37 protein-coding genes and 1 pseudogene are annotated in these 42355 nt (G+C 65.0%); 10 read left to right on the forward strand and 28 right to left on the reverse strand.

Annotated elements, in window-relative coordinates; genetic code table 11:
- From N539_RS18875 to N539_RS0114495, 16 genes are all read right to left on the reverse strand, one after another.
- Positions 1–3317: beta strand repeat-containing protein (locus N539_RS18875; protein ID WP_197018444.1), on the reverse strand; the 3317-nt coding region annotated here is incomplete at its 3' end.
- 618 nt (positions 3318–3935) lie between these two features.
- Complete coding sequence (locus tag N539_RS0114420; protein ID WP_028970831.1) at positions 3936–4463, reverse strand: A24 family peptidase; 528 nt, start codon at positions 4461–4463, stop codon at positions 3936–3938.
- Positions 4460–5269, reverse strand: a complete 810-nt coding sequence (locus tag N539_RS0114425) for a tetratricopeptide repeat protein (RefSeq protein WP_028970832.1) — start codon at positions 5267–5269, stop codon at positions 4460–4462. The genes N539_RS0114420 and N539_RS0114425 overlap by 4 nt, the downstream gene beginning before the upstream one ends.
- The gene (locus tag N539_RS18015; protein ID WP_051531884.1) at positions 5266–6501 is read right to left on the reverse strand and encodes a LytR C-terminal domain-containing protein; all 1236 of its coding nucleotides are present in this window, start codon (positions 6499–6501) and stop codon (positions 5266–5268) included. Before N539_RS18015 ends, N539_RS0114425 begins: the two co-directional genes overlap by 4 nt.
- A 2-nt stretch (positions 6502–6503) precedes the next feature.
- Positions 6504–7490 carry a type II secretion system F family protein gene (locus tag N539_RS0114435; RefSeq protein ID WP_028970833.1) on the reverse strand — a complete coding sequence of 329 codons (987 nt, stop codon included), beginning with the start codon at positions 7488–7490 and terminating at the stop codon, positions 6504–6506.
- A 4-nt stretch (positions 7491–7494) separates the two neighbouring features.
- Positions 7495–8496 (reverse strand): type II secretion system F family protein, encoded by a 1002-nt coding sequence (locus N539_RS0114440; protein WP_028970834.1) that lies wholly within the window; start codon positions 8494–8496, stop codon positions 7495–7497.
- Positions 8493–9878: a CpaF family protein gene (locus N539_RS0114445; protein WP_028970835.1), complete on the reverse strand. Its 1386-nt coding sequence runs from the start codon at positions 9876–9878 to the stop codon at positions 8493–8495. Before N539_RS0114445 ends, N539_RS0114440 begins: the two co-directional genes overlap by 4 nt.
- A 1-nt stretch (position 9879) precedes the next feature.
- The gene (locus N539_RS17410; protein ID WP_156030042.1) at positions 9880–11085 is read right to left on the reverse strand and encodes an AAA family ATPase; all 1206 of its coding nucleotides are present in this window, start codon (positions 11083–11085) and stop codon (positions 9880–9882) included.
- A gap of 10 nt (positions 11086–11095) precedes the next feature.
- Positions 11096–11719, reverse strand: a complete 624-nt coding sequence (locus N539_RS0114455; protein ID WP_037553023.1) for a TadE/TadG family type IV pilus assembly protein — start codon at positions 11717–11719, stop codon at positions 11096–11098.
- Positions 11716–12258, reverse strand: a complete 543-nt coding sequence (locus tag N539_RS0114460; protein ID WP_028970837.1) for a TadE/TadG family type IV pilus assembly protein — start codon at positions 12256–12258, stop codon at positions 11716–11718. Before N539_RS0114460 ends, N539_RS0114455 begins: the two co-directional genes overlap by 4 nt.
- The gene (locus N539_RS0114465; protein ID WP_028970838.1) at positions 12255–13814 is read right to left on the reverse strand and encodes a pilus assembly protein TadG-related protein; all 1560 of its coding nucleotides are present in this window, start codon (positions 13812–13814) and stop codon (positions 12255–12257) included. Before N539_RS0114465 ends, N539_RS0114460 begins: the two co-directional genes overlap by 4 nt.
- A 12-nt stretch (positions 13815–13826) precedes the next feature.
- A complete protein-coding gene (locus N539_RS17415) occupies positions 13827–14129 on the reverse strand; it encodes a hypothetical protein (RefSeq protein ID WP_231463139.1) in 303 nt (100 codons plus the stop codon).
- Complete coding sequence (locus N539_RS17420) at positions 14119–15606, reverse strand: type II and III secretion system protein family protein (protein WP_051531886.1); 1488 nt, start codon at positions 15604–15606, stop codon at positions 14119–14121. Before N539_RS17420 ends, N539_RS17415 begins: the two co-directional genes overlap by 11 nt.
- Complete coding sequence (gene cpaB, locus N539_RS17425; protein ID WP_051531887.1) at positions 15596–16573, reverse strand: Flp pilus assembly protein CpaB; 978 nt, start codon at positions 16571–16573, stop codon at positions 15596–15598. The genes N539_RS17420 and cpaB overlap by 11 nt, the downstream gene beginning before the upstream one ends.
- A 305-nt stretch (positions 16574–16878) precedes the next feature.
- Positions 16879–17082, reverse strand: a complete 204-nt coding sequence (locus tag N539_RS0114490; RefSeq protein WP_231463143.1) for a Flp family type IVb pilin — start codon at positions 17080–17082, stop codon at positions 16879–16881.
- 101 nt (positions 17083–17183) lie between these two features.
- Entirely contained in the window at positions 17184–17387 is a 204-nt protein-coding gene (locus tag N539_RS0114495; protein ID WP_028970840.1) for a Flp family type IVb pilin, read from the reverse strand.
- A gap of 662 nt (positions 17388–18049) precedes the next feature.
- Between N539_RS0114495 and N539_RS17430 the strand changes: the two genes are divergently transcribed.
- Positions 18050–19405, forward strand: coding sequence for a hypothetical protein (locus N539_RS17430; protein WP_156030045.1), 1356 nt, complete (start codon positions 18050–18052; stop codon positions 19403–19405).
- Position 19406: 1 nt separating this feature from the next.
- Here N539_RS17430 and N539_RS0114505 read toward each other — a convergent pair whose 3' ends face one another.
- A complete protein-coding gene (locus N539_RS0114505) occupies positions 19407–20198 on the reverse strand; it encodes a DUF2569 family protein (protein WP_051531889.1) in 792 nt (263 codons plus the stop codon).
- Between the two features lie 146 nt (positions 20199–20344).
- Here N539_RS0114505 and N539_RS0114510 point away from each other — a divergent pair, with 146 nt between their 5' ends.
- Both N539_RS0114510 and N539_RS18020 read left to right on the forward strand, forming a co-directional pair.
- Positions 20345–21238, forward strand: coding sequence for a phosphatase PAP2 family protein (locus N539_RS0114510; protein ID WP_197018445.1), 894 nt, complete (start codon positions 20345–20347; stop codon positions 21236–21238).
- A 127-nt stretch (positions 21239–21365) separates the two neighbouring features.
- The gene (locus tag N539_RS18020; protein ID WP_051531890.1) at positions 21366–22487 is read left to right on the forward strand and encodes a glycosyltransferase family 87 protein; all 1122 of its coding nucleotides are present in this window, start codon (positions 21366–21368) and stop codon (positions 22485–22487) included.
- On the opposite strand, the gene N539_RS17440 is transcribed toward N539_RS18020, so the two are convergent.
- Positions 22396–23298, reverse strand: a complete 903-nt coding sequence (locus N539_RS17440; protein WP_197018446.1) for a M23 family metallopeptidase — start codon at positions 23296–23298, stop codon at positions 22396–22398. The genes N539_RS18020 and N539_RS17440 overlap by 92 nt on opposite strands.
- 372 nt (positions 23299–23670) lie before the next feature.
- Here N539_RS17440 and N539_RS17445 point away from each other — a divergent pair, with 372 nt between their 5' ends.
- From N539_RS17445 to N539_RS17450, 3 genes are read left to right on the forward strand one after another with little or no spacing between them, the layout of a single operon-like run.
- Positions 23671–24900, forward strand: coding sequence for an efflux RND transporter periplasmic adaptor subunit (locus N539_RS17445; protein ID WP_231463146.1), 1230 nt, complete (start codon positions 23671–23673; stop codon positions 24898–24900).
- A gap of 3 nt (positions 24901–24903) precedes the next feature.
- Positions 24904–28092 (forward strand): multidrug efflux RND transporter permease subunit, encoded by a 3189-nt coding sequence (locus tag N539_RS0114530; protein WP_028970843.1) that lies wholly within the window; start codon positions 24904–24906, stop codon positions 28090–28092.
- Positions 28089–29543 carry an efflux transporter outer membrane subunit gene (locus N539_RS17450; protein ID WP_051531892.1) on the forward strand — a complete coding sequence of 485 codons (1455 nt, stop codon included), beginning with the start codon at positions 28089–28091 and terminating at the stop codon, positions 29541–29543. Before N539_RS0114530 ends, N539_RS17450 begins: the two co-directional genes overlap by 4 nt.
- Here the strand turns inward: N539_RS17450 and N539_RS0114540 are convergent.
- The 4 genes from N539_RS0114540 to N539_RS0114555 are packed head-to-tail and all read right to left on the reverse strand — an operon-like array spanning position 29477 to position 35569.
- Positions 29477–30469: a DUF2891 domain-containing protein gene (locus N539_RS0114540; protein WP_028970844.1), complete on the reverse strand. Its 993-nt coding sequence runs from the start codon at positions 30467–30469 to the stop codon at positions 29477–29479. The two genes, N539_RS17450 and N539_RS0114540, sit on opposite strands and share 67 nt — an antisense overlap.
- Entirely contained in the window at positions 30466–31419 is a 954-nt protein-coding gene (locus tag N539_RS0114545) for a DUF979 domain-containing protein (RefSeq protein WP_028970845.1), read from the reverse strand. Before N539_RS0114545 ends, N539_RS0114540 begins: the two co-directional genes overlap by 4 nt.
- Positions 31416–32087 carry a DUF969 domain-containing protein gene (locus N539_RS0114550; protein ID WP_028970846.1) on the reverse strand — a complete coding sequence of 224 codons (672 nt, stop codon included), beginning with the start codon at positions 32085–32087 and terminating at the stop codon, positions 31416–31418. The genes N539_RS0114545 and N539_RS0114550 overlap by 4 nt, the downstream gene beginning before the upstream one ends.
- Positions 32084–35569 carry a hydantoinase B/oxoprolinase family protein gene (locus tag N539_RS0114555; RefSeq protein WP_028970847.1) on the reverse strand — a complete coding sequence of 1162 codons (3486 nt, stop codon included), beginning with the start codon at positions 35567–35569 and terminating at the stop codon, positions 32084–32086. The genes N539_RS0114550 and N539_RS0114555 overlap by 4 nt, the downstream gene beginning before the upstream one ends.
- Before the next feature lie 53 nt (positions 35570–35622).
- On the opposite strand from N539_RS0114555, the gene N539_RS0114560 reads away from it, so the two are divergent.
- Positions 35623–36621 carry an NAD-dependent epimerase/dehydratase family protein gene (locus tag N539_RS0114560; RefSeq protein WP_028970848.1) on the forward strand — a complete coding sequence of 333 codons (999 nt, stop codon included), beginning with the start codon at positions 35623–35625 and terminating at the stop codon, positions 36619–36621.
- Between the two features lie 3 nt (positions 36622–36624).
- Entirely contained in the window at positions 36625–37584 is a 960-nt protein-coding gene (locus tag N539_RS0114565) for an NAD(P)H-dependent flavin oxidoreductase (protein ID WP_028970849.1), read from the forward strand.
- Here N539_RS0114565 and N539_RS0114570 read toward each other — a convergent pair whose 3' ends face one another.
- The 3 genes from N539_RS0114570 to N539_RS0114580 all read right to left on the reverse strand — a co-directional run bounded on the left by N539_RS0114570 (position 37585) and on the right by N539_RS0114580 (position 39532).
- Positions 37585–38730: an iron-containing alcohol dehydrogenase gene (locus tag N539_RS0114570; RefSeq protein ID WP_028970850.1), complete on the reverse strand. Its 1146-nt coding sequence runs from the start codon at positions 38728–38730 to the stop codon at positions 37585–37587.
- Positions 38731–38746: 16 nt separating this feature from the next.
- Positions 38747–39235 (reverse strand): DUF1465 family protein, encoded by a 489-nt coding sequence (locus N539_RS0114575; RefSeq protein ID WP_037553074.1) that lies wholly within the window; start codon positions 39233–39235, stop codon positions 38747–38749.
- Positions 39236–39334: 99 nt separating this feature from the next.
- The gene (locus N539_RS0114580; RefSeq protein ID WP_028970852.1) at positions 39335–39532 is read right to left on the reverse strand and encodes a DUF465 domain-containing protein; all 198 of its coding nucleotides are present in this window, start codon (positions 39530–39532) and stop codon (positions 39335–39337) included.
- Positions 39533–39685: 153 nt separating this feature from the next.
- On the opposite strand from N539_RS0114580, the gene N539_RS18285 reads away from it, so the two are divergent.
- A complete protein-coding gene (locus N539_RS18285) occupies positions 39686–39850 on the forward strand; it encodes a YdcH family protein (protein WP_081774410.1) in 165 nt (54 codons plus the stop codon).
- A gap of 130 nt (positions 39851–39980) precedes the next feature.
- Here the strand turns inward: N539_RS18285 and dksA are convergent, their stop codons facing one another.
- Positions 39981–40346 (reverse strand): RNA polymerase-binding protein DksA, encoded by a 366-nt coding sequence (dksA, locus tag N539_RS0114590; protein ID WP_443027631.1) that lies wholly within the window; start codon positions 40344–40346, stop codon positions 39981–39983.
- Between the two features lie 379 nt (positions 40347–40725).
- Between dksA and surE the strand changes: the two genes are divergently transcribed.
- Positions 40726–41517: a 5'/3'-nucleotidase SurE gene (surE, locus tag N539_RS0114595; RefSeq protein ID WP_028970855.1), complete on the forward strand. Its 792-nt coding sequence runs from the start codon at positions 40726–40728 to the stop codon at positions 41515–41517.
- 58 nt (positions 41518–41575) lie between these two features.
- Here surE and N539_RS0114600 read toward each other — a convergent pair whose 3' ends face one another.
- Positions 41576–41977 (reverse strand): hypothetical protein, encoded by a 402-nt coding sequence (locus N539_RS0114600; RefSeq protein ID WP_028970856.1) that lies wholly within the window; start codon positions 41975–41977, stop codon positions 41576–41578.
- Positions 41978–42016: 39 nt separating this feature from the next.
- A pseudogene (locus N539_RS0114605) lies at positions 42017–42355 on the reverse strand (hypothetical protein); the annotation flags it as partial.

A 42355-nucleotide genomic window follows, 5' to 3' on the forward strand; every position in this document is an offset into this window, starting at 1 on the left:
TCGACCGGCGTCGACAGTGTGTAGCTGTACGTTCCGTTGGCGTTGAGCGTCAGCGTGCCGTGCGTGCCGACGATGACGGCAGGCGTGTAGCCCGTCGCCCCGGCGACGGCCAAGGTGCCGCCGACGGTCTCGGCCGTCGAGCTCGGATTGCTGCCGATCACCAGCGCCGCTTCGTCGACAGTCTTGGTCTGATTGTCAGGGCTCAAGTCGACGTTGTCGACGTTGATGTCGAGCGTGGTCGTCGATAGATCGCCATCGCCGTCCTTGATCGTGTAGACGAAGTGATCGACCGCGTCCGCGTCGATCGAGTCCGGGTTGACGGTGTAGGTATAGCTGCCGTCCGCGTGCAGCGTCAGGTCGCCATAGGTGCCATGGATCACCGTGTTGACGCCGCTCTGCACCGCCGTCGACGTGTCGGTGCCGGCCTTGACGCCAACGACGCCGCCACCGGAGTCGAAACCGTCGGCGCCAGGAACGTCGTTCACCAGCACGCCGCTGCCGGCGCCCACCGTCAGGGTCGCGCCTTCGGTCACCGAGTTGGTGTCGCCATGTGCGGTCGGAACGTCGTCGATGATGTTGATGGTCAGCGTGCCGTCATCGTGGTCGCCGTCCACGTCCGTAACGCGGATCGCGAAGCTGTCGGTGTCGTTGACGCCGTCAGTCGTGCTGTCCGTCAGCGTATAGGTGTACCCGATCGTGCCTGCATTCGCATCGTAGCTGGTGATCGTGATGAAGCCGTGGTCGCCGTTGAAGGTCTGACCGACGGTTCCCGTAACCGCGACGCCACCGATGGTCACCGTCGCCGGTGCATCACCCGAGGTGAAATTGATGGTTCCACTCGTGACTTCGGACTGGTCGCTTTCGTTGTTCGCATCGTCGTCGGCGATTTCGCCCGAGCCTGCCGGCAGGCCGTCGTGTGGCGGCAGTCCCTTTTCATCGACCACAGTCCCGGCGCCCTCGCTCGGAACATCGATAGTCGGCTGATGATCGGGATTGGTGATCGTCAGGGTCGCCTGCGACGTGTCGCCGTCGCCATCCGTAAGTGTGTACGTGAAGACGTCGACCGAGCCGCCCGGCGCGTTTTCGTGCAGGGTGTAGCTGTAGCTGCCGTCCGGGTTGAGCGTCAGCTGGCCGAACTCGCCATCGATGACGAACCCTCCGCTCGGATTGCTGTCGGAGTGCCCGGGGACGTTGTTGCTCGAGGCGCCGGTTACTTCGGCGCCGTCGGCACCCTTGGTGTCCGCTCCCGGCGCACCAGAGGTCGTATCCGCGCCGGTGATGACATTGCCGGTCGCGATATGAGTTGTGTTGTCCGTCGTATCGGTGTCGGCCCGCGCAGTCGGAACGTCGTCGACAATGTTGACCGACAGCGTGTCGGTGTCGGTGTCGCCGTCGGTGTCAGTCAGCACGACCGTGAAATTCTCGAACAGCGAGTTTTCGCCGTTGGCATTCGGATGAGTCTCGTTGTCGAGCAGCGTATAGGTGTACGTGATCTCGCCGGTCGCCGCGTTATAGCCGGTGAAGGTCAGTGTGTTGCCCAGCGGCGTGTCGATATGCGCACCGACTTGGAATACGCCGTTAACGACTACGTTGACGCCGCCGACCGTCAGGCTGGCGACGCCGTCCGGCGCCGAAATGTTGAAACTGCCGGCGACCGTGGTCGATTCCTTGCTCGTGTCCGAGCCGTCTTGCAGATCGTCTTCGTCGACGATCACGTCGCCGCCATTCGCCTGGGGCGTCAAATTCGTGATCTGGACCGGGCGATCGGGGTTGTTGATGGTCAGCGTCGCGGTGTCCGCATCGCCGTCGCCGTCGGTCAGCGTGTACGTGAAGACGTCGGTCGAACCGCCCGGCGCGCCTTCGTGCAGCACATAGCTGTAGCTGCCGTCCGCGTTCATGGTCAGCGTGCCGAATTGGCCGTCGACGACGAAGCCGCCGGCGGCGTCGCTATCGGAATGACCCGACACATTGTTGCTCGACAGGCCGGTCACGTGCGCGTTGTCCGCGCCCACCGTGTCGGCCCCGCTGTTGGTCGTTCCAACGGCGGTGACGACATTGCCCGCGGCCGTCCCAGTCTGGACGTCGACCGAGTCGGTGTCGTTGTTGGCGGTCGGGGTATCATCGATGATGTCGACGGTCAGCGTGGCCGTCGCGACGTCGCCGTCGCTGTCGGTCACAACCACCGAGAAATCGTCGTGATGGCCGTCGCCGCCCGGATTCGTGTTGTCCGAGATCGCGTAGGTATAGCCGATCTGGCCGTTGGCGAGATTGACGCTGGTGATGGTGAGGACGCCGAACTCACCCTGGATGGTCTGCCCGACGCTGCCGGACGTGATCTCCACCCCGTTGACGGTGACGCTGTCGAGGCCGTCCTCGGCGACGAATACGATCGTCCCCGCGGTGCTCTCGATATCGGCCCCCGCGTTCGAACCCTGAGGCTCAGCCGAACCGTCGATCGTCCGCGCGGGAAGCCCCGCTTCGCTGACCTGGTCGTGCGCGGCCACTGCGCCGGCCGGATTGTCCGGAGTCACGATGACCACCGTCGGCTCACGATCGATGAACTGGCCGACCGGTACGAAATCGGGCGGAGTATAGCCGAGCTCCGTCGGCGGAATGAGGTCACCCAGCGGAACGCCCGGATCGAGTGGCGGAACATCCACCGCGAAATTGCCGCCGCTGCTCGGCGAGTTGCCGGCCGCAGGCTGAGGTTCGGAATCGACGAGCAAAGCAGCCACGTTCGAGGCCGGCACGGCCACGTCGCCGATGCTCAGGTCGGGCACGAACACCGCGCCGTTCGGGATGACCATGTGGGTGCCGTCAGGCATGTCGATGACGAGGTCGCGACCGACGACGTGGATGTCCGACATTGCGACGCCCGCCGGCAGGTTGACGATGCCCGCATTGGCGGTGAGGACCTGGCCGATGTCGATCGTCAGCGTGCTCGAGGCGTTCGCGCCCTGCGCGTCGGCCAGCGTGTATTGAAAGACGTCACGAACGCCGTCGGGCGTGCCCGGATTGCGCACGTAATTGTAATTGCCCTGCGCATCCATCGACAGAACGCCGTACTGGCCGCTGGCCTGAAGATTGCCGCTGCCGCCGCTGCTCGCGCCACCGGCGCCATGAACTTCGACCACCGATGCGCCGCCGGCGCCTGGGGTGTCGGCACCGGACGAGCCGGTTACCGTTCCCACGCCGCTGATCGCGTTTCCGCTCGCCGGACCCATGCTTCCCGCGGGAAGAGAGTCGACATCCGGGCGGGCGATCGGCCCATTGTCAGCAGCATTCGAGCCAGCCTGCGAAGCATCATAATCGGCCATTTTTCACCTCTGTCGTCGTCCGGCCCGCGGTTGCCCCTAGGGTCCGATTGGAATCGCGTGTGAGGATTACGAGGGGGAACGCCCGCCTTTAACGAAAAGCGTTAACGCCGAGCCGCCCCTCAGCTCCCCGGAGGTCTTAAAGAGACCACTAGTTCAGGCGGTTGGCAAGACAAGGACGGGTTTTTTACGAATCGGAGCCCCGGTTCCAAAAAACATCTTGCAAGAACTAAATGGTTAACAAGACAACTTCTTCTAAGTATTAATCTTAGATAAGTCACTGACGCCAGCGAACGTCGGAGCATTATTGTCTTGTTTTTGGAAAATCCGGCCGTTCGTTGGCAGATCAAATGGAGGATTTTCGCGCTTCTCACCGCATGGCTGCTTTAACGTGGACCGTTACCGGGTTGTTAACATTTGTCACGTTCCGGACAGAACGTGCAAAGCGACGCGTGTCGCAGCGTAACGGAAAAGCGGAAAAAATTGCGCCGCCCGTGTCCCACAATGGGAACGGATCGTTTCGCCGGGCGGCTTGGCGACCGCGACTCGAAACTCGCACCGAGTCGCGTGTTCGCTAGACGCCCGTGACTCGACGTTGGGATGCCGCGGCTTCTCGCGGCCTTAGCTGCGTGGAAGATTGACGCCTTTGATGGGCGGCAGCGGGTACCCTTTGACCGTCAGGCTGTGCGAATATTGCGAACCCAGGACCAACAGGGCTCCGACGGCGATCGCGACGCCGTACGGAATTCGGTTCGCCTCGCTTCGCCTTTTGCCCTGCAGCTTGCGTTTGGCGATGTAGACGAGCGCAACCGCTCCGCCGGCAATGAAGATCGACGCGATGAGCGCGAGCGCGGCCGCGAAGTTCACCCAGAGACCGGTCGCGGCGAGCAATTTCACGTCCCCTCCGCCGAGCAGATTCGCGGAGAAGGCAAAGGTCCCAATGAACATAATCACGGCGAAGATGACCGCATTCTGCCACAGGGGCCCGCGGAACCCTTCGAAGGCCATCGCCGCAATCGCCCCGGCGATGACGACGAGGACGGTCACGTTCGAGATGCGAAGGCGCCAGATATCTTCGGCCGCCGCGGCGAGCAATGCGAGGAGAAGCAATCCGGCTAACCACATTGGCGCAAAAATGATGAGGTTCACCGGCCGCTCGCTCCTTCAAGATTGTTTGCCGCGCGCTCGTACCAGCTGCCGCTCGCCTCGAGCGCTTGGGTAAAGGCGGCGATCGCCCGCTTGCGATCACCCAGTAGCTGGGCGGCAACGCCGGCATCATTCAGGCGAGCCGCCCAATCGCGATCCGACTCTCCGGCTTGCCGACGTGGCAGCTCGGCCGCCAATGCACTTTGGGCCAGTTGCAGGTTGTTCGCGATCCGCTCGTTCCTGGGAGCGGCCCGCGCAGCGCGCTCGAACAGCGAGACGGCGCTCGCCCAATCGCCGCGCAGGATCAATGACCAGCCGCGATTATTCGCGACCTCCGACCGGTCGGGCGCCAGGGCACCCGCTTTCCCGTACGCCGCGTCGGCCTGGGGCCAATCACGATCGTAATCAGCGACCGCGCCACGCGCGTTCCAAGCGCGCCAGGTCGCGGCGGGAGACTCGACGGCACGTCCGATCAGCTCCGAAGCAAGCTTGCGGTCGCCGATCTCGATCGCCGAGATCCCCGCGCGTTCAAGGATCCGGGAATCCTTCGGCGTGACCGTCAACACTTGCTGGTAGGCCGCGAGCGCTTCCGCGAATTTTCTGGCATCGAACGCGACGTTTCCGATCGCCCGGTCCGCATCGACTTCGGATGCGCCCGCGGCAATCGCCTTCGAAATCATCAGGCGCGCCTGGTCCAGGCGACCCGCAGCTCCGGCGCGTTGAGCTTCCTCCAGCTGCGACCTTATCGCGGCGTCATCGAGAGGTGCGGCCGTGGCTGCGCTCAAGGCAACCAGGAACGGAAGGATCATCCGCGCTTCGGCAGCACCGCATTTCGCGGCGCATCGCGTCCCAGCACGACAACCAGGACATTGCTGTTGGCGACTGGTTGCGCGGGGAAGCCGAATTGCGCGGCGAGGCTTCGGCCAAGCGTCCGGCGGGCAATCGGGTAAAACACCACGCTGCGCGCGCGCGCGTCGGCGTTTCCGATCTCGATCTTGCGCCAGCCGCGGTCGAGTAGGACCGCGCGGCTCTGGGCCGCCAGCCCTTGCCGTTGGGCAGCATTGAGCACGCGAATGTTCGGGCGTGCCTGGGCCATCATGATCGGCACCCAGCGCACGGTCGTGCTGCCGCGAGTCTGCGCGACGACCTGGGCTTGCCACACCGGCCGGCCGTCTGTGACCAAGGCAACCTCGGCAAGCGAAAGCCGCTCGAGATACGGCGCGCGATTGTCGGTGATCGGCGCCTTTGCCATCTTGGGCGCCGGCGCCTCCACGGTCTCCGGTAGGAGCGGCAACTCGACACGGATCGCCGATGCCGCGCTCACCATCTGCAGTGGTCGAAGCGGCGGCAGCGCAACCGTGACCGACGAGCTCAATGTCGGCGTCGCAATGGGAACATCCGTCCGCCGTGCGAGCGTCGGCAACTCAACAGTGACGGTGGGCTGCGGTGCAACCGGCGCCTTCGCCGGCAGCTCAACGGTGACCGTGGGCCGCGGTGCAAGCTGCGGGGCTGCGGGCCGAGCGGCGGGGAGCTCGACCGTGATGCTCGACGCCAACGCCGGAGTCGCGATCGGCACATACTCGCTGACCTGCTTGGGCTGAGCCACCGGCATCGAGCTGATGACCGCGGCCGCCTCCCGGCGGGCCATGGCGGCATCGAACGCATTGCCTTGCTGATCCATCGAATCCGCGACGCCGGTCAGCAGCACCGGATCCTTGGGCGTCAGTGCAAGCGCGGCTTCGTAATTCGAACGCGCCAGATCGAACCGCCCCATCGCTTCGTAGGCGCGGGCAAGGCCGGCATAGGCGTCGGCGCTGTTGGGCTGCTCGCGCAGCGCCTTGCGGAATCCTTCGAGCGCCAGGCCGACGTTGCCGATCGCGAGCTGCCCGTTGGCGTCCGCAAGCAGCGCCGATCCCGGCCTCAGCTTGGCCGAAGCGTCGGGAATGGCGCGGATCTTCACCTCCGACGTTTGCGTCGTCGAGGCGCATCCGGCCGCGACGAGAAAGCCGGCATAAACGAGTGACGAAGTCCCCCCGCGCATGGTTAGCCTCCCCCTGCCCCTTGAAGCGCCGGCAGCACCGCGCGCGCAACGCGGATGGCGGCCGGCAACATGAGAACCCCGATCATGCACGGAAGCATGCACACGACGAGCGGAATGGAAAGCAGAACCGGCAGCCGGTGCGCTTTTTCCTCCGCCTTCATCCGCCGCCGCTCGCGCATTTCCGACGCGTAGATGCGCAGCGTCTGCGCAATCGACGAACCGAGCTTGGTCGACTGAATGAGCAGGGTCGCGAACGCCTTGATCTCGTCCGCTCCGGCGCGGTCGGCCATCCGCCGCAGCGCATCTTCGTGGCTGCGCCCGGCGCGCAGCTCGAGCACCACCGCGCCGAGCTGCTCGGACAGGCGCGGATGCGAGGTCGTCATCTCCATCCCCACGCGGGCGAACGCGGCTTCGAGGCCGAGGCCGGCCTCAACGCAGACCAGCATCAGGTCGAGCGCGTCGGGAAAGCCGTTGATGATGTCGCGCTGGCGCCGGTCGGCGCGAGCGCGGACGAAGATCGCCGGCACGTAGAGACCAAACACCGCCGCCAACACCAGCGAACCGTAAAGCTTGATGATTCCGGGGCTTGAGCCGCCGAGCCAATAGAGCACGAGCACGAGAATCGGCAGGCCGATCACCAACACCAGCCGGACCAGCGTGTAGACGCGCGGCGCGTGGGGCGCGGTGAAACCGGCCGCGATCAGCTTGCGGCGGACCGCCTGGTCCTTGGTGTCGACGAGGCTCAGCCCGCGCTTCTCGATCGCGTTGACGAGCGTCAGCCAGGCGCTCTGCACCCGGTCGGTGCGCAGCGAGGCCAGCGTCGCGGTGCCGCCGCGCATATCCGGCCCGTCGGCGAGCAGGCGGCGGCGGGTCAGTTGGCGAACGCTCATCGCGCGCGCCGAAATATAGCTTGCCGCGGCAACGCCGACGAACAGCAGGATCAGCAGCAGAACCCGCAGCGGACCATTTTCGGCGATCAGCTCGATCATCGCATCATACCTTCAAGTCGATCATCTTCCGGATCGTGAAGAAGCCGGTCAGATAAAGGATGATCAAAAACACGAAGCCCGGGACGAACCAGGGGTCGTTGGCGACGTCCAGGAAGAATGGCGGGTTCAGCAGAAACAGGCTGACGAACGCGAAGAGTGGCAGCACCGTCAGCATGACGGCGGTCATCCGGCCCTCGCTCGAAAGCGCCCTTACCTTCAGGTACATCGACTGACGCTCGCGGATGACCTGCGACAGGTTCTCCAGGATCTCGGCGAGGTTTCCGCCGGTCTCGCTCTGGACCGACAGCGAGACGACAAACATCCGCATGTCCTCGAGGTCCCAGCGCTCGGCCATGTTCTGCAGCGCGTCCTTGAGGTCGGCGCCGTAGGTCACCTCGTCGACCGCCATTCCGAACTGCGTTCCGATCGGATCCGCCATTTCGACCGTGAGCAGGTCGAGCGCGGCCGCGATCGGGTGGCCGGCCCGCAGACCACGCACGAAGACGTCGAGCGCAACCGGGAATTGCTCCTGCATCTTCTTGCGCATGCGGGTGGCTTTGAAATTGATGAACATGATCGGCAGCGCCGCCCCGAGCAGGCCCGAGAAGACCGCGCTAATGAGGACACGGCCGAAGCTGACCCCCATGCCGCTCGTGATCATCAGGACGAGCATGAGGAAGAAGATCGCCAGCGGAGCGACCAGGATCAGCAGCATCAGGCGGCTCGTCGCCACCGTGAACTGCGCCTGCATCAGCATGCGCTCGAACTTCTGCCCGATCTTGACGATCGCCGGCGGCAAGCCGCTCGGCAAGGCGCCGTCGGACCTGCGAAGCAGGTTGAGGGTTTCGCTCTGCGACTGGCCGCGGCCGATCATCTTCAGGCGAAGGTTGATCGCCTTGCCCTCGGCCCTCGAGCTCGCCAGCCACTGAACCAGGACTTCGGCGGCGAGAACGACCGCGCCGAACACGCAGACGAGGAGCAGCGGTTGGATCCAGCCGGGGTTCATTCGCCGAACTTCGCGTCAGGGCGGAACAGCTCCGCCGAAAGGGTGATGCCGTGCGCCATGACCTGGTCGAGGAAGCGGGGCCGGATGCCGGTCGCCTCGAACTTGCCCTGAACGATATTGTCCGCGCTGACGCCGGTCTGACGATAGCGGAAGATCTCCTGCATCGTGATGACTTCGCCTTCCATGCCGGTCAGCTCGGAGACGCTGACCACCTTGCGCCGGCCGTCCGCCAGTCGCGCAACCTGGACAACGACGTTGATGGCGGAGGAGATTTGCGCGCGCGCCGAACGCGGCGGGACGTCGACGCCGCTCATGCCGATCATCTGCTCGACACGGGACAAGGCATCGCGCGGCGTATTGGCGTGAACCGTGGTCATCGACCCGTCGTGACCGGTGTTCATCGCCTGAAGCATGTCGAACGCTTCGCCGGCGCGGACCTCGCCAAGGATGATTCGGTCGGGACGCATGCGAAGCGAGTTCTTGACCAGCTCGCGCTGGGTGATCTCGCCCTTGCCTTCGATGTTCGGCGGCCGGGTCTCGAGCCGGACCACGTGCTCCTGCTGAAGCTGAAGTTCGGCCGAATCCTCGATCGTCACGATCCGCTCGCGGCCGTCGATGAACGCCGACATGGCATTGAGCAGCGTCGTCTTGCCGGAGCCGGTGCCCCCTGAAATGAGGACGTTGCGGCGTGATCCGACGATCGCCCGCAGGACCTCGCTGACCTGCTCCGGAATGCTGCCGATTTCGATCAGGCGATCCATGCTGATCGGGATCCGGGCGAACTTGCGGATCGAGAGCAGCGAGCCGTCGAGCGCCAGCGGCGGCACGACCGCGTTGACGCGGCTGCCGTCGGCCAGGCGGGCATCGACCATCGGCGAGGATTCATCGATGCGCCGTCCCACGGCCGAGACGATTTTCTGGATAATTCGAAGCAGGTGCCGCTCATCCTTGAAGCGTGCCGCGCTCGGCTCGAGCACGCCGTACCGCTCGACGAACACATTGTCGCACCCGTTCACCAGGATGTCGGTGATGGTCGGATCCTTGAGCAGCGGCTCGAGTGGGCCGAGGCCGAGCAATTCGTGGAGAACGTCTCCGACCAGCGCCTTGCGCTCGGCATGGTTGAGCGCGTGATTCTGCTTGGCGAGCTCCTCGGCAACGATATCGCCGACTTCTTCCTCGATCTGCTCGCGCGACATTTTGTCGAGCGCCTGCAGATTGATGAGATCGAGCAACCGCTGGTGGAGCTCGACCTTGAGGTCGGTGTGCTTGTCGCGCTTGGCGAACGCGCCGGCGTCGCCAATCGTGACCAGCCGATGCTCTTCGCGATTCTTCTCGCGCTGCTGCTCGACCGGTTCAGCCGCGCTTTTACGAATTTGCCACATGCTAACGCTCCAAACCCAGGCCGGCAGCGATGCCGCGATCAAGCTGCTCGAGATCCTTTGCAACCGCGCTCTTGCGCTTCAATTCATTGATCGAAACGCCGCGATCGATGGCGGAGCGAACCAGCGCGAAATCGTTTGCAACCGTATAAGCGATGTCGCGGCCGAGCGCCGCGCTGACATCCGAAGGCCGGATGGTCCGCGCCTGGCTTTTTTCATAGCGATTGACGACCACGCGAATATCGAGGCCGCCCAGGCCCTGCGATTGAAGCAGGTCGAGTTGCCGCTTTGCGCGGTTGAGGCCGGCGACCGAAAGCTCGGTGATCAGCAGGACCAGGTTCGAACGAGCAACCAGCGACAGCGACCAGTTCGTCCAATTGGTCGGCAGGTCGATGAACGTCGTGCCGAATTCCTTGGTCGCCTGCTCGACGATCTGCAGCATGTGATCGCTCGAAACGCCTTCGAGCGGCGCCATTTCGGGTGGCGCGGGAATGACTTTGAGCCCGCTTGAGTGTTCGCTCGTCGTCGCGCGGATCAGCGAGCCATCAAGGCGCGCGCCGCCCGCTTCCAGAAGATCGGTCAAAGAGAGCCGCGGCCGCAGGCCCAGCTGGAAAGCGACGTCGCCGAACTGCACGTCGAGGTCGATCAGGCAGGCCTCGCGGTCGTGCTTCGCTTCGCTCGCCGCATAGAGCACCGCCATCTGCGTCAGCAGCGCGGTTGCGCCGACTCCACCAACGCTCTTCACCACGCTGACCAGCTTGCCCGTGCGCACTTTGCCCGAAGCGTCGGCGACGGCCGTCGGCGCGGGCAAGGATTGGATCGCGGCTTCCAGGTCCTCCATGTCGAGCGGAAGCCCGACGACGTCGTGAGCGCCGGCGCGGATCAGCGACCGCACCAAGGCAAGTGGCGGTTCGTAAGCCGCGGCGATCAGCGGCGTTTCCACCGAGTCCGCGAGCTTCTGAAAGCGCTTGATCGAGGCGGGCGTGTCGGGATCGACCTGGACCACCGCCGCAACTGCGCCGGAAACCTCCTCGGCATCGATCCAGTCGGTGACCGGAGAAATGCAGAGATTGAGCGGATAGCCGGAGACCCGCGTGCCGGCCAGCGCACCCGCGTCGCCGTCCACCCCGCTTACGTAGAGCAGGATCGAGGCCTCGGGCGTATTGGCGCGCCAGGTCTTCGCGGTTTCGTTCGGGCTGATCACGCTCACTATCGCTTCCTCAATTCGACACCGTCCCGACCGCGTCCTCTGCAGTTAGAGTGGTCGCGAACTCGGGCATGTTGACGTTGGCCAAGAGAAAGCTGGAAATAGGAGTAAATTTAAGACCGATGAGTCTAACTGTCACAAGCGGGGACAGGTCCATTCCGCCTGGATCGCCCGCGTAGCCCACCCCTGATCCGCGATATTCCACCCTCACATTCGCATCGCCAATTCCTGGGTACGTGCTCTGCATCTTGTATAGGATCGAGTTCCAGCCGTTGGCATTGATCGGCGTCAGCGTCATACCGGCGGGAACTGGGCTGCAAGCCAACGTGCCGCTGGGCTTGCTGCAGGTGACCGTCGGCAGCGCGGATGCTGGAATGACGTCACCTTGTGTCAGGACAACGCCATTGACCGTCTCGCCAACGAAGCTCTTCGCCGCCAATCCACTTGGGATGATCTGGGTGACGGCGGCGACCCGCGCACCAGCCTGCGTCGCCTTGCTGGCCATGTTGTAATAAAACATCCACCGCCCGCAATCGATCACCCCGAACAGCATCAGGATCAAGAACGGCAGGACAAGCGCGAACTCGACCGCGCCGCCACCGCGATCGTCGCCCAGGAAAGATTTGCAGATAATCATACCCCGGTCACCGCGGCTTGATCGACGGCGTCCAAGTAAAATCCACTTCCGGTGAAACCGAACAGACCAAGGATCGGCTTGTATTTAATACGAGCATAGACCTGAACGGCTGGTGCGACATTCGCGGTCCCTGTGGTGTTACCCAGGTAAATGCCACCCAGAGTCGTGCCACCCGCCGCTGTAGAGCAGGTCATTTGGACCGAAAAATAGGTCGAAGCGTCGGTCCAATTGGACAGCAGATCGGGATCGGAGCTGCTCAGCGTGCCCTTTCTGACCAGCAATTTGGTATTGTCCGACACTGCGGTGGGCACGCTCGCCGCGGTTCCGTTGCATCCCGAATAGCTGGCGAAAGGCTGTCGCGCTGCGTAGCGAGCTCCGTCGCGGACCGCCTTCAGCAGTGTGTGCTCGTTGAGCATGTAATTGCCGAGCTCGACCGAGCCGAACATGATCACCAGCAGAAGCGGCAGCACCAACACCATCTCGGCCGCCGCAGCTCCGCGCGTGTCCCGCAACAGGTAAAGGAGCGTGGTTTTGGTCATCGGATCAGGAACGGCTTATTCCGTTCAATGACCTGGTTCGCCGACGATGCATTGGTTGTGCCAATAATCTCGACGTAGACGTCCTTTTGGTTAGTGAACTTGTGGGAGCCTTGTCCCCGAGGCCAAGCCGGTTCGATCAGAAACATGTCAAGCCAAGTCGGAACCGGAACATCACTCGTCTTGCCGTGCACATCTAAGGCCCGACAATTGAGAACTGCAGCTGCGATCCGCCGCCGATCGGGTTGCGACGTCGAAGCAGCCACGCCGGTCCGACCGGTTGCCGGGTATGAAAATGATCCCTCATTGCCCTTGATCAGTGGGGCATCGATTCCGACGGCTTTTCCTGCGACCGTCATGCTTCGGTGCGTCAGTTCCCACGAATAGACATCCCAGCGCGAGGCAGTGGCTGGCAGTCCGGTCAGAGTTTGCCAATCGGTCGTGCCGTTATAGTTGATCCGGAAGTACGCAGCGCGATCCCAGTTGCCGTCCCCTTTTACTCCGCAGCTCTGGAGGCCGATCTCACGAGCGTGACACAGATCGTGTGGGTAACCAATGAAGTCCGGATCTTCGCTGCCATCTGATTTAAGAGGCGACTCCGTGATCGGTTCGTAGGGTTTGCCCGCTTCGTTCCAATTATCATTAGTGCAACCGTTGCCCGCCCCATTAGGCTTGCAAACCAAATCCTTGCGAGTGTTGGTTGAGGGCGAGCAAGTGCCACCATACTGTGAGGGGCAAGTGTTGTTGCCATTTTGATAAACGTCGAATCTGGTGTTTAGCGCGTTCAGCACGCTCGTATCCATGCCCGTTTTGGTAGTTACCCCCGTAATCGCCTGACATTCGCCGAGCGGTGTGTTGTATCCGAGTTCACCAGCGAGCGCCGGTGCGCCATTACCTATCGCGGCTTCAAGCCAACCAAAATTGCCGGGCACGGTGGCATCGCCTGTCACCAAGCGAAGTCCCTGACCGCGAACGGGATTGTAGGCGAGGTCTTCGTTGGTGTTTCCCAGCGGCTCATCCGGATTGCACAGCATTACCGGCGGCGTCTTGCAGATGGCATTGCCTACACTTGCCGTGGCGTTGGCGGTGGACGACCCGGAAATCGCGCCGACGATCGGCGTCAGCGCATATCTCGCGGTACGCGATCCGATGGTTACCTTGACCACCTTGGCGCTCGCGTCCGCGCCCGCCGCTCCCGGCGTGACCACCGTCCCGTAGGAATCCGGGACCGACGTCTGGTTGTAGCTCGCGTAGAAAGTGAAGGTCATGCCGCCGACTGCGCTGCCGCCGCCGTCATCCGCGAACTTGGTGACGTTGGTGATCATCGATTGCGCTGCAGCCTGAGCGCGCGTGATGGCGCCCGCCTTGCCGTCGAGCTGTGTCGCCGCCGCCAGGGCCGCCTGGTCTGCGGCTTGCTGGAGCTCGGTATCCATCGACGCCAGCTGGGCGTAATCGAAGGCAACGCCGCCCGCCGCGATCAGGGCGACGAGCGACAGCGCGACGGTCGGCGCAACCGAGCCTTCGCTATTTCTCCATAGACTTCGGACCGAGCGTCTCATCGAGCGTCATCCTCAGCGCGGCGTGCTTCCGGACGAGCCCGAAGTGCCCGTCGTCTGCATCGTCTCCAGCTTCTTCACCTGGTCGGTGCGGTAGCGCTTGACCGCCTGCGCACCCTTGTCCCCATTTTCGCCCGGCTGCGCCCCGCCCTCGGCATAGACCGGGGCCGGATTGATGATCTGCAGCGCGGCATCGTATTTGGCCGCCTCGCCGAAGCCGGGATCGTCCTGGCCGATGTTCTTGTGGACGGTGTTGCACCCGCCGAGCGCGACCGCGGTCGCGGCAGTCGCGGCAATCAGCAAAAGCCTAGAGGACATGGCCGTAATCCTTTTCGAAGCCGTGCGGCTGCTTCGCCAGCGCCATCCCGCCTGGCGGCGGCAAAACCGGACCCGGAACCGGCTGGACGAACGGCGTCGCCGCCGGCGGGACGCCGGTGTCGGTGCGGCCGTTGAGGAACAGGTCCGCCTCGTTGGGCGGGCCGACGCGGTCGGTCGGCGCCTTGAGCGTCCCCGCCGGCACCGGCCGGACCAGCCGCGGAGTGACGATGATCACCAGCTCGGTCTGGTCGTTCTGGAACCCGCTCGAGCGGAACAGCGTCCCGATGATCGGCAGCGATCCGAGCAGGGGGACCTGCCGTACGGTGTCCTGAAAGTCCTTGCGGATGAGGCCGGCGAGGGCGAAGCTTTCGCCGTCGCGCATCTCGACCACGGTCCGCGCCCGCCGCGTCTGCAGGCCCGGAATGGTGAGGTTGTTGATGACGATCGAGGCGGTCGGGTCGATCGAGCTCACCTCGGGCTGGACGACGAGGTTGATGACACCGTCCGCCAGCACCGTCGGCGTAAACGCCAAACTCACCCCGAACGGTTTCCATTCGACGGTTAGGGCGTTGTTGTTTCCACCCCCAGTACCACCACCACCCGACTGGACGACCGGCACCGGGAACTCGCCGCCGGCGAGGAAGCTCGCGGTCTCGCCCGACAGAGCGACCAGGGTCGGCTCGGCAAGCGTGGTGATCGCGCCCTTCTTCTCGAGCGCGTCGAGGGTGACGTTGAAGTTCTCGCCCAAGCCGCGGAAGGTCCGCGAGATGATACCGAAGCTGCCGGTGATCGCATCGAGCTTGACCACGCCGGCGCCGGTGTCGGGATCCGGAACCAGGCTGGCGCCGCCGCCGCTCGCGCCCTGGAGCTTGCCGGCATCGCTGCCGACGAACCAGCTGAGGCCGATCTGCTTCAACGCCGAGCGCTTGACCTCGGCAAAGCGGACCTCGAGCATCACCTGCTGCGCGGAACCGATGCCGAGCAGATTGACGACCTTGCCCGGAGCATAGGTCTCGGCGACCTGGACCGCGCGGTCGGCGTAAACCGAATTGGGCACGATGCCCTCGAGGATGACCGAGTCATTGGACATGCGCGCGGTGATCTCGGTCCCCGGAACCACTTCCGAAAGCTGGCGCTTGAGCGTGGTCACGTCGGGGCCGACGACGACGTCGACGACGGCGATCAGATTGCTCGAACGGTCGTAGAGCGTGAGGCTAGTGGTGCCGGTCTTCTTGCCCAGCACATAGACCGAGGTCGACGTGATGGGGACGATGTCCGCGATCGCATCGTTGCCGATCAGCGCCTTGGCATAGGGCCGGTCGACCCGAACCACCTGGCTCTTGTTGACCGGAACGTCGAGCTCGCCGGCCTGGACGCCGGTGGCGATGCTGACCTGCGCAACTGCCGGCTGGGCGACGGCGAGCGCCGCCCCGGCCACCGCGAGCAACGCGGCCCGTTTCATGATCCTAGCGGCCATAATCCCCCACCTTCACCTGGTCGCTCTTGACCCCGCGATAGACTTCCACCTGATGCGACGGCGAAGCGGCGGCCTTGCGCGCGCCACCGCTGCTCGAGCGGTGCGCCGACCCGCCGGGCCCCCGCGACGTTTCGCCGACGATCTGCGCGCCCGCGCGGCCCATGGCCGTGCTGATCCCACTGGCAACCGCCCCCATCCCGAACGCACCGACCGACGCCGGCGCCGGATAGCGCGCGCCGCCGTACATGTTGTAGCGCAGATCATTCATGCTGACGGTCTCGACGACCGGATTGTTCACTTCGCCCGGCTTGCGCAGGACGAGGCTCAAGCTTCCAGCCTCCTGGGCCAGCGCAAGCTTTTGCGAATCAATCGGGCTAACTTCCAGCGTCGCGGTCCGCGCGACGGCCGGAGTGCCGTCCGAATTCTTCGCGTTCTGGTCGATGGCTATGACGCGGACGTTCTGCAGGAGCACGTCGGTCAGCTGGGTGCTGCGGTCGGCGCCCTGGACAGTGCGCGTGATCAACACGTCGACGCTGTCGTTGGGCTGGACGAAGCCGGCGACGCCCGAGACGTCATTGATGCGCACGGTCGCGGCGCGCATGCCCGCGGGCAGCAGAGCGGCGATCGAGGCACCCTGGCCCACGCCCGTGATCTTGTTGGCGAGGATCGGCTCATTCACGCCGATCGGCAGCAAAGCGATACGCGGCTTCTGGCCCGCAGGCACGAGCAAAGCCGCGTTGGTGAATGCGCCAGCCGGGATGCTGGTGTTGGGAAATTCGACGAACCGGATCTTGTCCGGCGTGATGTCGCTGCCGTAAGCGAGTGGCATTGCGGCGACGGCGACCTTGGTGGTGCCGGCCAGCTGCGCGCGTTGCTGCGTACCATTGAGATAAGAGTTCGCGAGAAACACCGCGACCAGCCCCAAAAGCAGCGCTACCCCAAGCGCGATCATCGATTGACGTGACATCAGTCGTTACCCCCCGCGGGCATACTAACGCAAATTTACGGCCCGCATAAGCACTTAGTTAATTAACACAGATTCGCGCAGGTCGCGATCACCGTTCCGGTCTGACCAAGAGCATTGCTGATGGAGTCGGCCAAGGACACGGCTGCGAAGGCAATTCCTGCCCCGATGATTGCCAGAATGAGTGCATATTCCGCCGCGGACGCTCCAGTGCAGTTTCGCAACAGTTTGATTGGAAACCACATCGGCAACCTCCAGCGGAGGAAAAAAAAGGGCAGGCTGGCATAACCAGCCTGCCCCTCATTGCATTAGCAGCCGACCGGAGTGACCGACGGCGTGCTCGTGGTGCAGGTCGCGATCTTATTGCCAACGCTGCCCATGGCGTTCGAAATATTCTTGCCAAGAGTCCAGGCAGCAATCGCAATGCCCGCGCCGACGATGGCGAGGATCAGCGCGTATTCGGCGGCCGAGGCACCCGAATCGTCATTCAGCATGTTAATGAATTTCGTCACAATGTTTTCCTTCCCCGAAAAATCCCGCACCCCTTTTGCCCGGCGCGGGTGTCACAAACGAAAGAAGGGGCAGGCCGACGAATCGGCCTGCCCCATTAGATTTAGCAGCCGACCGGAGTGACCGACGGCGTGCTCGTGGTGCAGGTCGCGATCTTGGTGCCAACGCTATCCATGGCGTTCGAGATGTTCTTGCCAAGAGTCCAGGCAGCAATCGCAATGCCCGCGCCGACGATGGCGAGGATGAGGGCGTATTCGGCGGCCGAGGCACCCGAATCGTCCTTCATCAGGTTGATGAACTTAGTCATTGTCATTCCTTCCCTCATGTACCCGCGCCACTAGTTGCCCGGCGCGGACTCCAAAGCCTTCGCGTCGATGGGAGAAGGAAAGCGATGCTCCCCAGTCGTGGCCGCGTGGAACCGAGTAAATGGTGCGGCCGCGCCGTTGCCCCCGAGCGCTCAGCCCCCGCTGGCTGCGCCCGTGTTAATACCTTGTCAACCAAAGTTTATTATCCATCGTTAACCCATAGTCTGTCAGCCGACATTAGTAAGTAGCTGAGATTAAACGTTATTTGTGAATTAACGTGGCTCTTCGGTGAGCCAGAGCAGGCACATTGTGTGCCAAAATTGGACGGGGTGTCCCCGCAGCGACACGAGTTTTCCACAGCTCAAAGCGTGGATTTCGTTGCGCTTTCGTGACGAACCACGCGACTCGGCGCGGAGCGTTCCGTTGAAGATGACAGAAGTAGGAAGCTTGCTAAGGTGAGGAGATGCAGCGGGGGACGATCGACCGACCGTGGTTCGATAATCGCACATTTCTGTTGCTAATTGCGCTGCTCAGCACCGCCCCGCTCCTATGGCCGCATATACCACCCCTAGTCGACCTCCCCGGACACATCGGAAGGTACCGAATCCAACTCGACCAAGGCGCGCCGTCCGAGTTGCATAAGTACTTTTCATTTCAATGGGCATTGATCGGCAATCTGGGTGTCGACCTACTCGTCATCCCGGCCGCCGCTGCGTTCGGGCTCGAAGCAGGGTCCAAACTCATCGTCATCCTGATCGCACCGCTAACGGTGCTGGGCATTTTTTGGACCGCACGCGAGGTTCACGGCCGCGTCCCCCCGACGACGCTCTTCGCGGTGCCGTTCGTGTACGGATTACCGTTCAACTATGGTTTCGTGAACTTCTCGCTGTCGATGGCGCTGGCCCTCCTGGCCTTCGCGCTTTGGTTGAGGCTGGAACGGACTTCGGCCGCAAGGCCAAGGGCTGCGCTTTTCGTTCCCATCTCCTGCCTCGTCTGGCTCGCGCATGCTTTCGGATGGGGCGTCTTAGCCTTGATGGTCTGGTCTTCAGAACTGGTGAGGCTGCGGGATCAAGGAAGAACTTGGCTGAACGCGGCCGGTGGCGCTTCGATATCGAGTCTGCCACTCGGAGTTCCACTGTTGCTGATGATTGCATGGCGCGCCGGCCATGCGGGCGCGATCACCACGGGCTTCTTCAACCTGCATTGGAAAGTCTTCTACCTAATCGCTTCGTTGGAAGACCGGTGGCTTCTGATCGACGCGGTTTCCGTCGCGGCCGTCATCGTTTTGATCAGCGCGGCGATTTTCGATCGTCAACTCCAGCTATCACGTCGGTTGGCGATTCCGGCGTCCGTGCTTCTAATCATCTTCCTATTGCTTCCGGTAAGGATGTTCGGGTCGGTCTACGCGGATGCTCGACTTGCGCCCTTCATTTTGATCCTGGCGGTCGTCGCAGTTCGCTTCAGGGATCGAACGCCCAGCCGGACCCAGAACCGCCTTGCGCTCGTGGCCTGTTTGTTTGTCGGCTTCCGGCTCATCGCTAATACCGTCAGTTTCGCAATGGCAGACGCCGAATGGGGCAGGCAATTGCGAGCTCTCGATCACATTCCGGAAGGCGCACGGGTCTTATCACTCGTGGGCCTTTCGTGCGATGCAGTATGGCCCCTGCCTCGGCATAGCCAACTTGGCGCATTCGTGATTTTCAGGAAGAACGGCTTTGCTAACGAGCAGTGGCAAATACCGGGCGCTCAATTGATCCGCGTCCACGATCCTGAGGCCGAACCGTTTTTGATCGAACCTTCCGAGGCGACATACGCGGAGAGCTGCGTCTTGAGAGCCCGAGAGCTGCAGAATGGCCCTAAGCTAAGGACGGCTGACCAGGCCCTCGAGCAGTTTCCGCGACACGCTTTTGATTTTGTCTGGTTGGTGGAGCCCAACGGCTTCACAGATCGGCCGAGGCAGGGACTGAAGTTGCTTTGGGCTGATGAAGACAGCCGGCTCTATCGGGTGACGGGCGGCTGAATTACGCAGGAATGCGGTGGCGATAGGTGACGTTCACTCGCGTCGAGAGCAGCAAATAGGGCAGCCACAGCGCCATGCTGATCAGCACCTTTTTGATGTTGCCGGACAGGATTGTCTGAAGCGCGTCGGCGACGCCGCCCGGAACGGAACCCGTGCCCATCACCAGATGCGCCGTTGTTAGCTGCATCGCGAGGTCGCACAGCCAGATCGCCACTAGCAACCGCGGGAAGAGCGGAGCGCGCCGCAGGGCGGCGACGAAGGCGATCATGTAGAGACTGCTGAACAGGACCGCATCGAAAGTCATCGCGAAGTGCAGGGCCGACAGCCAGGGTGGGGTCGCAGTAGGAAGCGGCGGGATCGCAACCAGATATTCGAGAACGCGCATCGGCACGTTGAGCATCATGCCAACGAGCAGCGAGACCATGATTCCGCTGGTGCCGTAGAGACGGTGGCGCTTGGCCTGGCTCAGGGTCAGCTGGTGCCATTTCCCGAACGACGCCAGGCGGATCGACGGTTGCGGCTGGCGATCGCCATCGGCGAACCAGCGGAGCGCGAGCAGGGTCGAGGCGAAGGGCGCGACGATCAGCAGCATATAGGAGAAGAAGGTTGCGAAGCTGGCGATCGGGAGCACCGGTGCGCTGAACGATAGCCGCGCCGTCGCGATCAGGCCGCTGGCGAGCAGCCAGTAGATGAGGATCCGATCGAGCCGCGTGTCGAGCGAAACAAGCAAAGCGGCGGACCGCGCGTGCATCCTGTTAGTAAACCGTTCGAGCATCGGGCGTCCGTTCTCCATGTCTTCGCCCTAGCCCGATCACGCTTGCGATATCGTAAATGATCGGTGTTAGCTCATTGTTCCTAGAACAGACTGCTTCTGAGAGGCGCTGAGTTGGTTCATTGGTGACCTGCCGTTAGGAAGCTTGGGGGGAGGGCTTGCGTGTGTTGGCTGGGCTGCGCCAGGGTTATACGCCTGGACGTGCGTTTGAGCGTAAAGCGCGCAATATATATCTGTTTGTCGTTGTGGAATTGGCAGTGGCCGCAGCGATATACCGGGCTCTCGGTCTGTCATTCTCCAATATCTCGCTGGCTCTTCCGTCAGGCGCTGCGTTCCTGTTCCTGACATCTGCGTGGCTGGGTCGCCGCGCGGGTTTCACTAGGGTCGCCACGTGGCTGGAAGCGACCGCCTTACTATTTATTCAGGCGGCCGCGGGCTGGGCACTATTTTTCCCAGCTACTGTATGGGCCTTACCCTATGCAGATCGCTGGCTCTCAGCTGCGGACCAAGCCGTCGGATTTGACTTTCCATCCCTCTACCGCGCCGTCCGCAATTGGCCTTTTCGAACGATTTATCACTCATTCGATTGGCAGCCTCCCTTGATTATTCTCATACTCGTTCTCGCTCGACGAGATGTCTGGACCTTTGTCCTCGCCATCGCTGTGTCCCTTGTGATGACGGCGGTGGTTTATCCGTTTGCTCCGGCTATCGGACCAGTGGGCTACTACGGACTAGGGCCGGTCGGCTCTTGGACTCATATGATCGACGCAATGCGAGACCATGGTGTCAGAGTGATTTCACCCAAAATGATGGTCGGGATGGTTTCGCTGCCAAGTTATCACACCGCAATTGGGGTCATTTGTGTTTGGGCAACCTGGCCCCTTCGTATCCTTCGATGGCCGTTCGTGGCAATCAACGCGGCGATGATCTTTTCTACGATCCCTTATGGCCAACATTATCTGATTGATCTGATTGCGGGCGGGGCTGTCGCGGTCGTAGCCATCATCATAGCCAAACGCCTTGAGGTCAACGACCCGCAGCCGTCTACCGCTGGTTCTTAAGCGTCGGCTGCAACGCAAGCGCGCACCGGCTAATTAAGGAAGCATGGGCTTGAACGAAACTGCAAGTCGCGAAGGTCGATCAACCCCTTTGCGATTCCGCCCAGGCTGGAGCCTCGCGTCTATCTTCGTGCTCCTGCTGGCCGCCTATTACGTCGTGTCGACCTGGCGGACATTCTATCATCCGATCACCACCGACTTCGCCAGTTTCTGGGCCGCCGGCAGGCTGACACTCCAGGGCGCGCCGTGGGATGCGTACAACATCCCGGTCCACAAGGCGCTCGAGCTGACGACGGGCGCTTTGAAGAGTGGCGTGAACCCCTTCCCCTACCCGCCTCCGTTCCTGTTCTTCGTCGCGCCGTTCGGAGCTGTGCCTTATTGGATCGGCATTTTCCCGTGGGTCGGCATTACCGGCGCGCTTTACGTCTGGGCATGCCGCCGGGCGGCGCCGATGCCTTATGCGCTGATCCATCCGGCCGCGCTCGTGAATGCGCTGATCGGGCAGAACGGGTTCCTGACCTCGGCGATCTTCATTGGCGGCACGTCATTGTTGTCGACACGGCCCTGGTTGGCAGGCGCAATCCTGGGCGTGCTGGTGATCAAGCCGCAACTCGCGCTGTTGCTGCCGGTGGCGCTGATCGCCGCGAGGGAATGGAAGGCGATTGCCGGCGGGGTGGCCACCAGCTCGATCCTGCTGCTGCTCGCGCTGATCGCGTTTGGAATCACGACCTATCAGGCGTTCCTGGCGATCCTGCCGCACTACACCGCGTTCGTGCAGCAGGGGATGCTGCCGTGGAACGAGCTGGCGAGCGTATTCGCGCTGTGCCGGTTCATGGGATTGCCGGAGACGCCATCGCTCATCGTTCACGCAATGGTGGCGGCGGCGGCGGCGCTGGCTACCTGGCACGCATGGTCGCGCGATCATCCCGCGAAGGTGCCGGTCCTGTGCGCGGCGACGCTGCTGATCCCGCCATATATTTATACCCACGACACGCTGCTGATGGTCGTGCCGATGGCCTATTTCATCCAGCGTAACCCGCGTCCGGCGCTCGTCTTCATCCTGTGGTTGTTCTGTGCGCTGCCGTTCGCCAGCTACGCCGATTTGTACCCGGGGCCGAACACCATCCCGATTGCGGCGATACTGTCGATGGGTTTCCTGCTCAGCTCGCCTGAACCAGCAGCGAGCGCAGCGCATCGCGGAACTGGTGGAGCTTCTCGCCCTCGAGCTGGCCGGGGCCGCCGGTCAGCTTGACCGACATCGGGTTGACCGGGCGGCCGTTCTTCAAAACCTCGTAATGGACGTGCGGGCCGGTCGACAGGCCCGATGAGCCGACATAGCCGATGACCTGGCCCTGGCGGACCACCTCGCCGGGGTAAGCGGCAAGGCGGCTCATGTGGCCGTAGCGCGTCTGGATGCCGCCGCCGTGGGCGATCACCACCTCGCGCCCGTAGCCGCCGGCCCAGCCGGCCGCGACCACTTTGCCCGGCCCCGCCGCCGCGATCGGCGCGCCGTAGGCGGCGGCAAGGTCGACGCCCTGGTGCATCCGGGCATAGCCGAGGATCGGGTGGAAACGGTTGCCGAAGGCCGAGGTCACCCGGCCCGACACCGGCAAATGCATGGTGGTCGAGCTCTCGCCGCCGACGCCGTCGGCGTTGAGCCAGACGATCTGCTTGCCGTCGGTCCATTTCAACAGCTCGACATCGGCGCGGGCGACGCGGTCGAGCCCGGCATAGACGAGCTGAGCGGGGCGGCCGTCCTCGCCCTCGAGGATGATGAGGTCGAACTTGTCGTCGACGCTGAGGCCCTGGCGGAGGTCGAACGCGCGGGAGAGAAGCGCGACATATTCGCGGCCCTGGCGCTCGGGCACGCCGGCGGCGAGCATGGCGCGGCTCAAGTCGTCGCCGACGCGGCCGGCGAAGCGCTGCTCATTTGCGCTGGCGGCTGGGGCTGGAGCTGCGGCGGCGTAGCGTTGCGGCCGGACCTGCGCGATCGGGGCGCCGTGCGCGGGTGCCGGGCCTTCGAGCGCGCGGGCGCCGCTGACGACGAGAATGGCAAGGGTCACCGAGCCGAGCGCCAATGGGACCGCGCGGCGCCGAGTCGTTGACGCACGGAACGAGCGCGCGCCGAGACGCGCGTCGCTTCCCCTCACGGGTTCCGTGGTTGCCCCCAACAGACTTTGCACAGCCGTTTGCCCCCCAAAGTGGCGTCGGCTCGGTTCCGTCCTTATTGTCCCGCGTCCGGGCGCCCCGCGTCAAGTGCGATCTTTCATGAGGCGGAGAAGGAACGTCCCGATCCGGCATTCGTCGAGCGAGGCGGCGGTTCGTCGAAGGCGGGTGGGCTGTCCCGGAACTTTCACACTTGGGTTGCAATAAGCCATGAATTGCCCAAAGGCGCCCGCGTCGCCTGCCGGGCCCAAGCCAAGGATTAGCGATTGATCGACGAGCGTGCCCCCAGCCGCCGCCGCGCCCTGAAGTCCCTGCCCGCGCTGGCCGGCGCAGCGCTGCTGCTCGCCGCGTGCGGGTCTTCCGGCGACACTGCCGGCGGACGCGGTGCCGGGCGCGGCGGCCCGACCCAGGTCGGCTATGTCATCGTCCAGCAGGGCAGCGCGCCGATCGAGCAGCAGCTGCCGGGGCGGATCGCGGCGTTCCAGGTGTCCGAAGTGCGGCCGCAGGTGTCGGGCGTGGTCCAGCGGCGGCTGTTCACCGAGGGCTCGTTCGTGCGCCAGGGCCAGACGCTCTACCAGATCGACCCCAGCGTCTATAACGCGCAGGCGGCGCAGGCCCAGGCCAACCTCCAGAGCGCGCGGGCGAGCGCCGAGGCGGCGCGGACGCGGGCGGCGCGCTACAAGCCGCTGGCGCAGATGGAGGCGATCTCCAAGCAGGACTATACCGACGCGCTGGCCCAGGCGCGCCAGGCCGACGCCTCGGTCGCGCAGAACAATGCGCTGCTGCGGAGCGCGCAGATCAACCAGCGCTTCACCCGCGTGCCGGCGCCGATCTCGGGCCGGATCGGGCTGTCCGCCGTCACCGAAGGCGCGCTCGTCACCGCCAACCAGGTCGACGCGATGACCACCATCACGCGGCTCGATCCGGTGTTCGTCGACATCCAGGAATCGGCGGCGGATCTGCTCGCGCTGCGCAATGCGCTGAGCCGCGAGGGCGCAGTGCCGACGACGGCGCAGGTGCGCCTGAAGCTCCCCGACGGCAGCTATTACGGCTTCACTGGCACTGTCGAATTCGGCCAGGTGCTGGTCGATCAGGCGACCGGCACGGTGACGCTGCGGGCGCGGTTCGCCAACCCGCAGTCGGTGCTGCTGCCCGGCATGTTCGTGACCGCCGAGTTCGCGCAGGCGATCGACACCAGCGCGTTCCTGGTGCCGCAGCCGGCGATCACTCGCGACCCCAAGGGCAATGCCACGCTGTTCGTGGTCGGGCCGGGCAACAAGGCGGTCCAGCGCACCGTTGTCGCTGAGCGCACGCAGGGCCAATATTGGGTGGTGACCCAGGGCCTCGCGGCGGGCGAGAAGGTGATCACGCAGGGCACCGCCAACCTCAAGGACGGAGCGCCGATCAAGCCGGTGCCGGCGAGCGCGCCGCAGCGCATCCAGGCGCCGCCGCCGGGAGCAATCAAGAAGACGGGCGCCAACCAGCGCGGCGGCGGCTAGCGGATGTCGAAGATCTTCATCGATCGCCCGATCTTCGCCTGGGTGATCGCGATCATCATCATGCTGATGGGCATCGGCGCGATCGTCTCGCTGCCGGTCGCGCAATATCCGGACGTCGCGCCGACGCAGATCAATATCCGGGCAAGCTACCCGGGCGCGTCCGCCGCGACGCTCGAAAGCAGCGTCACCCAGATCCTGGAGCAGCAGCTCACCGGCATCGACGGGATGCTTTACTTCCAATCGTCGTCGACCGCGCGGGGACAGGTCTCGATCAGCGTCATCCTGACCAAAGGCATCAATCCCGACATCGCCCAGGTGCAGGTGCAGAATGCGATCCAGACCGCGATCTCGCGCCTGCCCCAGCAAGTCCAGCAGCAGGGCGTTCGCGTATCCAAGGGGTCGCCCGACCTGCTGCTGATCGTGGCCATTTACGACAGCACCGACAAGAGCACGAACTTCGACGTCTCCGACTGGCTGACGACCAACATGCAGGATGACCTTTCGCGCATCCCGGGCGTCGGGGACGTCAACGTGTTCGGGTCGTCCTACGCCATGCGCATCTGGCTCGATCCGCAGAAGCTGGCCAGTTTCCAGCTGATGCCGGGCGACATCGTCACGGCGATCCAGAACCAGAACACGGAGCTCGCGGTCGGCGAAGTCGGCGGGCTCCCACAACCCGAGGGGCAGCTGCTCAACGCCACGGTCACGGCGCAATCGCGGCTGCAGACGCCCGACCAGTTCCGCAACATCATCGTCAAGGCGGATCCGAGCGGCGCGCGCGTGCTTCTCGGCGAAGTCGCGCGGGTCGAGCTCGGCGCCGACAATTATTCGGCGCGGATCCGTGCCAATGGCCATCCCGGTGCCGGCATCGGCATATCGCTGGAACCCGGTGCCAACGCGCTCCGCACCGCCAATCTCGTCAAGGCGAAGGTCACCGAGATCGCGCCGCGGATGCCGGCCGGTTATTCCTACGCTTACGCCAACGACACCAGTGATTTCATCAAGCTGTCGATCTGGGAAGTGGTGAAGACGCTGATCGAGGCGATCGTCCTTGTCGTCATCGTCATTTTCGTATTCCTGCAGAGCTGGCGCGCGACACTGATTCCGTTCATCGCCGTGCCGGTCGTGCTGCTCGGCACCTTCGCGGTCCTTTACGCGCTCGGCTTCTCCATCAACACGATGACCTTGTTCGGGCTCGTCCTCGCCACCGGCCTGCTGGTCGACGACGCGATCGTCGTCGTCGAAAACGTCGAGCGCCTGCTCCAAGAGAATCCCGAGATGACGCCATACGAGGCAACGGTCACCTCGATGAATCAGATCCAGATGGCTCTGATCGGAATCGCGCTGGTGCTTTCGGCGGTCTTCCTCCCGATGGTCTTCTTCGGCGGTTCCACCGGCGTCATCTACCGCCAATTCTCGGCAACGATCGTCTCGGCGATGGTACTGTCGATCTTTATCGCTCTGACGCTGAGCCCGGCGATCGCCGCCAACCTGCTTCGGCGCAACCATGCCACCGTCGGCGAAACCTGGGTCGGCCGAAAGGCGCCCCGCCTCGCCCACGCGGTCGAAACCGGCCGCCTGAAGTTCAACCGGGGCTTCGAGCGGCTGATCCATTGGTACGTCGGCACGGTCCACCGCGTGGTCGACCGCAAGTGGATCTTCGTTGGCATCTACGCCGGCGTCGTCCTGTTGCTGGTGCTGTTGTTCCTGCGGCTGCCGACCGGCTTTCTGCCGAGTGAGGACCAGGGCGCCGCGCTGATCCAGTTCCGGCTCCCCGCGGGTGCCACCATGACCCGGACCCTGACCGTCCAGCGACAAGTCGAGGATTACTTCCTGAAAGGGCCCGAGAAGAAGAACGTCAAAACCTATTTCACGGTCGCCGGCGGCGGACAGGGCGCGGCGGGTCAGAATACCGGTCAGGCCTTCATCAACCTTGCGGATTACGCCAAGCGGACCGGCAGCGCGAACAGCGCCGACGCGGTCGTGCAGCGCGCGTCCGGCGCGTTCCGCAATCTTCGCGACGCCCAGGTCTTCGCGCTCGTGCCCGGCGCCATCCGCGGGCTCGGGCAATCGAGCGGGTTCACGATGGAGCTCCAGAACACCGGCGGCATGTCCGAGCAGGCTTTTGCCGCCGCGCGCGACCAGCTGCTTGCGGCGGCGAATGCGAATCCCAAGCTGACCCAGGTCCGCCTCAGCGAGCTCCCCGACGTCGCCAGCTTGAAGGTCGACATCAACCAGCAGCGCGTCGCCGCGCTCGGCCTGAGCTCCAGCGACGTCAACAACACCATCTCGACGGCCTGGGGCGGACGGTACGTCAACGACTTCGTCGACCGCGGCCGGGTGAAGCGCGTCTATGTGCAGGGCGACGCGCAATATCGCTCCGAGCCCAAGGCGATCGATCAATGGTTCGTTCGCAACAACCAGGGCGGCATGGTGCCGTTCAGCTCATTCGCCCAAAACTCCTGGATGACCACGCCGACCAGCCTGTCGCGCTTCCTCGGCTATCCGTCCTTCGAGATTTCGGGACAAGGCGCTTCGGGCGTGAGCTCGGGCGACGCCATGAACACTATCGAGAACCTGGCATCCCAAGTACCGGGGATCAACGTCGCCTGGGCCGGTCAATCCTACCAGGAGCGGCTGTCCTCGGGACAGGCGCCGATCCTTTACGGGGTGGCGCTGATCGTCGTCTTCCTGTGCCTTGCGGCCCTCTACGAGAGCTGGTCGATCCCGGTAGCGGTACTACTCGTGATTCCGCTCGGCCTGGTCGGCGCGATCCTGTTCGTCACGCTGCGCGGAATGCAGAACGACGTCTATCTTCAGGTCGGGCTGATTACGACCATGGGCCTGTCGGCGAAGAACGCGATCCTGATGGTCGAATTCGCCGAGCGCTCCGAAAAGCAGGGCAAAAGGGTCATCGACGCCGCGATCGAAGCGGCGCGAATCCGGCTTCGCCCGATCCTGATGACCAGCTTCGCCTTCATCTTCGGCGTGCTTCCGCTGGCGCTCGCCACGGGTGCCGGCGCCAACAGCCGCGCGGCGATCGGCACGGCGGTCATCGGCGGGATGCTGACCGCGACGATCCTCGCCGTCTTCTACATCCCCCTGTTCTTCGTGCTCGTCCGCCGCAGCGTGCGCGAAGGCATCAAGAAGCTGAAGGCCCGCATCGGCAAACAGCGAGAGGCGCAAGCGTGAAGCGGCTTGTCTCCCTCATCGCCCTGCTCGCCACCGGCTGCGCGACCATGGAGCCGGCCGTCGTCCAGCCGGACCCGGCGATCCCGGCCTCGTGGCCGACCGGCGATCCATATTTGGCGCAGGCGGAGATTGGGTTGCCGACCCTCACCTACCAGCAGGTGTTCCAGGACCCGCGCCTGCAGACTTTGATCGCGGAAGCACTCGTCAACAACCGCGACATGATGGTTGCGGCGTCGAACATCGCGGCGGCGCGCGAACAATATCGCATCCAGCGAGCGGACCTGCTGCCGACGGTCAACGCCAATGCCGGCGTGACCGTTTCGGGCGACAAGACCGACAATCTCAGCGCCCAATACCAGCTGGGCGCGAGCGTCCCGAGCTTCGAGCTGGACCTGTTCGGCCGCGTGCGGTCGCTGACCAAGGTCCAGCTCGAGCGCTATCTCGCGACCGAGGCCGGGGCGCGCTCGACGCGGTTGGCGCTGGTCGCCGACATCGCCAGCGCGTGGGTGACTTACGGCGCGGATTCGAGCTTGCGGCTCATCGCCGAGCAGACGGCCGCGAGCGCCGAGAAAAGCGTGCGGCTGACCCGCCTGCGCCTCGAAGGCGGGATCGCGCCGCGAACCGACCTTCGCCAGGCCGAACAGGTGTTGAGCGGTGCCGAGGCCGACCTCGCACGGCAGCGGACCGCCGTGGCCCAGGACGTCAATGCGCTGCAGCTGCTGGTCGGAGCACCGATCGACCCAACCCTCCTGCCCGGTTCGATCGACCAGGCATTCGGAACCATTGCGCCGGTTCCGGCCGGGCTCGATTCCTACGTGCTGCTGAGACGCCCGGACGTGATCCAGGCCGAATATGACCTGCGCGCGGCGAACGCCCAGATCGGCGCCGCGCGCGCTGCGCTGTTCCCGCGGATCACGCTCACCGGCCTGCTCGGCTTTGCCAGCACCGCTTTGGGCAGTTTGTTGTCGGGCGGACTCGGATTCAGCGCCGGGGCGGATGCGACCTACACCATCTTCCAATCGGGCGCGGGACACGCCAACGTCCGCTTGTCGGAAGCCCAGCGCAACGCCGCGGTCGCCACTTATCAGAAGGCGATCCAGACCGCGTTCCGCGAAGTCGCCGACGCGCTCGCCCGGCGGGGCACGATCAACGACGAGATCGCGGCCCGCCAGCGGCAGCAGGCGGCGACGGCGGACACCTATGTGCTGACCGAGGCCCGCTACCGCGAGGGGATCGACCCGTTCCTGACGGTCCTCGATTCGCAGCGGTCCTATTATTCGGCGCAGCAGGTGCTCGTGCAGACCAAGCTCACCGCCGCGCAGAACATCATCACCATCTATCAGGCGATCGGCGGCGACGCGCTGCTGCAGGCGACGCCGGTGTGTCAGCCGCTCCCGGGCGACAGCAATGCGAGCAGCGCGAAGCTCGCCAGCCAATGCTCGCCGGCATAGTCGCCGGCGATATGGGGCAGCGCCGCGGCGAGATGCTCGTCCGCTGAAGCTTCCGCGACCGAGCGCTCCCTTCCCTCGAGCAAGGCCGCAATCTCGCGCCAGCACCAGGCGCGGCTGAGGTTGACCCCGTCGAGGTGCGCGATCTTGCCGTCGCTCCGGTTGCTAACGGTTGCGGGAGCGAAGAGGGTGGCGGGTTGGCGATCGGCCATGCTGGGGAGGAAGCCGGCGAACCAACGCGGGAAGCTATCGAGATGCAACCGCGCCATGCACGCGGCCTCCATCAGAGCGGATGACAGGAACTCATCGCCGCCCGGCTCCCACGCCTGGCAGTCGCGGTCGTTGCCGAACCAGTCGAGCGCGCGGGCGCGCATGAGTTCGGCAAGCGGCGGGTCGAAACGCTCGGCCCACTCCACTGCGAGGCGCAGCGCGAAGCTAATATTGAAATGGGTACCGACCCGGATCGGGTAAGTCAGCACGGCCAGATAATCGTGGAAGCGCTGGGCGAAGGCGCGCGCCAATGGCTCGAGGTTTGCAGCCCACGCTTCGCCGTGCCGCGACGCTTCGAGATGGAGATAGAGCAGCCACGCCCAGCCGTAGGGGCGCTCGAACCCACGGCTCAACGGCTGGTCGAGATAGGCGCGCTCGATCTCGACCTTGTCCGGCGTAAAGCTGGCGCCGGCGAGGTCGGCGATGGCCCCGGCTTCCGGACCGTCCGGAAACAATCGGCGCAGGGTGAGCAAAGTCCACCACCCGTGAACGCAGCTGTGCCAGTCGAAGCTGCCGAAGAAAATCGGATGGAGGACGCGCGGCGGGGCGAGGTCGCCGTCGCTGGTCAGCACCTGGTCGAGCTTGTGCGGATATTCGCGAGTCACGTGACCGAGGGCGATTTGCGCCATGCGCGAAGCTAGGCCGGCGTCGAGCTTCATCGAAACGCCGCGAAGTAGATGATGAGGAGGTTCAAGACGAGCAGGGGCAGCGCCGTTGCGACCTGCGCCTTGACCACGCCATTCTGGTCCTTGAGCTCGAGCAGGGCCACGGGGACAAGGTTGAAGGTGGCGGCCATGGGAGTCATCAGCGTCCCGCAGAAGCCGGCGAGCATCCCCACCGCGCCGACCACGGCAGGGTCGCCGTGATAGCCCTGGATCAACAACGGCACGCCGATCGCCGCCGCCATCACCGGGAAGGCGGCGAAGGCGTTGCCCATGATCATGGTGAAGGCGACCATGCCGACGCCGAACACGACGACGGTCAGGAACACATTGCCTTCCGGAATGATCGAGCGCGCGAGCGAGCCGATGATGTCGCCGACGCCGGCCGCGGCGAACAGCACGCCGAGCGCGGCGAGCATCTGGGGCAGCACGGCCGCCCAGCCGATCGCGTCCATCAGGCGACGCCCTTCCTGCAACGGGGCGATCGGCGGCGGCTTCAGCCAGGCGAAGATGGTGGCGAGGGCGATGATCACGCCGAGCACGAGGAAGACATAGGTTTCGCGCTTGGGCTCGATCCAGCCGAGGCCGCCGATCGGCGTGTAATTGTAGACCAACGTGCCGACGAGCGCGGTGACGGGAATGATCAGCGCCGGCAGGAACAGCCGGTTGCCGAGCCGCGCCGACCACCGCGCGCGCTCCTCGTCGCTGGTGGTCGGAGGATGGCTGCGGCCGAGGAGCTTGAACCCGGCGATGCCGGCGAGGCCGAGGACGAGCAGGCCGTTGGCGAAGTCGCCGATCCAGTCGCCGGCGAGCAGGCTGACCGCCATCAGCCCCCAGAACGCGGCATTGCCCAGGCGCTTGGCATTGGCCCGGTCGGCCAGCGACAGAACCGCGAAGGCGGCGAACATTGTGCCCGCGACCGCGTAGAGCCAGGGCATGGTGATCATGGCCGGCGCCGCCTCAGCTTGCGGTCGAACCACAGCAGCCGCGCCGAATGGATGAGGAAGGCGCCGATCGCGCTCGGGATCGCCCACAGCGCGAGGTGCAGCGGCTCGATGTCGTAGCCGTGGGTGGCCAGGATCTGCTGAATGAGGACGATCGAGCCGATCGCGATGAAAATGTCCTCGCCGAAGAACAGCCCGACATTGTCGGTCGCCGCCGACATCGCCTTGACCTTCTCGGCGGTCTTGTCGTCGAGCGCGCCATGCTCCTTCTCGGCCGCGGCGAGCGCCATCGGAGCGACCAGCGGACGCACCGTTTGCGCCTGCCCCGCGGTCGACTGCAACCCGATCGCCGCGGTCGCTTGGCGGTAGATCAGGTAGAGGATCAGCAACCGCCCAACCGTCGCGTTCCGCATCCGCCGGATCAGCGCCGCCGCCTGCTGCTGCAGGCCAAAGCGCTCGAGCAGGCCGATCACCGGCAGTACGATCCACACGATGGCGATGATGCGGTTGTCGTTGAACGCCTTGCCGAAGGTCGCGATGACCGTGACCGGGTCCATCCCGCCGAGGAGGCCGGTGACGATCGCCGAGCCGGTGACGACCAGCATCGGGTTCATCCTGAGCGCGAAGCCCACGACGACGAGCAGGATGCCGAGCAGCGGCCAGTAGCTCATTCGCGCGCTCCATAGCCGCCGCCGCCGGGCGTCTCGATGACGAAGCGGTCGCCCGGCTGGACTTCGGCGGAGTCGGTCGCGGTGAGCATTTCGACCGAGCCGTCGCTGCGTTCGACCCAGTTGCGCCCCGCCTGCGCGTCCGCCCCGCCGGCAATGCCGCGCGGCGGCACCCGCCGGCGATTGGCGAGGATGTTGGCGCGCATCGGCTCGAGGAAGGTGACGGCGCGCACCACCCCGTCGCCGCCCGCGTGCAGGCCGGGGCCGCCCGAGCCGCGGCGGATCGCGAACTGGTCGAGGCGAACGGGCAGCCGCGTCTCGAGGATCTCGGGATCGGTCAGGCGGCTGTTGGTCATGTGCGTCTGAACCGCGCTCGTCCCATCGTGATCCGGTCCCGCGCCCGACCCCCCGGCGATCGTCTCATAATATTGGTGGCGGTCGTTGCCGAAGGTGAAATTGTTCATCGTCCCCTGGCTCGGCGCGAGGCGCCCGGTGGCCGCGAACAGCGCGTCCGTCAGTACCTGGCTGGTCTCGACATTGCCCGCGACGACGGCGGCGGGATAGCGCGGATTGAGCATCGACCCTTCGGGAACGATCAGCTCGATCGGGCGCAGGCACCCGTCGTTCATCGGAATCGCGTCGTCGATCAGCGTGCGGACGACGTAAAGCGAGGCGGCGCGGACGATCGAGAAAGGCGCATTGAAATTGTCCAGCAGCTGGTCGCTCGTGCCGGTGAAATCGAAGGTCGCCGACCGCGCCGACTTGTCGATCGAGATGCGCACCCGGACGCAGGCGCAATTGTCCATCTCGTAATGGAACTCGCCATCGTCGAGCCGGTCGAGTAGGCGGCGAACCGACTCTTCGGCGTTGGCGAGGACATGGCCCATGTAGGCGGCCACGACCTCCGGCCCATAATCGCCGGCGGTCTGCGCCAGCACTTCGGCGCCGCGCGTACAGGCGGCGAGCTGTGCCTTCAAATCGGAGATGTTGCGGTCGGGATTGCGCGCCGGCCATTCGCCCGCGCCGAGCAGCGCGCGCATCTCCGCGTCGCGGAAATGGCCCTCGTCGACCAGCAGCTCATTATCGATCAGCACGCCTTCCTGATCGATCGAATGGCTGTCGGGGGGCATCGATCCGGGCGCGATCCCGCCGATGTCCGCGTGATGTCCGCGCGCGGCGACGAAGGCGGCGGGATCGGCATCATCATCGTAGAACACCGGAACGATGACGGTGATGTCGGGCAAATGCGTGCCGCCGCGATAGGGGTCGTTGAGGACGTAGGCATCGCCGTGGCGGATGCCGCGCCCGTCCCGGCACTCTCCGCGCGTGTCGATGATCGTTCGGATGCTTTCGCCCATCGAACCCAAATGCACCGGGATATGCGGCGCGTTGGCGATGAGCGCGCCGTCGCGGTCGAAGATCGCGCAGGAGAAGTCGAGCCGCTCCTTGATGTTCACGCTCGTCGCGGTGGACTGGAGCGCGACGCCCATCTCCTCGGCGATGGCCATGAACAGGTTGTTGAAGATTTCCAACCGCACGGGATCGACGTCGGTGCCGATCGCCTTGGCGCGGTCGAGCGGTGTGTGTCGGGTGAGGATGAGCGTCCCGTCCTCGGCCCGCTGGGCGCGCCAGCCGGGTTCCACAACGATGGTGGAGGTAGGATCGAAGATCAGTGCCGGGCCGATGTGAGGCCCCTCCACCGTCCGCTTCGCGGCCGGTCCCCCTCCCCGTTCCGGAGAGGACTTGCCTACAGCCTCGACGACCAGCGCGTCGACGATCACCTCCGCGCCCTCGTCCCAATAGCCGAAGCGGCGGCGGTGAAGGTCGGTGAAGGCGGCGTGCATCGCGTCGACCGGTGCCACCTCGATTTCGAGCGTGGTGTCGCTGCCGGCGGTCCGTAGCCGCGCGCGCGAATGCAGTTCGATGCGCTCGACAGGTACATGCTGTTCAACCAGCGCATCGCGGGCGCGTTGCTCGAGGTCGCGCAGTGCAGGCGAAAAATCCTCGGCGAGCGGCTTGAGCAGCGTGGCGTCGCGGATCGCCTTCACGTCGGCGATGCCGATGCCGTAGGCCGAGAGCACGCCGGCGAGCGGGTGGATGAGGATGCGCTCCATCCCCAGGGCATCCGCCACGGCGCAGGCATGCTGACCGCCGGCGCCGCCGAAGCAGGCGAGCGTGTAACGGCTGACGTCATGGCCTCGCGCGATCGAAATCTTGCGGATTGCAGCGGCCATGTTGTCGACCGCGATCTCCAGAAAGCCTTCGGCGATTTGCTCGAGGCTTTTCCCGCCGACCGCGTCGGCAACTTCTTGCAGCCTGATCCGCGCCGCATCGGGATCGAGCGGCTGGTCGCCGTTCGGGCCGAATACCGCGGGAAAATGAGCGGGGTCGACGCGGCGTAGAAAGACGTTGCAGTCGGTGACCGTCAGCGGGCCGCCGTTGCGGTAGCAGGCGGGGCCGGGCTTGGCGCCAGCAGACTCAGGCCCGACCCGGAAGCGCATCCCGTCGAAACGGCAGATCGATCCGCCGCCCGCGGCAACCGTGTGGATCTGCATCATCGGCGCGCGAATCCGGACCCCCGCGACGACGCTCTCGTCGGCCAGCTCGAAATGGCCGGCATAGTGCGATACGTCGGTCGACGTGCCGCCCATGTCGAAGCCGATCAGATGGCCAGCTTCGTGGGGCGCGCTCGCCGCGACCATGCCAACAACGCCGCCCGCGGGACCGGACAGGATGGCGTCCTTGCCGCGGAATGCCGTCGCCTCCGCGAGGCCGCCGTTGGATTGCATGAAATGCAGGTCCGTGCCGTGAGGCAGCCCGGCAGCGACCCGGTCGACGTAACGGCGGAGGACCGGCGACAAATAGGCGTCGACCACCGTGGTATCGCCGCGTCCGATCAACTTGATCAGAGGCGCAACCTCGTGGCCGACCGAGATTTGGGTAAAGCCCAGGTCGTCCGCGATTTCGGCAAGCCGCGCCTCGTGCCCCGGATAGCGCCAGCCGTGCATGAGCAGGATCGCCAGGGAGTCGATCCCGTCGGCTCGGATGAGCTCAAGCCCTGCCCTCGCCTGACCTTCGTCGAGCGCGATCAAAGTCTCGCCGTCGACGCCGACGCGCTCGTCGATCTCGACGGCGCGCTCATACAACATCGACGGCAGGACGATGTGACGAGCGAAGATGTCGGGCCGCGCCTGATAGCCGATCCTCAAAGCGTCGCCGAAGCCGCGCGTGATCGCCAGTCCGACACGCTCACCCTTGCGCTCGAGCAGCGCATTGGTCGCGACCGTCGTGCCCATCCGCACTTCCGAGACCGACCCGCCCTCTTCAGCCAGGATCCGACGGATCGCCTCCAGCGCGGCGTCGGCATATTGGCCCGGATTTTCCGACAGCAGCTTTTCGACCCGCACCTGTCCCTCGGCGGACCGGCCGACGACGTCAGTGAAGGTGCCGCCACGATCGATCACGAAGGTCCAGCTGCTCCCCATGCAGGAGCCTCTAGGGCCTTTCAGCGCGGGACTGCACCCCCTAAGGAACCGCCATGACCGTTCTCGTCACCGGGTCCGCAGGCTTCATTGGCGCCGCCACCGCGCGGGCCCTGCTCGAGCGTGGCCAGGAGGTCATCGGGATCGACAACCTCAACCACTATTACGACCCAGCCCTGAAGCGGGCCCGGCTCGATAATCTCGGCCGGCAGTTCGGGAACAGGTTCGGCTTCGAACAAGTGGATTTCGCCGACGCGGACGCGCTCAATCGCCTCGGCGACGACCATCGGTTCGACGGCATCGTTCACCTGGGCGCGCAGGCCGGCGTCCGTTACAGCATCGAGCACCCGGCGGCGTACGTTCAGTCGAACCTGGTCGGGCACTGCAACATGCTCGAGCTCGCCCGGCAGCGTGGCACGCGGCACATGGTCTATGCATCCTCGTCGTCCGTCTATGGCAGCAACAAGAGCCTTCCGTTTCGGGTCGAAGACCGCGTCGACCACCCGCTCTCCATGTACGCGGCAACCAAGAAGGCCGACGAGCTCCTGAGCGAAAGCTATTCGAGCCTGTACAAGGTCCCACTAACCGGCCTGCGCTTCTTCACCGTCTACGGGCCGTGGGGCCGCCCCGACATGGCGATGTGGATCTTCACCAAGGCATTGTTTGCGGGCGAGCCGTTGCCGCTGTTCAATCGTGGCGAGATGCGCCGGGATTTCACCTATATCGACGACATCGTGCGCGGCATCGTCGCTTGCCTCGACTCCCCGCCCGCCGACGACGGCTCGCTCAAGGCCGGCGGAAGCACCAGCCCGCACGCGCTCTACAATATCGGAAACAACCGCAGCGAAGATTTGATGCGCGTCGTCGAGCTGCTCGAGCAAGCGACCGGCAAGAAGGCGTTGCTTTCGCCCGAGCCGATGCAGCCCGGCGACGTCAAGGAGACGTTCGCGGACATCAGCGCGATCGAGCACGACCACGGGTTCAAGCCCACGACCAGCATCGACGAGGGCGTGCCGAAGTTCGTCGCCTGGTACCGCGATTACCACAAGGTCTGACGGCTGAGCCTGCCGCCGCTCCTGCAAAAACTGCGCATCCCGGTGATCGGTGCGCCGATGTTCATCGTCTCGACGCCCAAGCTGGTCATCGCGCAATGCACCTCGGGGATCGTCGGCAGCTTTCCCGCTCTCAACGCCCGCCCGGCCTCGCTGCTGGACGAGTGGCTGCATGAAATCACCGAGGCGCTCGCGGCGTGGGGCCGCGAGCATCCCGAACGGCCGTCGGCGCCATTTGCGGTCAACCAGATCGTGCACCGCTCGAACGACCGGTTCGAGCAGGACATGGCGGTGTGCGCCAAGTGGCGGGTGCCGATCGTCATCACCTCGCTCGGCGCTCGGGTCGAGTTGAACGAGGCGGTCCATTCGTGGGGCGGGATCACGCTCCACGACGTGATCGACGACCGCTTCGCGCGCAAAGCCGTCGAGAAAGGCGCCGATGGAGTCATCGCCGTCGCGGCCGGGGCCGGCGGGCATGCCGGCCGCTGGTCGCCCTTCGCGCTGCTGCAGGAAATCCGCGGCTGGTTCGACGGGCCGCTGATCCTGTCGGGCGCGATCGCCAACGGCGGCGCAGTGCTGGCGGCCCAGGCGGCCGGCGCCGACCTCGCCTACGTCGGCTCGCCGTTCATCGCGACGGAGGAAGCGAACGCGCCCGAGGCGTACAAGCAGGCGATTGTCGACAGCGGCGCGGCGGACATCATCTACAGCGACCTGTTCACCGGAGTGCACGGCAATTATCTGCGCTCGTCGATCGTCAACGCGGGGCTCGACCCCGACGACCTTGCCGCGGGCAGCCTCGACACGATGAAGTTCGGTTCGGATGGAACGGCCAAGTCGAAGGCGTGGCGCGACGTCTGGGGCTCGGGTCAGGGCATCGGCGTGATTGACCGGGTGCAGCCAACCTTGGAATTCGTGGACTTGCTTGCAGACCAATATGCGGCGGCGAGGGCACGGCTCAGCGCCTGATCACCAGGCCGCTTCGTAGAGCCGGAGCGCGTCCGCTTCGGTGATCGCGCAGGGATTGTTGATCAGCATGCGCTCCCCGAGCATGGCGTCGCGGGCGAGGCGCGGCAGGTCGTCCGCAGTAATGCCGTGATCGCGCAGGCGCAGCCGCAGCCCGCTTTCGACGCAGAGACGCTCAAGCCCGTCGATCAGCGCGCGCACCCGGCCCTGGCTGCCGGCGCCCTCACACCCCGGATCGACGATCGGCGCAAGCTCGGCATAGAGCGCGCGCGCGGCTTCGGCATTATGTTCGAGGACCGGGCGCAGCATCAATGCGTTGCTGAGCCCGTGCGGCAGGTGATGCACGCCGCCGAGCGGATAAGCGAGCGCGTGAACTCCGGCCACCGGCGCATTGGCGAAGGCGATGCCGGCGAGGTGGGCGCCGAGCAGCATCGCCGAGCGCGCGTCGAGATTGTCCGGCTCGTCGCAGGCGGCAACGAGGTTCCCTGCCAGCAGGCGAAGCGCGTCGCGGGCAAAAGCGTCGGACAGCGGGTTCTTGAGCCTGGCCGAGGTGTAGGCCTCGACCGCATGGACGATCGCATCGACGCCGGTCGCGGCGGTGACGTGTCGTGGCAGGCCGACGGTGAGATCGGAGTCGAGCAAGGCGACGTCAGCTAGCAACGCCCAGGCGTTGACCGCCAGCTTCACTCCGCGGTCGCAAGTGATGACCGAGATCGGAGTGGCTTCGGACCCGGTCCCCGCCGTGGTCGGCACGAGCGCGAGCGGCAACCGCGAACCGCGGGCGAGGCCGACCCCCCAGATGCTATCGAGATCGTCGCCCGAGCCGAGCAGATAAGCCGCGAGCTTGGCGACGTCCATCGGGCTGCCGCCGCCGAACCCGACGACCGACGCCGCGCCTACCGAGCGACCGAGCTCCACGGTGGTGAGCAGGGTTTTGCGCGACGGATCGGCTTCGACCGCGTCGAACAGGGCGACCTCGCGCCCGGCGCCGTTCAGCGCATCGCGGCAGCGGTCGAGCAAGCCCAAGCGGAGGACGCCGGCATCGCTGACGAGGAGGCATGGCCCATCGGGCAGGGCGTTGACCAGATCCTGAAGCTTGTCGCCGCCGCACAGCAGCATCGGGCCCGGATGAAAGGTGAAGCTGCGCATGGGAACGCGCAACTAATCAGGCGGACCGGTCTCCGACAAGTCCTCGCTCGAGGCGGCCCATCAGCGCCCGCGCCGGGCTTTGCGCCACCTCGGCCTCGACCGTCCCGTCGTCGATGCGGCGGACCCGCGCGTAGAGCTCGGCGCTGGCGTTGATCAGCCGCCGCGCGGCCTCGGGCAACTGATCGATCACCGCCGGATCGCTGTCCTGGGCATTGCCCAGCCGGCGCTCCGGACGACGGCCCTCGCGGCTCGCAATCTCGCCCGATTCGATGGCCCGCTGGGTCAGCAGCCAGGCGACAATGTGCATGATCCGCGTCGTGACCTTCAGCGACTCGCAGGCGAAGCCGACGCGCGCGAACGGCTCCAGCGTCGAACGCTCGTCGCGCCCGGCGTCGTCGAAGTAGGAGCGCGCCTCGTCGGCAAGCAGCATCGCCTCGGTATAAAGCGAGTCGATCAGCCGCGACGTGATCCGCGCTTGCGGTCCGGGCAGGTCCGAGTCGTCCATCGGCCAAAGACTGCCATTCTTCATGACCGGTGGAAACGCTTGAGTTTCGGGCATGGGCGCCCGCGCCTCCTGAAAATGTCCCCCGACGGGACAGCTTCCTCAGGCGATGATGTCGGGAACGTTCGAATCGCGAATGCGCTCGATGTGGTCCTTGAGCAGGAGCTTGCGGCGCTTCAGCCGCGCCAGCTCGAGTTGGTCGCCGGTCGGCTCGGCGGACAGGAACCGGATCCGCTCGTCGAGCGCGCGGTGCTCGGCCTTGAGCCCGGCAAGGTCGGCAGCGGGTTCATCGTCGTTCATCGCGCCCGCCCTTTAGCCGAAGTCCGCGGCGGCTGGAACGCGGCCGACGACCCGCGCGCCAAAACCGCCGAGCCGAGAAATCGCCCGAGACAATCCGCCCGTTTCGTGATTTATTACGCGGTGGTGACACACTGACGGAAAGGACCGGCACCAATGGACAAGGCAATCGCCGAGGAACTCGAATCGAAGCATGCCGCGCTCCACGACCTCATCGAAGAGGAGGAGCATCGAGCCCACCCTGACGAAGACCTTCTCCACCGCCTCAAGAAAGAAAAACTGAGGCTCAAGGACGAAATCGCCGGCCACCTCCTGCATTAGAGGCGGCCTTTTTTATGCGCGGCGGCAACGGGTCGCCGCGCCTGCCCATAAGGGCTGCCGTGTTTGCCGCAGCCAAGCGCTCGCCGGCAGGCCTTACTATTCTCTCGTGAAACGTCCGGCCGTGGCCGGGTCAGTCGTCCCTTGAAACGCGCTCGATGCGTTCGTGGCGCTCTTGGGCTTCGACGGTCATCGAGGCGGTCGGGCGGGCTTCGAGGCGGGCGAGCGAGATCGGCTCGCCGGTCACTTCGCAATAGCCGTACTCGCCCTCGTAAAGACGGCGGATCGCGCAATCGATCTTGGCGATCAGCTTGCGCTGGCGGTCGCGGGTGCGGAGCTCGATCGACCAGTCGGTCTCGCTCGAGGCGCGGTCGGCAAGGTCGGGCTCGCGCATTGAATCGACCTGGAGCTGGGCCATGGTCGCGCGCGATTCATCGACGATCGCTTCCTTCCACGCCTTGAGCTTCCTCAGGAAGTAAGCGCGGTGCTTCGCGCACATGAACTTTTCGCCGTCGGAAGGCCGATAGCTTTCCGTCAGCGCGATGCGGTCGAATCGTTCGAAATCGTCGCCGCCATAAAGGTCGACAAGTGCCGTCGCCATTAGTCCCTCCCCGCGGGACTTCCGGGCTTCCGGAAGCCCCAAAACGCAGCCCCCGCTGCGACCGGGCCACCGGGCAGCCGGAGGCGATTACTTCTGACTTTCCCGGGACTTAGAACCCGCAAGAAAGCCAGTCATCCCCAACGCGGCCTATAGATAGGCGCCAAGGGCTTAACAAGAACTGACGGTCGCGAAGTGAAGAAATCGCCGAGATGTTGCGAATATGGCGCAATGCCTTCCCGCGGTTGCGGCATTTCCGCTGCTCGCCCATAGCCGCGGCATGCGGATCCTGCTGACCAACGACGACGGCGTGAACGCCCGCGGGCTCAAGCTGCTCGAGGCTGCCGCCCGCCGCTTGTCGGACGACATCTGGATCGTCGCCCCCGCCGAGGAGCAGTCCGGCGCGGGCCATTCGCTGACGCTGACCCAGCCGGTCCGCCTGCGCCGGCACGACGAGCGCCGCTTCTCGGTCACCGGCACCCCGACCGACGCGGTGATGCTCGCGCTCGCGCACGTGATGAAGGACGAGCCGCCCGACCTCATCCTGTCGGGGATCAACCGCGGCGCCAACCTGGCCGAGGACGTCACGTACTCGGGCACGGTGTCGGCGGCGATGGAGGGCGCGCTCGCCGGGGTGCGCTCGATCGCCTTGAGCCAGGCCTATTCGCGCGAGGGCATGGGCGACACTGTGCCGTTCGCCGCGGCCGAGGCGTGGGCGGACCGGGTGCTGGCGCCGCTCGCCGCGTTCGAAACCGGGCCGGGCACGTTGATCAACGTGAATTTCCCCGCTTTGCCCCCCGACGAAGTCCGCGGCATTCGCATCTGCCGCCAGGGCCTGCGCGATTACGGGCGCCTGCGCATCGTCCAGCGCACCGATCCCCGCGGCTACGATTATTATTGGTTCGGGCTGGGGCCACTGGTCCATACACCGGGTCAGTCGACCGACCTCGAAGCCATCGCCGACGGCTACGTCTCGGTCACTCCGCTGCACCTCGACCTCACGCACGATGCGTCGATCGCCGGCCTGCGCAACGAATTTGCGGCCACGCACGAGGTTATCCCATCAAAGTAATACTTTGATGGGGCCCCAAAGACCGCAGCCGCAAACCGAATTCGAGAAATGATCTAGCTTATTTGCCGCGTTCGCTGCGCCCGGCCGGGGGCGGAGCGCTGTTGGTCGAGGACGCAAGCCAGGTCGAGCTCGACCCGCACGAGCTGGTCAGGGTCAGCGGCTGTCCCGCCTGGAACGGAGACGCGTAGGGGAAGCATTCCTGCGCCGCGCCGGTGCTGAGGCAAAGCTGGCCATTGGCCGCGCTCCACGTCCCCGCGACCGTGTTGCCGCCCGGGGTCATGATCCGCGCCGAGCCGCCCGGATCCAGATAGACGGTGTTGCTGACGCCGTTGGTGGTCACCGTGACCGGCTGACCGACGATCTCGCTGCCCGGCACCCATGCCTGCGCATAAGCAATTCCGGAAAGCGAGGTCATGAGCGCCAATGCGCCGGCAGCGCGTACCAAATACAGGCTCTTCATGACGCCTCCTTATCCTGGGCTAACCGATGACGTTCCTGATCAGGCCGGGCTGTTGGAATTGTTGTTGTTCTTGCGGACCAGGAAGTAAATGAGCGCACCCGCGGCAAGGGCGCCGAGCCCAAGCAGCAGCGGGTCGAACGCCAAGCCACCACCCGCGGCCTCGACCGGCGGAACCGGGATCGGGGCCGGCGGCACGCTTTGCGCCACCGGCGGCGCAGCGTCGGTCACCGGAAGCACGCAATTCGCGGGCGCCTGAGCAGCTGCGGCAACCGCGGCGGCACCGCACAAAGCGGCAGCCGGAGCGCCGCCGGTCATCGCCGACAATGTCGCCCACGGATTGGCAAAAACGGGGGCAGCGCTCGATGCGGCAACCGCACC

Source organism: Sphingomonas sp. URHD0057, from assembly GCF_000620665.1.
In the GTDB taxonomy this organism is placed as follows: Bacteria; Pseudomonadota; Alphaproteobacteria; order Sphingomonadales; family Sphingomonadaceae; genus Sphingomicrobium.

Coding starts and splice junctions, on each gene's coding strand:
- N539_RS0114425 (WP_028970832.1), bottom strand. CDS start 5,269: ATGATCCTTCCGTTCCTGGTTGCCTTGAGCGCAGCCACGGCCGCACCT.
- N539_RS18015 (WP_051531884.1), bottom strand. CDS start 6,501: ATGCGCGGGGGGACTTCGTCACTCGTTTATGCCGGCTTTCTCGTCGCG.
- N539_RS0114435 (WP_028970833.1), bottom strand. CDS start 7,490: ATGATCGAGCTGATCGCCGAAAATGGTCCGCTGCGGGTTCTGCTGCTG.
- N539_RS0114440 (WP_028970834.1), bottom strand. CDS start 8,496: ATGAACCCCGGCTGGATCCAACCGCTGCTCCTCGTCTGCGTGTTCGGC.
- N539_RS0114445 (WP_028970835.1), bottom strand. CDS start 9,878: ATGTGGCAAATTCGTAAAAGCGCGGCTGAACCGGTCGAGCAGCAGCGC.
- N539_RS0114455 (WP_037553023.1), bottom strand. CDS start 11,719: ATGATTATCTGCAAATCTTTCCTGGGCGACGATCGCGGTGGCGGCGCG.
- N539_RS0114460 (WP_028970837.1), bottom strand. CDS start 12,258: ATGACCAAAACCACGCTCCTTTACCTGTTGCGGGACACGCGCGGAGCT.
- N539_RS0114465 (WP_028970838.1), bottom strand. CDS start 13,814: ATGAGACGCTCGGTCCGAAGTCTATGGAGAAATAGCGAAGGCTCGGTT.
- N539_RS17415 (WP_231463139.1), bottom strand. CDS start 14,129: ATGTCCTCTAGGCTTTTGCTGATTGCCGCGACTGCCGCGACCGCGGTC.
- N539_RS17420 (WP_051531886.1), bottom strand. CDS start 15,606: ATGGCCGCTAGGATCATGAAACGGGCCGCGTTGCTCGCGGTGGCCGGG.
- cpaB (WP_051531887.1), bottom strand. CDS start 16,573: ATGTCACGTCAATCGATGATCGCGCTTGGGGTAGCGCTGCTTTTGGGG.
- N539_RS0114495 (WP_028970840.1), bottom strand. CDS start 17,387: ATGACTAAGTTCATCAACCTGATGAAGGACGATTCGGGTGCCTCGGCC.
- N539_RS0114505 (WP_051531889.1), bottom strand. CDS start 20,198: ATGGAGAACGGACGCCCGATGCTCGAACGGTTTACTAACAGGATGCAC.
- N539_RS0114530 (WP_028970843.1), top strand. CDS start 24,904: ATGTCGAAGATCTTCATCGATCGCCCGATCTTCGCCTGGGTGATCGCG.
- N539_RS0114540 (WP_028970844.1), bottom strand. CDS start 30,469: ATGAAGCTCGACGCCGGCCTAGCTTCGCGCATGGCGCAAATCGCCCTC.
- N539_RS0114545 (WP_028970845.1), bottom strand. CDS start 31,419: ATGATCACCATGCCCTGGCTCTACGCGGTCGCGGGCACAATGTTCGCC.
- N539_RS0114550 (WP_028970846.1), bottom strand. CDS start 32,087: ATGAGCTACTGGCCGCTGCTCGGCATCCTGCTCGTCGTCGTGGGCTTC.
- N539_RS0114555 (WP_028970847.1), bottom strand. CDS start 35,569: ATGGGGAGCAGCTGGACCTTCGTGATCGATCGTGGCGGCACCTTCACT.
- N539_RS0114560 (WP_028970848.1), top strand. CDS start 35,623: ATGACCGTTCTCGTCACCGGGTCCGCAGGCTTCATTGGCGCCGCCACC.
- N539_RS0114570 (WP_028970850.1), bottom strand. CDS start 38,730: ATGCGCAGCTTCACCTTTCATCCGGGCCCGATGCTGCTGTGCGGCGGC.
- N539_RS0114575 (WP_037553074.1), bottom strand. CDS start 39,235: ATGGACGACTCGGACCTGCCCGGACCGCAAGCGCGGATCACGTCGCGG.
- N539_RS0114580 (WP_028970852.1), bottom strand. CDS start 39,532: ATGAACGACGATGAACCCGCTGCCGACCTTGCCGGGCTCAAGGCCGAG.
- N539_RS18285 (WP_081774410.1), top strand. CDS start 39,686: ATGGACAAGGCAATCGCCGAGGAACTCGAATCGAAGCATGCCGCGCTC.
- dksA (WP_443027631.1), bottom strand. CDS start 40,346: ATGTGCGCGAAGCACCGCGCTTACTTCCTGAGGAAGCTCAAGGCGTGG.
- surE (WP_028970855.1), top strand. CDS start 40,726: ATGCGGATCCTGCTGACCAACGACGACGGCGTGAACGCCCGCGGGCTC.
- N539_RS0114600 (WP_028970856.1), bottom strand. CDS start 41,977: ATGAAGAGCCTGTATTTGGTACGCGCTGCCGGCGCATTGGCGCTCATG.